Below are 40,407 nucleotides of genomic sequence, written 5' to 3'. Positions count from 1 at the left end.
ACAAGAGAACGACTGAAGTCGTTACTACGAACTAGGACAAGAGAACGACTGAAGTCGTTACTACGAACTAGGACAAGAGAACGACTGAAGTCGTTACTACGAACTAGGACAAGAGAACGACTGAAGTCGTTACTACGAACAATTGAAGAGAACGACTGAAGTCGTTACTACGAACATGGGGGAGGTTAGAGGACGCCTTTTGAACTGGGGATGGTGGTGGCGCGACGGGGGTCGATTTCCGTTGCCATGCGGAGGCTGCGGGCGAAGGCTTTGAAGGTGGCTTCGATGATGTGATGGGAATTAATGCCGTCGAGTTGGCGGATGTGTAGGGTCATTTGGGCGTGATTGACGATCGCCACGAAGAATTCCCTCACTAATTGGGTATCATAGGTGCCGACTCGTTGGGTGGGAATGTCTAAGCCATAGCTTAAGTGAGGGCGACCGGAAAAGTCTAAGGCGACTTGAATCAAGGCTTCATCCAGAGGGGCGACAAAGTGACCAAACCGGACGATGCCTTTGCGATCGCCGAGGGCTTTGCCCAAGGCTTGACCTAATGTAATCCCCACATCTTCATTGGTATGATGGTCGTCAATTTCTATATCCCCGGTGGCTTGTACTTCCAGGTCAATCAAGCCGTGAGAGGCAATTTGATGTAACATATGGTCGAGAAAGGGTACCCCTGTAGCAGCGGTACAGTTCCCTTGACCATCGAGATTAATGGTTACATGGACATCGGTTTCCCCAGTGGTGCGTCGGACGGTGGACATCCGGGGGAGTTGGCCTAAATTTTGTTCGGAATCAGCTTTTGTAGAACTCTCGGAGGAGGAAGTCGGGCTAGTTCGGGTCTGCATAATTGGCTTTGGTGGCGATCGCAAAAATAGTCTTAATCTTGATCTTATCTTGTCTAGGGGGAAACCTTGGACAATTAAGAGATAGAGGGGTTGAATGATGGAGAAGAGATCCCCCCAACCCCCCTTAAGAAGGGGGGCTTTTCGGAATTGAAGGTTGAATTTTAATCCGTAAAGTCTCAATTCTTCAGGGATTACATTCCCATGATGCAGTAGCCGGAATCGACATAGATGATTTGACCTGTAATGCCGCTGGATAAGTCGCTACAGAGGAATGCAGCAGTATTGCCCACTTCAGTTTGGGTGACAGTACGCCGCAGAGGGGCCATTTCTTCCACATGGTGGATCATGTCCAGGATGCCACCGACGGCAGAAGAGGCGAGGGTCCGGATGGGACCGGCAGAGATCCCATTAACGCGGACATTTTGGGGTCCCAGTTCAGCGGCGAGGTAGCGGACATTCATTTCTAAGGCAGCTTTGGCAATCCCCATGACATTGTAGTTGGGGATGACGCGGACGCCACCGAGGTAGGTGAGGGTGACGATGCTGCCGCCTTCGGTCATTAGGGGTTTGGCGGCAGCAGCGAGGGAAACCAGGGAGTAGGAACTAATATCCAAAGCGCGGGTAAAGCCTTCGCGGGAGGTGTTGCTGAAGTCTCCGGTGAGTTCATCTTTCCCGGCAAAGGCGAGGCAGTGGATGAGGATGTCGATTTTGTCCCAGGTTTCGCGGATGGTGTCGAAGGTGGCTTGAATTTGGGCGTCATCCTGGACATTACAGGGGACGAATACGCTGGGGTTGAGGGGTTCGACTAATTCCTTGACTTTTTTTTCGTGGCGGCCCTTTTCATCCGGGAGATAGGTGATGCCGAGATTGGCCCCAGCTTTGTGGAGTTGTTGGGCGATGCCCCAAGCGATGGAACGGTTGTTAGCAATTCCGGTGACTAAGGCGTTTTTTCCTGTTAAATCTAGCATGGAGGGTTTATTCTAGTAAAAATTACTCAGGAGCACGGGTTTTGCCCCAGGGTGAGGCTGGCGGGATCTCAGAGTCCTCCTCAAACGAGGAGTCGCCCCTGATGGCGGTTGACCGGCTACGGTTGCAGCCATGAAGCCAGAGGATTGACTCGCAAGAGTCGATCGCCCTGGGTCTGTTCCCCAATTTGATTGAATCACAACGGGGGACTCTGGAACGTTCCAGAGGTGGGTTTGGAGGAAGCCACTCGCCGGACATCGTAGATCAGAATATTTTTATCCAGGGATCAGCCAACTGGTCGCCATTATGTATCCCCAAGCACAAAAAAACCGCGAATGGTCCGTTTAAGTAATGTAAAGTACAAAAGTCAGAGAACTCTAACAAGAGCGGGTCGGTAATGACAATAAACCGTTAGCAAGTTATCAAAAAAGAAGATACGAGATGACAATTAGAAGGAACGGATATGGTAATGACCCAAGATAGACCACTAGCCGCAGTCTTCCGTCAGATGGGAAGTGGATCGTTTCCCCCAGTGGTGGAAAATTACGAACGAGGAAAGACCATCTTTTTCCCTGGGGATCCCGCTGAACGGGTTTATTTTTTACTCAAAGGTGCCGTTAAGCTATCCCGAGTCTATGAAGCGGGAGAAGAAATTACCGTGGCCCTGCTGCGGGAAAATAGTGTATTTGGGGTACTCTCCCTGATTACGGGGCATCGTTCGGACCGCTTTTATCATGCCGTTGCCTTTACCCCAGTCGAGTTGCTTTCAGTCCCGATCGACCAGGTGGAAAAGGCGCTTAAGGAAGATCCCGACCTATCAATGTTGATGTTGCGCGGCTTATCTTCCCGGATTTTACAAACGGAAATGATGATTGAAACCTTGGCCCACCGGGATATGGGTTCGCGGTTGGTCAGTTTTCTGCTGATTTTGTGTCGGGATTTTGGGATACCGACTTCCGAGGGGATTACGATTGATTTAAAGCTGTCCCATCAGGCGATCGCCGAAGCCATTGGCTCAACTCGGGTCACGGTCACCCGTTTGTTGGGGGATCTGCGTTGTGAACAGATGATCTCTATTCATAAAAAGAAGATCACCGTTCATAATCCAGTGGCCTTGAGTCAGCAATTTACATGATCTGAACCCAACCAGGGTCAACCTTAACAGAATAGGGCACAGACAATCAGGGGATCGGGGATCGGGGTGAGAAGTAGTCAGTTTTCTGTTGATTTTCTGCCCTGGTGGGACACTCAGAGGATACCGTTGGCTTGAAGTTGTTTTTTCTAAAACCGAGGCTAATCACGCGACTGGGACAGATAGAACGGGCGATCGCCCGTAAGCTCAACAACTGCTCACCCGCTGCCCGGGTGTGAGAGGTTGAGTTCATGCAGGCATTTAGCGAAACAAGGACAGGATACTGCCATTAGAATCGGCATTGGGATCTGTTATAGTGCAAAAGAGCGGAACTTTGCCAGAGGTCCTAGCAGAGTATTTTAGCTCCACAAGTTTTTGTCTCGGCTAGATCTGGACGGAGTTGAATAAGTAGTGATGACGAGCGCATACGTCCTGATACTCGCTGTGTTGGTCTTGGGGGGGTTGCTCGCTACCCTGGGCGATCGCCTCGGTACTAAAGTCGGTAAGGCCCGTTTAAGTCTGTTTGGTCTGCGCCCAAGACAAACCGCTACAGTGGTCACCATTGTCACTGGGTTAATGATTGCTGCCTCAACTTTGAGTATCCTATTTGCCACGAGTAAATCGTTGCGAGTGGGCGTGTTTCAACTGGATGAAAAACTCAAAGAATTGCGAGAAGCTCAAAAGGAACTCGTGGCAGTGATCACCGAAAAACAGCAGGTGGAAGCCCAACTCAACCAAGCCCGAGAACAGCAGGTGGTGGCGCAACAACAATTAAATGAGATCGATCGCTCGTTGCAAGGGGCGATCCAAAAACAAGCCGAGACTGAAGCTCAATTGAATCAGACTCAGGGGGAATTGAATCAAACTCAGACCCAACTCAGCGGCATTCAAACCGATTTTGAGAAAGCTAGAACCGAACTGAGTCAGATTGAAGGGAAATTTGAGCGCGCTCAAAGTCAGCTTGAGGAGGTGTCCCAACAGGCGCAGAAGCTGCGGGATGATATTGTCACCCTGCAATTAGAACGGCGGGAGTTGATTGAACAGGGGGAGCAAGTTAGAGCCACGATTGTCCAACGGGACCGGGAACTGGCGCTCAAACAGGCTGAAATTGAGCAGCAACGCCAGGAAGCGGCACAGCAGCGGGAGTTGCTCACCCAACAGAAACGCCAACTAGATGAGCAAATTCGCCAACTAGCGCAACAGCAGCAGCAAATTGCCGTTCAAGAAGGGGATATTGCCCAGCAACAGGAGCAAATGGCTCAACAGGCGGCAGAAATTGCCCAGCAAAAGCAGGCGATCGCCAATCAAGAACAGGAGTTAGGGAAACAGGAACAGGAAATCGCGAGGCAGGAATTGGAAATTGCCCAGCAAAAGCAGGCGATCGCCCTTCAGGAGGAGGAAATTGCCCAACGCGATCGCCAAATTTCTGAGCAGGAGATGGCGATCGCCCAACAGCGCACGTTATTGAAACAGTTAGGCACTCAACAAGCGTTTCTCCAAGGGGAAGTTGAAAGTCTGGAACGGGATTTTCAATTGTTGCGGGAAGGAACCGTTGCCATTCGCCGGAATCAAGTGTTGGCTTCCGGGGTCCTGCGGGTCCTCCGCCCAGAAACGGCACCGGAAGCAACCAAGCAATTGTTAACGGAAGCAAATTTGGCGGCGATTTCCTTGATTCGTCCCGGAACCACTCAACTGAATGAATGGGCGATCGCGATTACAGATACGGAACTAGACCAACTCATTGGCCAAATTGATGATGGTCAAGATTATGTGGTCAGAATTCTCTCCGCTGCCAATTATTTGTTGGGTGAACGGCAGGTAAATGTTTTTGCCGATGCAGTGCCTAATCAGGTGGTTTTCAATGAAGGAGAACTGGTAGCCACGACTGCGGTCCGGCCCTCGGAAATGAGTGAAGATGAGATTAAAGAACAATTGAATTTATTGTTAGCTGCCGCTAACTTTAGAGCAAGGCGATCGGGGATTTTAACGGATTCTATCCAAGTGGGAGATGGTCGTCTGGCCGCTTTGATGGAATTTATCAAGCAACTTCCAGACTCTCAAGACAATAATGAACCGGGCATTATTCAAGCGATCTCCGCTGGTCAAACCTATACCTCGGGTCCACTGACTTTAGAGTTTAAGGTGGTTCATCAGGGCAAAGTTGTGTTTCCCACGGAGTAGGGGACTGGGGTGAGCTTTTGCCGGTTGAGTTCAGGGTTAATCTGAATAAAGGTCACCGCAGAATTGTCGGAATAATTGTCAGAGTATTTTCCAGTTATAGGGATAATTGAAAAGGAAAAGAAGCAATGGGTAATGCTCAAACAGATACAGTAATTTTGGGCTTCGATCCGGGCCGGTTAAAGTGCGGGATTGCCGTGATGAATAGTCGGGGCAAACTGTTGGTGCATGAAGTGGTTCCGGCTGAAGAGGCGATCGCGGTGATTGAATCTTTCTTTGAAGAGTTTGGGGTTGAACTCCTGGTGATTGGCGATCGCACCACGTCAAAAAAGTGGCAAGAACATATTACCGAATCCCTCTCTATCCCGTTACCCATTGTGCAAGTGGATGAACGCTACAGCACCTTAGAAGCCCGCGATCGCTATTGGGAAATGTATCCGCCTCGGGGATTGACTCGCCTGATTCCCCAAGGAATGCGCCAACCCCCAAGGGCGATCGATGATATCGTCGCCATTCTCTTAATTGAGCGCTATTTAGCCCAAAATAGCTAGGGTTTCCAACTAAATTTCATTAAACCCATCCCATGCCTCCCGCGTCAGTTGCCTCACGGGAGGTAAATCCTCAACGGCTCTATCCCATTGAGGTGTGTCTCGAAGAAGAATATCTCGTAAACGGAGAAGATGAATCCGATAGTTCTCGATATTTGGAAACTCAAGGAGCCTATTTTGGAATCCCGCATTAGGCAAGGATGGGGTTGATGCCGTATAGCCAACTCCCGCTAGTAAAATTCCAATATCAGCTTGATGCCGGACCAAATTAGAGTAAAATATTCCGGCATCTTCTGCTCCCAGCCTACTACTTTTTAGTTTTGATTGAAAATAGATTTTGGAGCCATCAACTACACCATATCCATCAATGCCCCCATCGGCACCCGCTGGACCCGGAGTGAGTCCTAGGACATAGGCAAAACGCCGACCTTGCTCTTGTTTGGTTGCCGAGTCAGCAGATACAAACCCTTCAATCACCGCGTTGATTTGCCGATTATTGCTCATAGTGAAGGGCTACTTGAAGTGCTGCTAGTCTGCTGATTTGGCTTCGGCAAGCAATTGTTTTCATAGAGTAACCGAATTCCTGCGCTGGCACAGTCAGTGACTCTATCTCTGAGACCCATTTGTTTCAGCTTAAGGTTCGTCTCAACAAACAAGGTGAATTGTTTTTTGTGTACATCTTGCCCCTCTTCTTCCTTATTTCTTGGCGGGCTATCGGCCATGATTTCATTTAAAAACTTTTTGTCTTTCTGGCTCAAAAAATAAATATAATGAATCGCCGAATTAATCACATTTATAAAGTTTAAGTTCAAGGCATGAGCAACTTGTTTAAGTTGCTCATGCGTCTCTTTAGAAAAACAAAGTTCAATCGTGCTGTCCCTCGATTCTGAATCCTCCTTGTCAAAATTTTCTTGCCCGTCCTTTATGGCTTGTTCTACTCGCGAGTTTCCTACTGGTCCTTCACCTCCTTTTGAGTTGGTATTTGACAAGGGTTCAGCTTGACTATGTTTTTGAAGGGTAGAATCGTCTACGATTGAGTTGGGTGTATTATTAGTCATTGTTAGAATTCTCTCCTGGTATTAATTGCGTTATTGTCCGATTTCAATAAATTCCTCAAAGTAAGCTCGTAAATCTTCATAGCCTGGAACGTCCCAAATATAATTTCTTTTCTCATAAATGGATTTTTGCATTATATCTTGAACATTAGGCATCGATTTAGACACCGTACAGTTGGCGGGTTTATTTTTCAATTTCTCCAATGGAGCGGCAACTTCATCGGCCTTGATACCTAGAGGGACTACCCGCACTTGAGGGCTAAAAGTCGCTTTTCCTTCCATTATTAAAATGACTCCTAACGTATCCTTTAGATTGTTAAGGGCTTTATATTTTTGAGAATAATTGATGGGGATTAAAATTAAATCTGGGTTGCTCCCTACAATAACGTTGACGATATTGGGTAGGGGAGTATCCATATCTAACACAACATAATCATAACTGCTAGGTGATGCCAATTTTTTAATCGATTTCCGGTTCTTATTAGTAATCACTGATATCCCTTCTTTACTTAAATAAATAGCGTTATCAGTGTCGTCGTCGGGTTTAGAACCGGCATAAAATTCCCAAGCATCGGATTGATCGTCACAGTCTACCAGCAATACCTTCCCCAATTCCGAGCAAACTCCGGCTAGATGCACGGCTAAAGTTGTTTTACCCACACCGCCACCGTTGTGGGTGCAAAGAATAACTTTCATTATTGTTCAGGAGACTCTTCAAAATATTGACAACCATTATAACACAAATCGATGTAGGAGGCAACGGATAGAGTTCCCTAACAGCCTTGCTTGGCTTACTTTTCGGTCAGGCTACTCCTGGATATGGATTCGGTGTTATTGCCTCTAAACTATAGGGGCCAAAAATCATGGGAAGTCAGGATTTTGCGTTGAGAGCATCAAGGGGCTGTCTAAATCCTCAAGGGTTCATCCCCTCTCATCCATTAACCCTCCGATGAGTAGCCCCTTCGAGATTAAAGCTGCGCTCGAATGGTGAAAGAATAGTCTCCCCCGGGTTCGAGTTGATAATCGCATTTTTCTAAAAACCGTCCCAAGGGTTCTTGAATTAAAGCGCGTCCCTGGGACGGTTCGATCGCCAATTTACCCACACGAAAACACCACCGGAAACTCCAACTAAAATCTCCGGCAGTGACTTCCCCCTCTAGGGTGCCCCGTTGCCAAGACTGATTCAGCACTCGAACATGGGCAGTGGTTCTAGGGACTCGCTTCCTACTCACGGCTTTGTTCCGACCACACTGCGACTATTGTAAAGACTCATGGCTTTTTCGCAGCCTTCCTTGAGACTGAGTTCGATCGCATCGCGAACCAGGTACATCACCTCAGACAGCACAGGTTTCTCGTCCGGGGTAAACTTACCCAACACATGAGAAATTGTATCGGTTTCCGCTTTTCCGTCACCCGGTTTACCGATTCCCACCCGTAACCGAGGGAAGTCCTGGGTACTCAAATGGGCGATCGTGGATTTGATGCCATTGTGACCCCCAGCGGAACCAGAAAGGCGCATCCGCAAGCGTCCCACGGGCAAATCCATATCATCATAAATGGTTAATACCGATTGGGGGGGCAGTTTATACCAATCGGTGACAGCGCGAATCGCTTGTCCGGACCGATTCATATAGGTAAGGGGCTTAAGTAGGTAGATTTTATTCCCTTTTGGCCCTCGACCCTCGCCAAAAAGTCCCTGAAAACGGCGGTTTTCTGAGAGAGAAATTTGCCAGGACCGGGCAAGCATATCGACGGCAGCGAACCCAATATTATGGCGGGTTTCATGGTATTTAGCTTCTGGATTTCCCAATCCAACAATCAGTTGAGGAATCACCAGAGGAACAGATGTCTCGCTTGCTGTCATGGCAGTTTTGAAGTCAGATGTTAAGGTTTCGTGTTGATACGGAATCCGGTTGTCAAAGGTCTGTAAAAACCCGCACCCTAAAGGGTGGGGCTATACGGACGAAGCCCGCCTGCGCGGGCTGCGGAGCGAAAACCGACTTTTATCAACCGGATTTGGTATGAGATGGTCGGGACTGTTGCTGATGTGTTCATGCCGCCTTACCGAGTCTGGGATGGCACCCTGCCGGAGATAGCGGGAGGCATGAAACGAGGAATCCCGCCAAGGGAGGGGCTTGGGCTGGATTCGCCCCCATCCTTCGTGGGATAATTTTAGGATTGGCAATGGAGCATAACAAGGGACAAATATTTGCCTCTTAGCCCGCGCAGGCGGGCTTTGTCCGTATAGCCCCACCCTTTAGGGTGCGGGTATTTGCCGACTAGCCTTGTTCAGAGGATGGGATGGCTTCTTCGGGGGAGACGGAACTTGCAACTTTCTGAGATTCAGCGGGTTTAGCCGGTTGGGATGCCTCAATTTGTTGCGCCTCGCGCTTGATTTCGCTTTCAAATTCCCGACTGGCATCCTGGAATCCGCGAATCGCTTTTCCCAGACTGCGACCGATTTCCGGCAACTTTTTGGGTCCAAAAATGAGAAGGGCGATCGTCAGAATCACCATGATTTCGGGCAAACCCATGCCAAAGATATTCACGCAGACCTCCAACAGAGCACTGGTTATTAGTATAGAAAAAAAAATCCCGGTCAAACCGGGACAGCAGGGATACGGAGGATCCCTGCTCTAGGGGCGATCGCCGTAAGTTAGCGCCCGAGGGTGGTCCAATCCACATCGACTCCATTGAGGAGCAACGAAGAGTTATAGATTTGCAGGATAATCACTAAGAACAGGAAAAATAGCAGCATGAACACGCCCATCAGCGGGGTGGTACCCCAACCCGGGGAGACTTTACCATATTCTGCATTTAACGGTCTGAGTAGATTTCCTAATTTTGTTTGCTGTGCCATGGGTCACCTCTTATTCTGGACGGCGAAAATTAATGTTTTGTAATATTCTATAGGAATCGGACTCATAATTTTACTCAAAATATGGAAAATCTGGAACCGGCAACAGTTCTTAGCATCGGGATTGGCGCGATCCTCGTGGCGATCGCAGCCTTTTCTATCTACACCTCCTTTGGCCCCCCGTCTAAGGAATTGGCCGATCCCTTCGACGATCACGACGATTAACCCTTTGGATCCAGCGTCCCCTGGCGCTGGACCCTCATCAATTCTTTACCGCCAATTCCCCACCAAAATATAAGGCGACCAAAAATAGGGATTGCGATACCGTCCTTCCCGCAACAAACTCACCTGAGCCCGTCGGAGGGCTTCAGCTTTCGTGATTCCCTCTCCCTGGGCTAATTCCTGATAGAATCGCACCATTAATGCTGCGGTGGATTGATCGCTGACTTGCCATAAGGTGGCGATCGTACTCCGGGCCCCCGCTCGAATCGCCACCCCCGCTAATCCTAACGCAGCGCGACTATCTCCCGATGCGGTTTCGCAGGCACTAAAAACAAGTAACTCAATTGGACGAGATAACTCTTGTTCCTTCTGGCGCAGTAAGCCATCTAACTCTTTGACATTAATCCGACCATCCCAGGTTAAAATAAACGTTCGTTCTGCTTGGGAACTAAATTGACCGTGAGTGGCAATATGAACCACCGGAACCTGAGATGAATTGATAATTTCTTGTAAATTAATCTGGGTAAATTCCTGATTAAATAACAGTTCCGACGGAAAATTCTCCTGAATTGCCTGTAATTCTTGCTCCACATTTTCCAAGGCAGAAAAGCCTTGTCTCGCTTCCGATAACCCAGCAGTTAATAGTTCGAGTTCTTCCTTAGCTAAAGGTTGGGGGGGCAAAAGTTGCAGTCCGGGAGTGAGCGCCAGACTATAATTTTCAATTAGATATTGAGTTCCATCATGAAGGGCAGCCATTGGCACATTTCGCAACTGCCCATCCAGGACAAAAACTAGGGTTTGAATCTTACTTTGTTTTAAATCCGCTTCCGCAGGGCGAATTAACCAATCATAAATCTGTTGAGAATTTTGCAAGACGACCTGATTCCTTCCAGCCTGCCGTCCGATTTCCTGTTGAATTTCATTGAGCTTACTGTCAATTTCAGCTTGGGCGACAAATGTGGTATAGAGCCGTAAGGGAGAGTTGGGTAAGGCGACAATTACGGCTAATCTCTCCGGTAAAATAATCGGATAAATCACCGCTGCCGTGGTATCAAGTTCGTCAATTTGAATCGGTTTGGCATCTAAACAGGCTTCTTGGAAAAAGTTATCCAATTCAGCCAGTTGCAGGGATTCGATCGCCTGCCTTGCTTGCCGTAAATTCTCTTGAGTCGGGGCTTCATTCGGGTCAGTTAATAAATCCACCAATTCCCGATAAACAGGTTCGACACTTTCCCGAAACGAAAACTGCACATCGGGATTATCCGGATTGATTGACGCTAAATCTTGACGGAGAGACTGGAGGGTATCGATCGCCACGGTATAAGCTGCCACTGCCTCGGGTTTCTTCCCTTGTGCTTTCATCAATCGCCCGACTTGCCACTGCCACCGATACGCAATATCCGAGGCATCAATCCCTTGTGCGATCATCAGCGCTTCCTGAGTCAATTTTTGGGCTTCCTGAGATTGGGCAGCGAGTTCGTATAAATGGCCCAAACTGCCCAAGGCGTAAGATTCTGCCCGGGGGTCCTGGAGGGTTTTAGCTTGGTGGACAGCAGTGGCTAATCCAGTCGCAATTTCTCTCAAGTTGCGATCGCTCAGAGTAGAGTCCGGGGATGATTCTGTGAGGAACAACTTGATTAAACTGTGAGACAAGTGAATGCGATCGTACACCGCACCGCGACTGGGGGGTAATTCATCCAGTTGAACTTGAATGTCCGGCAGTAATGCTTGTGCCTCGGAGACTTGTGCTAAATCGATGAGTAAGGCAAGCTGGTTGAGTTGCGATCGCAATCGAATCCTCGGAGATGTAGAGAGTTCAGCCACTTGCTGATAAGCAGCGACGGCGGTTTGCCATTCGGCTTCAGCGGTTTGTGAGTCATTAAGGACCAGGGCTTTTTGAGCCATTGCCCTTGCTGTATTTCCTAGACTAAACTGGGCGGAGGCGATCGCCGAGGGTTGACGCATACTTTGGGCGATCGTCAAACTTTGTTGTAACAGTTCCCGGGATTGTTCCAACTCGCCAACCACCCGTAAAGCGTTGCCTAAACTGCGTAAACCCGTGGCTTTGAGGAGGGAGTTGGGTTCACCTTGTAACGCCCGCTCTACCTCCCCTAACGTTTGGCGCGATCGCCTGTAAAGCCCCAAAGCCTGCATCGCTTGCGCCACATTAATCTGACTCCCGATCGCCCCTTCCCGGTCCTCCAATTGCTCATAGAGAGCCGTCGCCTCCTGCCAAGTTGTGAGAGCCTGTTCCGATTGTCCCAAAGCGTAATACAGATGACCTTGAGTATTCAACGCCTGAGCCAAAATCGGCAAACGCTGAGAATCCAACCGCTTCCCTTGTGAGAGTTGCAGGAGGGACAGACAAGAAGAGACAGCCTCCGTTGCCGGTTGCCATTGTCCGAGTTGCTGATAGGCAAGGGATAAATAATTCAGGGCCAAGGCTTCATGAAATGGCTCTCCAGCGCCATTAAATGCCGTTGCCGCTGCTTGCCAAACCGTCGCCGCTTGGGAAAACTGTTCTGATTGGAAGAACGTGAGACCTTGTTCCAGCAGTGGCAGAGCATCCGGTGCCGATTGAGCCACAGCGACGGAATGGGGAGGGAAGGGGAACAGAGAGAGAGGAGTGAACGGCATCGGACTGGTGGCGATCGCTGCTGCAATTCCCATCCCCAAACCGAAGTGCAGCAGCCGTTTTCGGCAGAACTTACCCATAAACCTTAACTCTGTAGGGGCGATTCGCGAATCGCCTCTACATTTAGGGTTGGCTCGGAAAATATGCGTAAGTCCTGTTCGGACTACCCAATGCTTTAAAAATCTATAAAAACGAGCGATCGGCTTCAGTACCCTATCTTGTCCTTTCATTTCACCCCTTAAAATTAACCCATTCAGTCCTAAACCCTTGCGATTCTCAAGCTCAAACCAGCTTAATTGGCAAGACAAGCAGTAGGCGTAACCGTCCGATTTTGTAACGTCACCTCCGACCCTTGCGCCACCAGTTCCATTTTCCCTTGAGCATTCACCACCCATCCTTGAGCTTCCACCAGTGGAGGCGTAGGAGAGGAGACAACAGGATTTGAAGCATCAGCAACCGAGGAAGTCTGACCATTCGCGCCACTCAAAACCCCAGCAATTCCGGGTCGTAAATCCAACCAAGTCGCCTCATCGCTAATCGCTTCAATCGGATTAGGCGGTAACCCCCCCCTTCCCGTGACAATAAACTCACTTTGTTGCTGACCCGGACGACAGCTAGAATCAATCTGTTGAGCCACATCAGTTAACGTAGTGGGTAACTCCACCAATCCCGAAGTCGGGTCAATTTCGGGAGTATTGATACTCACCGTCCCACTCAGGGAAGAATCCGCCCCGGTTGCAGTAATATCACTGTTAGAAGTTGGACTCTCGCGAAATTCAGTCCCAAAGATAGCTTGAGCATCAATCGTCACCGTACCCCCCTGAGCTTGTTCAGAATTGGCATTAATATTGCTATTTTCCAAAGCAGCTAGAACTTCTGTGGTGATATTAATATTACCGCCAGTTGCAGGACCCGTGGCATTGGTGGTGATATTGCTATTGCGCCGCATGATTAATGAATTAGCTGAAATGTCGATGTTACCTTGACTGCCGGATTGGGTTTCCGCAGTGATCAAGGATTGGTTATCTAGGAAGAGGCGATCGGTATTCACCCGCAACACCCCCGGGGAGAAATCACCAATCGCACTCACGCTGATTCGCGCTCCATCTCGCAGAGTCACTTCATCAGAGTGAACCGCGACATCTCCAGCATTGCCATACCCCAATGTCTCAGAGGAGATTCTGGCTCCATCTAAGAGGCTTATCTGACTCGTTTCAACGGTTAGATTACCTGCTTTGAAGGGTATAGAACCCAGAAATTCTGTAACTTCTTCACCGACTAAAGTCCGTAACAGACTACTTCTTCCATCGCTATTAAATCCCCCTAATGTAACCGATTCCGTAGCCAGAACTGTTAGATTTCCGGCATTACCTTGACTAAACGTTGAAGAAGATATGGTGGCTCCATCATTGAGATATAAATTGCTTGTTTCGATGGTTATGTTGCCGGCATTACCAGTAGCATTTAAATCGACTTGAGTTCCTAAAAAGCTCCCAAATCCAAAATTATTTAATCCTCTCATATTCACTGAATCAGATGCGCGAATATTTAATTCCCCCGCATTGCCCTCTCCGAATGTTGTAGACGAAACTGCGGCTCCATCAGATAGTGTTAAAGTGGTTGTTTCTACCGTTAAGTTACCAGCAATACCTCTAGCTTCTGAGCCAACTTCAGTCACCAATGCACTCCCCCATCCATTGCCATCTAATCCGCTCAATGTCACGAATTCAGTAGCGCGAAGACTTAAAGACCCTGCATTACCTTGTCCCCAGGTGGAGCTAGAAATAGTCGCTCCATCAGACAGGGTTAATTTTACCGTTTCTACCGTGATATTTCCCGCATCCCCTGTTGCTCCTGATTCAACTTGCGTTCCTAAGAAACTACTAAATTTATTGCTGTCTAGCCCTTCTAAGATGACTGAATCAAAAGCCAAAATATTTAAATTACCTGCATTTCCTTGACCTGAAGTTGATGCAGAAATAAAAGCTCCATCCGAAAGAACTAATTGATTAGTCTCTATATTTAAGTTTCCAGCATCTCCGAGGGCTTCTAAACCAACATTGGTTAATACACTACTGCCAAAACCAGAATTGTCTACTCCCCTTAATACAATGGCATCAGGTACAATAAGAGTTAGGCTTCCTGCATTGCCTTGCCCTTCAGTAGAAGCTATAATTGAACCTCCATCTAAAATGGATAACTGGCGAGTATTTATATTGATGTTACCTGCATTACCTACTGCTTCCGAACCCACTAAAGTTCTTAGTGTACTGTACCCTCCTTGGTCATTGGAACCCCTTAATATTATAAATTCAGAAGCCTGAATCTTTAGATCACCTGCATTTCCTTGACCAAAAGTTGAGGAAGATATTCTAGCTCCATCCATAAGATACAACTGGGATGTATTTAGAGTTAAGTGACCAGCGTCACCAGTAGCTCCTGGATTTATTTGAGTTTCTAAACTACTACCAAGTCCAGAACTACTCGTTCCACTTAATAATATAAATTCAGAGGATTGAATGCTTAAATTTCCGGAGTTACCTTGACCCAAGGTAGCAGTTGATATATCCGAACCATTTAATATGCTTAAACGAGAAGAATCTATAATCAAATCACCGCCGTTACCTTGCCCAAAAATTGAATTTGAGATTATAGCTTCATCAGACAGTGTTAATTCGGGCGTTGTTATAGTTAATTGTCCCGCATTTCCATTAGCATCCATGCCAACAATTGTCTCCAATATACTACCATTTCCAAAGTTATTGAATCCACTTAAAACAATTGATTCATCAGCCTGAATGGTCAAGTCTCCACTATTGCCTTGACCAAAACTTGAGGAAATGATATTTGTTCCATCAAAGAGACGTAACTGAATTGTGTCAATAGTCAAGTTACCTGCATTACCTTGACCCAATGTTGAGGACTGGATACTGGCTCCATCAGAAAGAATTAACTGGGCTGTTTCTACGGTGAGAGGACCTCCATCACCGATAGCCTGTGAACCGACTCCTGTCAGCAAACTGCTACCTCTCCCCCCACTATTATATCCGCTTAATATGACTGATTCGGTAGCACGAACAGTTAGGTTACCTCCATTGCCTTGACCGAAGGCTGAGGAGGAGATAATGGCTCCATCAAAGAGAGATACTTGAGATGTTTCTACCGTTAAGTTACCCGCATCGCCTTGACCAGAAGTTGAAGATGAGATGGTCGCTCCATCAGAGAGAGATAACTGGGGCGTTTCTACCCTTAGGTTACCCCCATCACCAATTGCTCCTGGAAAAACTTGACTCTGCACATTACTCCCGGTTCCAAAAGCATTCAAGCCACGCAATATCATGAATTCACTAGCCCGAATCGTTAGCATTCCGGCATTACCAAAGCCTGCTGTAGAAGTTGATATCGAAGCACCATCAAATAAGTTTAGTTGAGGGGTTTCCACAATAATATTTCCCGAATTTCCTATAGCTTCAGGTGCCACCGCATTCAGAAAACTACTCCCGTTTCCAAAAGAATCTAATCCCATCAACGTCACTGATTCAGAAGCTCGAACCGTTAAATCACCCCCATTACCTTCACCCAGGTTGAAAGCCGAAATAAAAGCTCCGTCAGAAAGATTTAATTCTGCAGTTTCTACGGTAATTGACCCAGAATTTCCTTTTCCTCCAGCCATAACCGGAGTTGTCAAAGAGCTTCCAGAACCTAAACTATTAATACCACTTAAGTTAACAAACTCAGAAGCTCGAACGCTAATATCACCTGCATTTCCTTGTCCGGAAGTTGAAGCGTCGATTAAGGATCCATTAGTAAGGCTTAATTGAGCCGTTTCTACAGTGAGGTTGCCTGCATCTCCAGTCGCTCCAGAAAAGACTGTACTCTTTATAAAACTGATCAATCCAGAAGCATTGGAACGACTCAAGGTTACTGATTCAGAGGCGCGAATAGTAATATCGCCTGCACTGCCTTCACCTTCAGTTGAAGAGAGGATGAAAGATCCATCTGAGATAATTAACTGAGCGGTTTCTACTGTGAGGTTACCCGCATTATTACTGCCGGTTACATTGACCCCAGTTTCTACATTACTGGAAACTCCCCAAGGGTTAGAACCGCTTAACTCGATGGTCTCAGTGGTGCGAAGTGTCAAATCTTGACCCGGTTGGTTTCCTTCTACAAAGGAGCGGATGGCTGACCCTTCGGTTAGGGAGAGGTTTCGGGATTGGATGTGGATTCGACCGGACCCTTCTCCAGAGGCATCTAAGGAGGCGGAGGCGTTGAGGTGAATGTTTCGGAAATCTGTAACCTCTGAATATCCGAGGTCCCAGCCGTTGTTTGTGGGGTTGAGGCTGACTGTGCTGTTATCTCCAACGCTGCCGAGTTCAATTCGTCCACCTTTTGAGGTGAGGTTACCTCCGTTTACCTCGATGTCGGCACTGACTAGGGCCAAGGTTTGCTCTTGCACCCCTAAGCCGATCGCTCGATTTTCTCTAAAAAGTAATCCAGATTCTGAGTCTTGAGACAGGTTATTCCCAGGGCCTTGGACAACAATTTTACCCGGGTTGACTCCCATTTGCAGGCCGATGGGGATGCTGACAGTGAGTAGGGGTGGGGTTTCACTGGGTAAGGTACTGAAGGCGGTCCCGTCGGCAAAGTTAATCCGATTGGCGGTGGAGGCTAGAAATGAGCCACCAATGCTTAATTGAGCGTTGGGTCCGAAAACGATTCCATTGGGATTGAGTAAAAATAAGTTGGCAAACCCGTTGGCACGGATTAAGCCATCAATATTAGAAATAGAGTTGCCGGTAACCCGACTGAAGATATTTTGGATATCCAGACTATTGTTAAAAAATGCTTCGCTGCCGGTGGGGATAGAAAATTCTTGGAAGCTGTGAAATAGGTTCCCTCCCGCTTGGGTTCCTCCGGTAATCTGGTTGATATTTCCCTGGGGGGTAACGGTGGAATTTACAGGTAGGGTGGCATCGGGGATGATTTGGGCTTGAGTTGCAGGAATTCCGTTCAAGCAACTGAACAGCAAACTGCTAGAAAACAGGACAAAGGTTTGGCTGAATCGCTGTAATTTTAGACCTGGTTTTAAGGTCAGTTTTTCTGAGATATGGGGATGCTCGTTCATGAACCCTGATTGATAAATGGGATGGGGGTTGAGTGCAGTTTGACCGGAAGAGAGAGACCAGAAACCGGGTTTCTGTCGTCAATTTGGGCGAATTTCCCAAGACTGTTTCCAGAAACCCGGTTTCTTCTAACTTCTAGGGGTTGCTTCCAATTTCTGTTGATGTATTTTCTAGCCCGATCGCAATAATCGGTACTTCGTTAGGTAAATTAGCAATCTCTACCAAATTGGCTGATTCTAAGAGGTTTTGCCAGGTTTGGGCTAATATGAAGTCCGTCGGTTGTTCCTGGCGGAGTTGAGCTAAGATGGCGATCGCCTCATGCCAAACCCCATTTTCTGCATACAATTGAGACCGCGTGATGGGGTCGGCTGCCTCTAAAGTTGTCATCAGGTTGGGATTGAGTTCGACTCGCTGAGTCCATCCTTGGGTTTCTACATTTTTCCTAAAATCCTGGGGATTACAAATTAGGGAAAAATACCAGGAGTAATTGATTCCTGTTTCGAGTTGGATTTCATCGGATGGCAGGGTTAAACTGGCGATCGCTTCTTCCCCAGAGATGTCAAATGTCGTGCGATAAATATCATTGTCTTCTTCATCTTTCAAGACAAATTCTGCTTGGCGAGCTACCGTTTTCGGAATATACACCAAAAATTCTGGAGACTCCGATACAGTCGTTCCAAAGTTTTGAGGTTCTGATTCTAGATTTGGCATCAGTACCATCAGCCCTGGATCGGTCCTATTTTCATCTTGGTCCGCTTCACATCGTCCCCCACGAGTTCCACCCCCTACGCTACGAGGTGTTCCTAAATTTTTTGGCGGTACATATTGGGCAACCTCTATCTCTGAAACGCCCCCGGTTGCTGCAAAATAGGAAAAATCGGTTGTTTGGAGTGAGCTAGGTGTTATGCTAAATGTTGCTACATTAGCAATTAAAGCTGGAAAAATTGCTGGGATAAGTGATAATTTTGTCTGATGCATAATACAGCCCCTTCCTTAGATAAATGACAACCCCTTCAACCAAGCCTGAATAATAGGCACTTTATAACTGACAAATCTATGAGCCGCCAACTTTTGTAATAAAACTTTACAATTCAGGAATCAGATTTGCTGATTTCCTCTCCCCAAACTTGATAAACATTCACAGGTTGTTTGCGACCCTTTAGCAAAACTCGGTCAACCCGTTTAGTGGAAAACCGTTTAGGAAGTAAGCGATAGGTTTCTTCGGAAATTAAAATTCTGCAAATTCCTCCCTCCAGGGATTTATCATAACTTTCCAATCGGGAGGCAATATTGACTGTATCGCCAATGATGGTATAATCCTGACGTTGATGGCTGCCTAAACTGCCTACAACCAGCGGACCTGTGGCAATTCCTACCCGCATGGATACGGTCGGTTTTCCAGTTCGTTCCCACTGCTGATTTAAGGATTCCAGTGCGGCAGCCATTCCTAATGCACAAGTGACGGCTTTTTGAGCATCTAAGGCGATTTCTTCTGGGGTAGTCGCCGGAAGAGGAACGCCAAAAACCGCCATGACGGCATCGCCAATAAATTTATCGATCGCCCCGTCGGAGTCGAGTACCACTTTTGCCATTGCACTCATATATTCATTCAACCAAGACATCAGGAGTTTAGGAGTCATTCCTTCAGCAATGCCGCTAAATTCTTTTAAATCCGTGAACAAAACGGTAGCAGTAACTTCCTGTGCTTCTAGTTGTCCTTCGCTGAGAATTTTTTGGCGATTATTCCAAATTGCTTGGGCAATTTTCGGAGTGACGTGACGCTCAAACAAGCGCATCACTGATTGCCGTTCTTGGCGTTCGATATTGGCAATATAAGCGGTAATAGTAATAGTTGAACCGGCCAAGGATAACAGGGGAGGAACGACGGGAATCCACCACCCTCGCCAGAAGGCTAAAAATGTAGTTCCGGTGATAATTATGGTAGCAATTACAACACTAAATCCAACCCATATCAGAGCATCATAAGCATTTTTTCCTGGAACATATCGGCCCAAACCGGCTAAAATCCCCCCAATCCAAGCCCCTAAGAAAATCAAGCCGATTTCTAAGGGTGCGGACCAAACTTGAATGAGTGTTCGGTTATCCAAAGCTGCACTAATCAGTTGACTGGTCAAATTGGCATGAATTTCTACCCCAGAAGTGCGTTCGGGTGTGTCAGTTAAACGGTTATCATAAGGGGTCAGAAAGTAATCTTGCAAACTGGCAGCAGTTGATCCAATTAAAACAATCTGATTGCGGGCAAAATCCTCGGGAATTTTATTATCTAATACATCAGTTAAGGAAACGGTCTCAAAGGTGGCTCTCGGTCCCCGAAAATTCATGAAAATTTGATAACCTTCTTCTTCGGTGCGAACATACCCCCCATCGTTTTTTCTAAAGCGCCTGAAGACGGCTTCGCCGAGTTGGAGAGAGTCCGGATTGACTTCTGAATTTTTAGGAATAATGCCTTCAGATTCCAAATACAAAAATGCTAAACTGACCGCCAAACTCGGAAAAACCTCTTGCTTCTGATTTTCTAAATAAAGGAGGCCCCGTCGAACTGTGCCATCAGGATCCAAGAGGATATTGTTAGCTGCAATTTGGCCGCGATCGCTCAAAATAGGAGGTGGATTAATCCCCCATAGTATATCCCCATCAGTAATGGTTTTCACGCCTATGAGGTTAGGCGTTACATCAAACACTTCTATCAGTCTTTGATGCCCCGGTTCCACAGGCAAATCACGATAAATATCCAACCCGATCGCCCTCGGTTGTTGGGCTTTTAATCGGGTAATCAACTCAGCAATCACGCCATCAGGAATCGGCCATTGTCCGATAGTTTGGATATCGGTTTCCGAGATTCCCACAATCACGATTCTGGAGTCCCTCGGTTCTTGGGGGCGACTGCGAATAAACCAATCGAATGCCCTCCATTCCATCCCTTGTAATGCGCCGGTTAAGCGCAGAAGCACAACTAATCCGGCAATTGTGGTGGACCCTAAAAAGACAGCCCACCATTCTTTACCCACTCGCGGTATCCATTGTTTCCACATAGTTTAACCCTAATTTATTAAAAGAGCAGCGACAGATTAACTTTAGCAGTTTTTAACCACAGATTACACAGATTTTCACGGAGAAGAGAGGGGTTTTCTGTGAAAATCTGTGTAATCTGTGGTTTGATACAGGGTTTGATGTTTGGTTCTCAGATAACGAATTAATTTTTCTTGGTTTTCTGGAATCAGGCAGCGAGTGACCATTGAGTTAGTACGCACTCGGTAGTTAAATAAGACTTCGGGGATATGATAAAATTCCCATCCTTTCTCTAGGGCAGTTAGCCATAAATCCCAGTCTTCAAAGCCTAATTTATCAGGAATATGGGGGTCATATCCGCCGCAGTCTTGCCAGAGGGTTTTTCTGAAGATGGCACAGGCATCGATATAGTTGCCTTGTAATAATCGGGTGGGGTCAAAGTCGGGGACTTGCCAAATTCCGGTGCGATCGCCCATGAATTCCACATCCCCATACACGACTCCGACGCGAGGGAATTGGTCTAAAATGTCAATGCCTTTAATAATATAGTCCGGTCTGATTTTATTGTCCGCATCTAAGGGTAAAATGTATTTGCCTTGGGCTGATTCTATGCCGACATTTCGGGCAGTCGCTAATCCTTGGTTTGATTGATGGATGAGTTGGTATTCTTGTTTTTGTAAATAATCCAGCATCTCTAAGGTTAAGGGTTCCGTTGAACCATCGTTGACGATGATGAGTTCCAAAGGTGCATAAAAACAGTCCTCGACACTGGCGATCGCATCCAGGAGATATTCCCCTTGATTGTAACAAGGAATAATCACCGATAGCACAATTTCATCTAAACCCATTGCTATCCTCAACTCCGTATTTGTTGACATCGTTTCCTGCCATTCCGGTTGCTGCAAACCTGGATAGTTCCAGTTGTTGCCACAAGTTACCCCGTTTCGCTATAATCAATCGGTCAATTCTTATGATAAGCTGAGTCTAAAGTGGACGCCAAGTTGTCGGATAATCCTACACCCTTAAGGGGTAAAGTCGCAGTGGTAACCGGGGCGAGTCGTGGTGCAGGGCGAGGGATTGCCCTGGTATTAGGGGAAGCGGGGGCGACTGTCTATGTGACGGGACGGAGTGTGCGAGGGGAAGCAACGACCGATAATATGCCGGGGACGATTGAGGAGACGGCAGAAGCGGTGACGGCGCGGGGTGGGGTGGGTATCCCAGTGCGTTGTGATGCAACGCAGGATGAGCAGGTGGAGGCGTTGTTTAACCGGATACAAGGTGATGGGCGGTTAGATATTGTGGTGAATAATGCCTGGGGGGGTTATGAAGGGTATGATGGGAAGACTTGGGCGGATGGGACGGAGTTTTTTGCGCCGTTTTGGGAGCAATCTTTGCAGCGTTGGGAGGGGATGTTTACTGCTGGGGTGCGATCGCATTTGGTGGCGAGTCGTTGTGCGGTGCCGTTGATGTTGTCCCAGCAGCAAGGGTTGATTGTGAATACGATCGCCTGGGACCGGGATAAGTATCTGGGGAATCTGTTTTACGATATGGCAAAACACGCGATCGCCCGGATGACGTTGGCGATGGCACGAGATTTGGAACCGTATAAAATTGCAGCAGTGGCAGTGGCACCGGGGTTTATGCGAACGGAACGAGTGTTAGATGCGCCGGATGTGGATTTAGCACAAACCGAGTCTACGGAGTATATCGGACGGGCGATCGCTGCGATCGCCACAGACCCCAATGTGCTAGAACTCTCAGGAACTGTCCTGACGGTGGGGGATTTGGCGGTGGAATATGGGTTTACAGATATTGATGGCAGGCAAATTGCAGCATTTCGCTTGGAGGAGATGTGAGTTCTGAACTGGATATCCTGTTAGCGGATGGGTTTACCTTATATGAATCGGGTTCTTTGACTCTTGCCGAACAAAAGTTTTGCCAAGTGCTAGGGATGGATTCCAGTCACCCCCAGGCATTGTGCGGGTTGGGAATGCTGTATTATCAGCAAGGACGATATGAAGATGCCCTGGATTACCTAGAACAGTCTCTTGAATTCGATGCCAATCAGGCAATTTGCCATTATACTCAGGGGTTAGTCCTGGCAAAATTGGGTTATCTGGCAGAAGCGACGACTGCCTATCACCAGGCGATTACAGTTGACCCGGGTTATCTGAATGCCTATTCTGAGTTAGGAAATGTCTGTATAGAACGGGGAGAATTGACCCAAGCGGAAACCGCCTATCGGCACAGAATTGCTTTGAGTCCAGATTGGCAGAGTTATGTGAGTTTAGGGCATTTATTCATCGCCCAGCAGCGAGTTGATGAGGCAATATCCGCTTATCAAACTGCCCTAGAACTCCAACCCCGTCATCCCGATATTCTCTACTCCCTAGGAATTGCTTTTTCTGCTAAAAATCATCCAGATTCTAGTCTTTATTTTGGGTTTGCTGCTTATCGCCGACAGGAGTATGAAAGCGCAATTGCCCATTATCAACAGTTTCAAAATACTCACAAGGGGGAGATGGAGTTTTATCTTGCTCTTGCTGACTGTTATCAATACTTGAATCGATGGGAAGAAGCAATTTCTACTTATCGTCAAGGGATTGCCCTTCATCGGGAAGCATTTGAACTTTATTTATCGTTTATTTTAGCTTTACAGAATTGTGGTAAAATTGAACAAGCGCGGCAAATTGCCGATGAGGGATTGGCTGTTTTGCCCTCTTGCTTATCCCTAAAATTAGAAAAAATTCGCCTGTTTCCAGTTTTGTATCAAAACTCAGAGCAACTGGAGTTTTATCGAAACCGATTTATATTAGAGTTAGATGATTTGATTCAAAATTGCTCTTTGAAAACAGAAGTTTCTCAAAAACAGGCGCTCAATGCCATAGCAGTCAATACGAATTTTTATCTCCAGTATCAAGGTAAAAATGATTTAGCTTTGCAGCAAAAATATGGACAATTCGTGCATCAGGTGATGGCAGCAAATTATCCTCAGTGGGTCAAACCGTTACCAATGCCAACCCTCAAGACTGGGGAACGCATTAGAATTGGCTATATTTCTGCTTGTTTGCAGTGGCATACGGTGGGGATGGTGTTTTCCGGTTGGTTGGAACATCGGAATCGTGAGGACTTTGAAGTGTATTGTTATGATGTTGGACGACAACGCGATCGCCTCACGGACTGGTTCCATCTCAACAGTGACTATTTTTATTCCATTCCCGATGATATTCCAGCAGTTTGTCAGCAAATCAAACAAGACAATTTGCATATTCTAGTCTTTTTAGATATTGGAATGTATGCACCCATGACTCAACTGGCGGGTTTACGATTGGCCCCGGTTCAAGCTGTCGCTTGGGGACATCCAATTACTTCGGGTTTACCGACTCAGGATTATTTTATTTCCAGCGATTTGATGGAACCGGAGAATGCTCAGACTCATTATTCAGAACAACTGATTCGGTTACCTAATTTAGGAATTTATTTCCCCAAACCCCAGATTCCTGCAATAAATAAAACTCGGGCGGATTATGGCATCCCCAATGATGCTGTCATGTATTTGTCCTGCCAATCTTTGTTTAAATATTTGCCGCAATATGATATAATATTTCCCACGATTTGCCAAGGAGTGGCAAAAGCAAAATTGGTGTTTATCGGTCATAAAAGCAACCCGATTACCGCGCAATTTTGCCAGCGACTGGATGCTGCCTTTGCTGAGGTGGGGTTAGATTATCAAGAGTATTGTATAATTTTGCCTAGACAGAGCAAGCGGGACTATTGGAACCTGCTCTCAATGGCGGATATTGGGTTAGATACATTTGAGTTTACGGGATTTTTAACGACCTTAGAAGCAGTTGCGGTAAATTTGCCCCTCGTCACTCATTTAGGACCCTTTATGCGGAGTCGTCAGTCAGCAGGAATTTTGAAAAGAGTGGGGGCCACGGAGACAGTCGCCCAAACATTGCAAGATTATATTAAAATAGCCGTTAGATTGGGATTAAACCGGGAGAGGAGAGAGGCGATCGCCTCTAAAATCAACGAGGGCCATCAGTGGTTATACGAGGACAACACCGGAGTCAAAGCATTGGAAAACTTTTATCGGGCAATGGTAAAGGAAAAAGGATAAACAAGAAAACATGGACAACCCTATCTACCTCCACCCCATCAACAAATGACAAAGGACCAATGACAAATGACCAATGACCAATGACAAATCCCTGAAACCCAACCCCCCTCCCTCCCGTCCCATAGTCAAATAATTCGGTGCATCCCAAATTATTTCACCCTTTGAGAGAAACTAAATGTTCGCACCCAAACTCGCATTATTAACCCTTTCAGCGATCGTCCTGTCGATCGCCCAAGTTCAAGCGCATCAAACCGCAGATCTGGAAATCGGATCCTACCTCGAACAATTCAAAACCGAAAAAGGAGCCAACCGTCGGGAAGCAATGAAAGGATTGCGGCAGATTGGGACTCCCGCAGTTCCCCTCCTGATCACCGCATTGCAGGATGCCGATGTGGGAGTCCGAGGAGGTGCCGCATTTGCCTTGGGTTCGATGGGTTCTGATGCCGAATCCGCCATTCCGTCCCTGATTGCTGCCTTAAATGACTCAGAAGAGTCTGTGCGTCTGGATGCTGCCGTGGCACTCAGACGAATTGGCACCCCGGCAGTGGAGGAACTTGCCATTGCCTTGCAACACCCGGAGATAGAAGTGCGTCGGGGTGCTGCCTTTGCCTTGGCGGGAATTGGTGCAACTGCCAAACCGGCGATCGCTCCCTTAGTCACCGCCTTACAGGATCCAGATGAGCGCCTCGCCTGGAATGCTGCCGTTGCCTTGCGCGCAGTCGGGTCCCCAGCAGTCCCCGCCCTCAACCAGGCCCTGATGGATGAAAATCCCCGAGTCCGGAATGCTGCTGCCTTCGCCTTGGGAAACCCCGCTTCTCCCACTACGGGAACCCTCTCCCCAGTGGCACAATCGGAGGATGAAGAAGTCCCAGAAATTTGCCGAATGTTGCCAAATCCCTTGTCCCCAGATATGAGTATCTGTGAAGCAATTCCGCTTCGGGAACGTCCCCAGGAGTTGCGTGATAATCTGGATCAAGTCAATCCCAATCCCTGTAACTTTTCGCCGAATCCCTGCGAAAGTGCTCCCAGTCAGATTGACTCCTCTACCACCCCAACTCGCCGCTTAATGTAATTCCCTTGAGGAATTCTACCCCCGTTCGTAGTAACGACTGAAGTCGTTATCCATGTTCGTAGTAACGACTTCAGTCGTTATCCATGTTTGTAGTAACGACTTCAGTCGTTATCCATGTTCGTAGTAACGACTGAAGTCGTTATCCATGTTCGTAGTAACGACTTCAGTCGTTATCCATGTTCGTAGTAACGACTTCAGTCGTTATCCATGTTCGTAGTAACGACTTCAGTCGTTATCCATGTTTGTAGATAGGACAAGAAACCGGGTTTCTTACCCTAATTTGGTGCTAATTACCAGAGATTCGGTCAAGAAACCCGGTTTCTAACCTTTTGTGTACTCATGGCCCTAGGTTCTGTTCATTGTTGTTGCAGAAATCCTGGGGTTCTCCAGGCGATCGCCTCCTGGAGGATTGAGTTGAGGGTTATTTTGGGGGTAGATTAGTGGGATTTGGTCTTAAATCCGGGGATAACGACTGAAGTCGTTACTACGAACAGAAGAGAACGACTGAAGTCGTTACTACGAACATTAAGAACGACTGAAGTCGTTACTACGAACTGAAGAGAACGACTGAAGTCGTTACTACGAACAGAAGAGAACGACTGAAGGCGTTACTACGAACTGAAGAGAACGACTGAAGGCGTTACTACGAACTGAAGAGAACGACTGAAGTCTTTACTACGAACTGGGGAATTCTTGCTTTTTGCTGGATGTGTTATCCTTGCCCTGGAAATTCGCTATACTCGAAGAGTGTTGAGAGCGAAGGGCCTGATGGGAAATAATCGAAATCAACCTCAACCTGATGATGCCGTTTTGGGGGGACAACACCCGGCCCCCATAGGTGCTATGGTTTTGGGGGGGTTAGATGGAGTGAAAATGCGTTTGGCTTCTCCGGTGGTAGAATATCGTATTACTGCCCTGTCCGAAGCGCTGCGGTATGGAATTGATGGGTTAGATTTAGTGATTGAGGCATTGCGCGATCGCTCTTGTAAGGTGCGTCATGCGGCCTATTTACTCTTGGAAAACCGCACGGAAACTCGGGTGCAACACGCTTTACGGTTTTACAATTCTCATCATACTTTGGTCAATCGCGTTGTCGAAACTGAACCTCCGGCCAATGTTGATCAGGTTGATACGATGATGCAAACTTTGGAACAGGTGGAGGGAAGTAAAATGGGTAAGTTGGTTGACAAATCTCTCAGTTTAGTCCAAACTTCTGAAGGACAAGAGCGCATTAAGCATTACTTATTTAACGGGACGGCCAAACAGAAGGATTATGCGGCTCGTTATTTTAAGGAAAAGGGCCGAAAAGATGTTTTAGTGGCAGCGTATCAACAGCATTATTGGAAGTCGGAAAAATCTTTATCCGGTTAATTATTTTTTATTTCATCTACAGCAACACCCGGCGGGGGTTAAAACCCCCGCCGGTAGTGGCGCTTCGCGAAGCGCCACTACGTCGGTTGAAACCGACTGAAAACACCACGGTATAAGACTTGCTTGCAGTCGTCTTTAGACGACTTTAGCTATTAGGCGGGGGTTAAAACCCCCGCCGGTGTTGAGAATGGTGCAAGATCTCAGTTTCAACTTTAGCTATTAGGCGGGGGATAAATCCCCCGCCGGGTTTTGCCACGGGTGCAAGATCTCAGTTACACTTGTTTAAACCGAATCTTAGCCTCCGTTAGAGCTTGTCTCACTTGTTCAAATCCGGTACCCCCGTAGCTATTGCGGGCGGAGACGACTTGTTTGGGGGCGATCGCTGCATAAATATCCGTCTCAAAGGCGGGATGCAATGCTTTCCATTCCTCTAGGGTTAAATCTTTTAACAATTTCCCCGCTGATAGAGAGGTTTTAACGACTTTTCCGACCAAATTATAAGCTTCTCGAAAGGGGACACCTTTGGCGGCTAAATAATCAGCCACATCGGTGGCATTGGAGAAGTCTTCAGCAACAGCTTCAGCAAGGCGTTGTTCCCGAAATTGGATGCCTTCACTCATTAAAATGGTCATCGCTTCTAGGCAAGATTTGACGGTTTTTACAGCATCAAATAGACCTTCTTTATCTTCTTGCAGGTCTTTATTGTAGGCTAAAGGTAAGCCTTTCATTAGCACTAACATTCCTTGTAAATGCCCGAAAACTCGGCCTGTTTTGCCGCGAACCAATTCAGGAACATCGGGGTTTTTCTTTTGCGGCATAATGCTGGAACCCGTGGCACAGCTATCGGTTAGGGTGATGAAGCTAAATTCTTGCGATGCCCAGAGGATGACTTCTTCAGATAAGCGACTCAAATGCACTAAAATCAGACTAGAGGCACAGAGAAACTCGATCGCAAAGTCGCGATCGCTCACCGCATCTAAACTGTTATTATAGGGTCGGCTAAACCCCAGTTCTTGGGCGGTGAAGTGGCGATCGATGGGAAACGTTGTTCCCGCTAAAGCACCGGCCCCTAACGGGCACATATCCACACGCTGATAAATCTCTCCTAACCGTTCCCAGTCGCGCTGGGCCATTTCAAAATAGGCCAAGAGGTGATGGGCTAAACTAATCGGTTGGGCGCGTTGTAGGTGGGTATAACCGGGGATTAAGGTTTCCACATGGCGATCGGCTAGTTCCAGCAAAACACTTTGAAAGTCGCGAATCTGTTGCCGAATTTGCTGGATTTGGTCCCGGAGATAGAGTCGGGTATCGGTGCCCACTTGATCGTTGCGCGATCGCGCGGTATGGAGTTTTTTCCCCACATCTCCCACCAACTCCGTCAAGCGACGTTCCACGGCAAAATGGACATCTTCGGCATCGACTCCGGGTTTAAATAACCCTTGGCGATATTCTTGGCGAATTTGTTCGAGTCCCTTCATCAGCTTGTCTGCTTCATCCAGGGAAATAATGCCGGTTTTGCCTAGCATTTTTGCATGGGCCATCGATCCGGTCAAGTCGTACTCAATCAGTTGAATATCAAACCCGATACTGGCATTGAAGCGGGCGATCGCCGGATGTAATGCACCTTCAAATCGTTGACTCCAAGTTTTTTGTTCTGTCATGCTCAATTCACTGCTTTCTTACTGGCTCAAACAAAATATCATTTGTCATTTGTCATTTGTCATTTGTCATTTGTCATATGTCATGGGTGATTGACGGACTCAGGATAAATGACCCGTGGGTGACTTTAACCGCCTCGAAATCCCCGAAATAGATAACCCAGAACCATACCAATGATTAAGGCCCAAATTTGTCCAGTTTCAACAAAGTTATTCCAGGCATCTGTAATTCGACCCATAATATCCGGGTCACTAACTTGTTGCGCCAGGACGATCGCCTGCCGGAAAGACTCCCCCATCAACGGGGAGAGGACTTCCCCGCTGTTGGAAGAAATAGCCAATTGAGCGATTAATTCGTGAAGGCTAGAAAAACATATTGTCATGAGTTTTTAACACCCGTAACCGGGGAGGAAGAGGGCTGTTTGCAGTATGCCGGATCAAGTTCATCCTGTAAACGACCCGATCGCAATTCTTCCATGAACTGGCCACACCGGGCTAGGCTTTTAACCCTCGCCCTGTCAAGGTGTAGTTGTAGGGGCGCTTCTCGAAGCGCCTCTACATTCCATAACTCTTTGGGGTCATTAACATTGATCTGCTGGACTGGCGCTTCTCGAAGCGCCTCTACATGAACTAACGATTTGGGGTCATTAACATTGATCTGCTGGACTGGCGCTTCTCGAAGCGCCTCTACATTCCATAACTCTTTGGGGTCATTAAATTGAACACATGGACTGGCGCTTCTCGAAGCGCGGCTACATGAACTAACGATTTGGGGTCATTAAATTGAACACATGGACAGGCGCTTCTCGAAGCGCGGCTACATGAACTAACGATTTGGGGTCATTAAATTGAACACCTGGACTGGCGCTTCTCGAAGCGCGGCTACATGAACTAAGGGTGTTCCAACAAATAAATCATCCAAATCCCGATGGTTAAGCACCTAACAAGGCTCTTTTAGCCCGCGCAGGCGGGCTTTGTCCTGTGAGCCTCCAGGCTTCAGCCTGCGGGGTTTTTGCATATTTTATTTTTTGGGGTTCATTAACATTGATCTGCTGGACAGGGCTAGGCTTTTAACCCCCGCACCCCTCCTCAGACCCGGGTTTTGAACTCTCCTCATCCCCCTTGACTTGCAACACAATCAAGGTCATATCATCCGTATTTTGACTATTGGGGCCGATAAAATGACCGACCCGCTCAAATAGGTGTTCTAAAATCGCTTGAGGCTTGTGATAATGTTGACAAGCCCATTCCAAAGCCGCTGTCAAGTTTTCCTCATCAAAGCGATCGCCCACTTGGTTGCTGGCATCAGTAAACCCGTCGGTGTAATAAATCAGCGTATCTCCAGGCTCTAGCTGAATCTGTGCTTCTTGATACTGGGTATCCGGATCTAATCCAATCAACATCCCCAAAGTATCTAACCGCTGAATCGTCCTTGTAGATGCCTGCCACAATAACGGAGGATTATGTGCCGCATTACTATAGGACAAAATCCGAGTTTCCGGGTCATACTCCGAATAAAACAGGGTGACAAACCGATGAGAATTCTCCAAATCCGCATACATTACCCGGTTCAAATGCTGAAGGATGCGTGAGGGGGAATGACCGTTGAGGACCTCGGCGCGTAACATTCCTCGGGTCATGGTCATAATCAACCCGGCAGGTACTCCTTTCCCCATCACATCGCCAATAACGATGCTCCAGCGTGCATTCGGTTTTCCGCCCTGATTTTTAGATTGGGCAAAGTCGTGGGTTGTGGGAATAAAATCATAGTAGTCTCCCCCCACCCGACTAGCAGTTTCACAACTGGCAGCCAACTCAATCCCGTTAATTGTCGGACATTGGCGTGGCAGGAGTCGCAGTTGGATTTCTGCGCCAATTTCTAATTCTCGGTCCAGTCGTTCCTTCTTGCGTAATTCTACGGTCAGTTCGTCATTTTCGATCGCCACGGCAGTTTGATCCGCCACTAACCGAACTAACTTCTGGCGCGTGGGAGTCCAAGTATAGTCCGGGTCTCGACTGAACACATACAGACGACCGCGTTCCGTATTTTTAACCAAAATCGCGGTGCCAAATAACTGCACATCTGACCCCAAGTAGGGGGTAACTTGATAATCTAACGCCGAGGGAGGCAGACTTGAGGCAGCCAGGTTAGAATCATCCATGATTTGACGAGTCAGGTTTTCTAACGCTTGGCGAATATCATGGCATTCGTGACCATCTTGGCAGTGAAGTTGCTGTAACCTCACTTGACCATTGGGTTTAAACAGGATCAATGCTCCCCCATCTGCATCGGTGACCCGACTCGCCACCAGGGGAATCAACTCCAAGAACTGATTCAAATTATTGAAGCTGCGGAGGGCAAATCCCAAAGACGACAGCAAATCTTGGACTTTCTTTTGTTCCCGATGCAAACGCGCCACCAGTTCTTTGAGGGCAAAGACGGGGGTGACGTCTGCGGATGCGCTGCCGTTGTCGGGTACATCTGGCTGAAAGGGCTGTCGAGGGAGAGGCAAAGAAGTCATGAGAGTCAAGCTCGCTCCAGCGGGAGTGATTATATCTTTTGTTTGGGGGTAGGAATTACCCCACACTACAGAGTCTGGTGTTAAAGAATGGCTGCCAATTGGGTTTGGCGATCGCCCTTGATAGATAGTTTAAGGGCTCATACCAAATCCGGTTGGTAAAAGTCGGTTTTGTGTATTAGCCCGCGCAGGCGGGCTTCGTCCGTGTAGCCCCAGGCTTCAGCCTGCGGGTTTTTATAGACATTTGACAACCGGATTCGGTATCAGTATTTTAAAGCAGTTCTAAATTAACCCTTATGCACCCGAGTTGAACTCGGTTGCCAGATAATATTCGCGCCAAAAGGTAGGAATTCGAGTGTTTAGCATCCGGGGCAGTCTCCCCAGTGTCTTGAGTGGGTTGTAAAAAAAAACTCACACGATCTCCGATGCGGATCGCGGGGCTGGACTGATTTTCTATCAAGCAGGTGGCTTCAGTGTGATGATTCCTCAACCCTGAGCCGACTGCTCGACCCATCAATCCAGATTTCTACAGACATCGCATTAAAGTGGATTTATGATAGCGCTATTTATAAGCTCTGCCAATCCACTGATGGGGGGGTTTTCCCACCTCGATTCCTCAAAGAAGCGATCGCTGATTGGTTTGATTTGTTCTAATCCATTCCTCAAAAGCCAGACTCGACCCGGCGGGCATCATCACCTGCCGGGATTTCCCTGGGTTCACAGCCTCAGTCTGATGACTTGGGGCCCCTTGAGTCTGAAGGTCTAACGTCTCTATTCTCGCTCTGGATACTAGCCACCAATCAACGCTTCGACAAATTCGTAGCTGGAAAAGGGGCGCAGGTCTTCGATTCCTTCACCGGCACCGATAAAGCGGATGGGTAATCCCATCTGCTGCACGATCGCCAAGGCTATGCCACCTTTAGCAGTTCCATCCAATTTTGTCAAGATGACTCCGCTCAAATTAATCGCTTCGGAAAACACTTGAGCTTGACGGAGGCCGTTTTGTCCCAAGGTTGCATCCAAAACCAGCAGTGATTCTACCACTGCATCCGGCGCTTTTCTATCCACGATTCTACGGATCTTTGCCAATTCGTCCATCAGATTCTTTTTATTCTGCAACCGTCCGGCAGTATCCACCAGCAGCAGTTCTGTGCCTCGGGCCATTGCGGCTGAAATCCCATCAAATACGACCGCTGCCGGGTCGGAATTTTTCACCGGGTTGGCAATCACTTCCACATCGGCGCGATTCCCCCACACCTTGACTTGCTCCACAGCAGCGGCGCGGAAGGTATCTGCGGCGGCAATTAGGGTTTTATAACCGGATTGTTTGGACAAATGGGCAATTTTACCGATGGTGGTGGTTTTACCGGCCCCATTGACTCCGGCAATCACCCAAATATTCAGGGTATCTTTCTCGGGGACAAAGTTGGTATTGTATTTTTCCTGAAAGGGGCGATCGAGCATTTCCCGGAGGATTTTTTTCAGGTAGGCGATCGCCTCGGCTGGGGGCAGGGCCTCTTCTTTTAACTTCTGCTGGAGGGCCTCAATAATCAAATCTGTCGCCTCTACCCCCACATCCGCCTGCAACAGGGCGGTTTCAATTTCCATCACCGCTGCTTTATTCAGCGGCCCCTGTCCCACGATCGCCCGCAGTTGGTTAATTAAACTCCGACGGGTTCTATCCAACCCCTGGCGTAACTTCTGCAACCAGGTAATTTCTTCAATGGAAACCTGATCGGGACGGCGTCCTTGGGCCGCCAGCACTTCCGCTGACCACAAAAAGCCCTCATCAAACGCCAATCCCGGAATTTCTGTCCCTTCAATCTCCGGTTGTCCCGGGGTCGGGGTCCGTCTGAAGTCTTCCTCTACCGGGGCCTCCACAGCAGTTTCCTCTAACCGCTGCATTCTCGCCTGTCGTTCCGCCTCCGCCCGTGCCAGGAATGACACCGGAGCCGGTGCTGGAGCCGCCGGTTCCGAGGTTTCCGTTGGTTCTGAGGTTTCCATAGCTAAGGCCGCTGCCGGTTCTATAACCTCCTCTGGAACGGCCTCGGGTTCTGGTGCTTCCTCCGGAGCAACTAAGGGTTCTTCGGCGATCGGTTCAGGAACCGGGTCCTCCAGTTCTTCCCCTGCTTCCGGTTCTCCCCCAGCTTCCGGTTCTCCCTCAGCTTCCAGTTCTTCCGGTTCTCCCTCAGCTTCCAGTTCTTCCGGTTCTCCCTCAGCTTCCGGTTCTTCCCCTGCTTCCAGTTCTTCCGGTTCTCCCCCAGCTTCCGGTTCTCCCTCAGCTTCCAATTCTTCCGGTTCTCCCTCAGCTTCCGGTTCTTCCAAAGCAGGAACCTGTTGCTTTTGAATATTTTGATAAGCAGCTTTAGCCCAGTTCAGGTAATCTTCGGCAACTTCTGGGGTCGTTTCCTCAGCATCAGATTCCGGCTGCTTTGCAGTCGGTTCTATAGCCTGTTCTTGTTCTTGTTTTTGTTCTTTTTCGTTGAACTGACGACGGAACCAATTAAACACCATAGCACTTACCAGCAAGAGAGCTTTGCCGACTATTTTAGAGGGTCGGGTAGAGATTTTTGAAGCCATAAGGCCCGGGTTTTACTTCCGAGTCCAGGATGGGGACCGTCCGGTTTTGAACCAACGGGGGAGAGATTATTCTTGTGGCACCTTCTGATGAAACTGTTCGGTGACCCGACGCAAGACGCCATTGACAAAGCGATAGCCATCTTCACCGCTATAGCGTTTGGCTAATTCTACCGCTTCATTGATGGCGATGCGTTCCTGGAGGCCGAGATAGCGCATTTCAGCCACAGCAATTCGGAGGATATCGCGATCGATGCGAGCAATCCGATTTATTTGCCAATTGACGAGCGCCTGTTGGAGGATGGCATCAATTTCTTCGCGATGGGCGTTGACTAGGGTTAGAGTTTCTAGGGTGTACGCCTTGACTTCTTTTTGGTTGGTCAGTTGCAGAAACTCAGGCAATTCCATTGCCATTGCCACGCGGTTAATGGCGGTTTGGGTGAGTTCTACGGCTTCGTAGACCATTGTGCGAGAACTTTGCACCGTGGTGGCTTGAATTTCGCTGCCTAAGAGGCGATCGTTGCTGCGTTTGAGTTCTGCCGCAGCAGTTTCGAGGATATCGTGGACTTCATTGGTGAGGGTGCGAACCGCAGCGAGGACTAGATCGGAGAGTTGTTGAGCGCTGAGTTTTTCTAGGTTGGAACTCAGCTGACTCATACTCAGCAAGGCGAGTTCACGAGCGACTCTTTGAGCTTTCATAAGGCGAGGAGTTAACTTGGGTGGGTTTAGATATATTCTTTTTCTTCTTCAGAAACGAGAGTCTGGCGTTTGACCTCAGGTCTGAGTTCCTGTAGCTTGCGATCGCTCGATGGAGGCAGGGGCAAGGGTCCAGTCATGGGCGGGCTAACAATGCCACCGGAGACGATGACTTTAAAGGCATCTTCCACGGACATGGAGAGGTTGATCACTTCTTCTTCAGAAACGACAGCATACCACCCACTGGTGGGGTTAGGGGTGGTGGGAATAAAAATACTGACCAGTCCCCCGGATAAGTGGGATTGGATTTCTGCGGCGACCCCCCCAGTCACGAAGGCGATCGCCCAGATTCCTTTGCGCGGATACTCGACTAAAATCACCCGTCGAAATTTCCCATTGGAATCTTTGAGGACGGTTTCTAAAATTTGCTTGAGGGTTTTATAAACTGAACCCGCTAGAGGAATGGCTTGCAGCACTCGTTCCCCCAAGTCGAGCAACCATCGTCCGGCGATGTTGCGTGCCATCAACCCAATTAGGAGAATACTCAGGAGGGGAACGGCTAATCCGACTCCGAGGTTAATCAGGTTGACTAAAATGGGGTGGAGGTTGTCAAAGGGATTAAGCTGCTTGGGAATACTGGTCAGGAAATCGATCACCCATCGAGCTATGGTAATCGTCAGCCAGATGGTGGTTGCTAGAGGAATGATGACCAGCAGTCCAGCAATCAGGTCATTTTTTAAGTCTTGTTTAAGGCGTTGGATCACAGCTTACCCACTCTCCTTTTGTTTGGAAACATCACGCGATCGCCACTTTTAACTGCTTGATTATCAACAAACCGTATCATTTTCGGTCTCCAAAAAACCGTCTGCGTCCAGCCACGGATCCCTTGCTTTCCGCAAAATCCTCTGAGGGAGTCAGCAACGGTGAGGGATGACACACACAGAGAATGAATCGCCACAAAACCATGATTTTTTCGGTTAGCACTCCGGCGCGCTGTTTAGCCCCTGAGTCGGCTTGAGGCAGCCAAGGCTGAATCGGTCCCGGTTTCTTTGCAGAAACGGAAAAAGCATGGAGTATCTTCTGATACTATACCCTGCGCCCTGAGCAAAGAAAGTGTCAAGTTCAACTCAGGCGCTTCTCTAGTCAATTGTAAAGAATTATTGCCAAATGACCGGCATCTTGATTAAAAAAACTGGATGGTTGACCTGAGAGCAATTGTAGGGTGGGCACTGCCCACCAACACCCAAAGGTGGGCAGTGCCCACCCTACAATGCTACAATGCCTCCCCAAGGAGACCCCAGGGACAAGAAACCGGGTTTTTGGCCCAAATCTGGTGTTCTTCTGCAAAAATGTTGTGAAAAAACCCGGTTTCTAACCGTGGCTGTACTCCTAAAGTCCGACGTCAGTACAGCATAGGGAAGAGAACCGGGTTTCTATCTTGCCTAATTTAAGGCTGTACCGCCACCCTAAGAATTAGGAGGGGTTGGATGTGGTGGCATTGCTGGTGGGTTGGGGGTCTAACTGAGGGTTGGGCATATTTTGGAGTTCCCACACTTTGAGCAAAATGAGATATTCATAAAATGCCTGTAAGGTACACCAAGCAAACCCGGCACGTCCATCGAGGATGCCCCCGAGCATAAAGTACATATAAATAAAGCGCAACAGGGGACGAAAGGGGAGGCGTAGGGAGAGATCTTTGAGTGCTCGGCGTTTTTCGACTTCCGATCGCCCAAAGAAGAGATTATTCCAAGAGACTTCTCCTTTTTCCAGTTGGCGCAGGGTTTCTTGAGCTTCATCACTGGAGTAGCGGTTGTGCTTGTCTAACCAGCGACTTAATCCTTTGCTACTGGTGTAGTGGGGATAGGTTTCTTTGAGAAATCCGGTGGGACCGTCACAGACTTCCCGTTCCGTATGTCCATAATCCGTGAACCATACCTTGTCCTTGCGGAATAAACGCAGTTGATAGCGGGGGTACTGGGTGCTGTACCGAATCCATTGGTTCATAAATATGACGCGCTCGGCGACATAGTAGCCGATGATGTCGTCAGGGTTGGCGATCGCATCGAGACATTCCTGAAAGAGTTCAGGAGTCATCCGTTCATCAGCTTCTAGGATGTAAACCCATTCATGCTGGGTGGGTAGTTCTTGCAGCATCCAAGTCCGTTGTTTGCCGTGACTTTCAAAAGGATGCTGAACCACCTGTACCGGATACTGACGAGCAATCTCCACTGTGCGATCGCTTGACATCGAGTCCACCACGATAATCTCATCACTCAGCATGGCGGACTCAATGCAAGCAGCAATATCAATTTGTTCGTTATGGGTCAGGATATAAATCGAGAACATGGGGGGCAATTGCCAATAATCGGCTGAATTGTGAATAGTTGTTGCGATCGGCGATCAAAACTTGTCTGCGACCCCGGTATCGGCCAGTTCTTTGAACCACACCACCCTTTCAGGGCAAAAGGGTTGCACTCGGTGAAGGGCCCTGACGCACCCATTTCGCCCTAATCGTAACTTAACCGAGACGATTGTAACGAGGGCAACCTCTCCAAATTACAAGACTTAGACTTGACTAGAATTGAGAGCAAGCTGACTTCCCAACTTGACTGGGTATCCCTGAGTGATGCCTGAGTGGCGATCGCCAATTTCTTCTTCTAACGACCCATCGATTTCCGTCGTCCTCCCCCGACACTCCCCATACTTTTTAACCCAGTCCAGCCAATAATGCTATAAGCCACAGATAACAACAAACTGCTAATCCCAGTTTGCACGGCTAACTTGGTAAATCGAGTTTTGGTCTGGTTTTCCACTTCTTGCTGACGAGAGCGAATCTGGGTGAGTTGTTGAGTCCGAAGATTATCCGTACTGAATTGTTGGTTGAGAAACTGATCCAAGGCTTGGGGATTCTGCTGAAATTGTTCCAGTAATTCCTTCTCTTGTTGCGGCACGTCCGGACTTGTTAGGGCTTCGTTCAGTTGGTCGGGATTCGAGATCAATTGCCGAATTTGTTCCCCGATCGCGCTCCGGCGTTGTTGAATTTCGCTCTCCACATTCTCGTTCTCAAGTTGGCTTAAAACTTGAGTTTCGGTCTGGCTGGCTTGTTCTCGGATTTGCTGCAAAGCATCAGAGCGTTGCAGCCGCACGTTATTCAAATGCAGGGGAAATACAACTAAAAATACCACCCCAAGAATTGTAGACAACACAAAAGCCCAAAATCTCAACTCTTGGAACGGGTTGCGTTTAGGGGCACCACTCCCTTCAGCCCGATCCATCCAAGACCCAGTTACTAAAAACGCTATCCCGACTAAGGGAATAATTCCTCGTTCTACAACTTGAGCTGCATAAGCAATTTGCCATTCTCTCGATCCGGGCTGAAAGGGAATGGCTAACAGCACATAATCCACCAGTGATGATACAATTAAAATCACCCCGATTACTTTGAGGGACATTGAAGCTACAGACTCTTGATTCATGATTCTCCTATAATTTTCCCGATATATTACCCCACATAGGGGAATTTTCTCTCTTCTCTTTCCCCGGGTTTACTGATGTTTTTTACCCCGCTGAAGTTGATTGGATTTCTGGGTTGGGGACAAGGAAACAAACCTCGGTTTCGAGATGTCCCTGAAACCAGGGTAAGGCATAAGGATATTCAGTCTTAACCCTTAAACTCCTCCTGGTAATCGACTCATCCTGATTGCCTTATGATCCTATTAAGAGGCCAGGTTTGGCGACTCATCAAATGAGTTTCACTGGAGGTCACACAGTTAAAGGGTGATTGATTGAATCCTCCGATTTAAGTTTAAACTTAAATCCCAGTAATTTTAACCTCAACTGTGTAAAGTTTACCCAAAATTTATTGTCGTTTTTGGCGGGAGGTAAAAACAACCCCAAGAGATTGAGGTTCGGTTGAACGATGCCGGGACAGGAGGATGGATTGGGGGCGTTGACCCAAGATAGACCACAGGCTTTACCCGATCTTTCCCTATTTTACTGCTGCGTGCGATACCAATGCGCTAAACGGGTCGGTGAAATCCCCAAATAATATCCCAGAATCATCAGTTGATTGATCCCAGTTGTTCGCAGAATGCCCAATTTCTGCCACCGTCTGGCACTGGTGAAGGCGGGGATCGGGGCGATCGCCAGTCTTCCACGCCGTTTCAAGCGCCCCACAAATTCAAAATCCTCCATGATCCCCATTTCGGCAAATCCTCCCAGTTCCCAAAAGGTGGCAGCGCGCACAAAAATTCCCTGGTCCCCATAAGGCATCTGCCCCCAGCGCGATCGCCACTTCACCCCCCATTCAATCATCCGGAACCCGGGTCCTGGCCCCTCAATCCTCAATTCAAACGCTCCCCCCACGACATCCGGTGACTCCAAAATGCGCCGAATCTCTGTCTCAAATCCTGACCCCAACCGAGTATCCCCATGTAAAAATAGCAGAATTTCGCCGCTTGCCTGAGCAGCACCCAGATTCATTTGTCGCCATCTCCCCGATTCACTACGGACAACAGTCACCCCATAAGATGCCGCAATCTCCCGGGTGCGATCGCGCGAACCGCCATCCACAACAATAATTTCCACATCCGAAAGACCACCCACTGCCTCTAAAGTAGACCCAATCCGCGCCTCTTCATTCAAAACCGGCACAATAATTGAGATTTGGCCCCGGTTGGGTTTCAGGGAGAATCGGGACCCTAATTCAGCCAAATCCTCCGGGCGATCGATATCCCTGAGTTCCGGTAACTTCGCTACACTCAGACACTCAGAACTCGCCACAGCCAGGGTTTGGGCCAAAACTTCCCCAGTCCCCCAAGCTATCCCCTGGAAGACTTCTGGAATGAACCGAGACAGTCCAATCAGATAATATCCTCCATCCATTGCGGGTCCTAACACCAAGTCATGGGATTGCAGGGATTCAAACCCTTGCATGAGGATTCCGGCATCCAAATCTGGGCAATCGGTGCCAATGATCACCACTCGCGAGCATCCCGCCTCAAATGCATCCTGAGCAGCAGCTTTGAGGCGATCGCCCAAATCTCCCTCAGACTGGGGTCGATACAGCCAATCTTCCCCCAACCACCCCTGCATCTGTTCCCGAGTTCCCCCAGTAAATCGCACTTCCACGGCGATCGGTTGCGCCATCTTTTGCTGCAACCCCTCTCGAACAGTAGCGAGGGTATGCTTCCCCAGTTGCCGATGCAATTGCGCCGCCCCCCTTGCCCCCAATGCCGGAATCAGCCTGGTTTTAGTCGTTCCAGGATAGGGAAGGCGGGTAAAAATAATCAGGCGATCGGGATTGGAGTGAGAAAGCATGGGGATGGGGGATTTGTCATTTGTCATTTGTCATTTGTCATTTGTCATTTGTCATTTGTCATTTGTCATTTGTCATTTGTCATTTGTCATTTGTCATTTGTCATTTGTCATTGGAGGAGATGTTCAACGTCCCGACTTCAGTCGTTGCTCTCGTGTTATGGCATCCGCCATAACACGAGCAATCTGAGGGTCCACCGCCTGCTGGGTTGGGAACTGGAGTTTAAGCCTGATATTGGGGCGTTACTTGGCATCCGCCATAACACGAGCAATCTGAGGGTCTACCGCCTGCTGGGTTGGGAACTGGAGTTTAAGCCTGATATTGGGGCGTTACTTGGCTGATGCCAAGTCACGCGGCAACGACTGAAGTCGTTACTACAAACAAAAGAGGATAAGGGGATTGCAAAATATAAATCCTCCAAACGTTCATGTAGGGGCGCAATGCTTGCGCCCTCCGTCGGGCGCAAGCATTGCG

General features: G+C 48.1%; 31 protein-coding genes. 8 read left to right on the top strand and 23 right to left on the bottom strand.

What is annotated here, in order from left to right:
* Nucleotides 1-185: 185 nt before the first annotated feature.
* Nucleotides 186-851 (bottom strand): imidazoleglycerol-phosphate dehydratase HisB, encoded by a 666-nt coding sequence (gene hisB, locus NG833_RS10900; RefSeq protein ID WP_254565313.1) that lies wholly within the window; start codon nucleotides 849-851, stop codon nucleotides 186-188.
* Between the two features lie 191 nt (nucleotides 852-1,042).
* The gene (gene fabI / locus NG833_RS10895; RefSeq protein WP_254565312.1) at nucleotides 1,043-1,819 is read right to left on the bottom strand and encodes an enoyl-ACP reductase FabI; all 777 of its coding nucleotides are present in this window, start codon (nucleotides 1,817-1,819) and stop codon (nucleotides 1,043-1,045) included.
* 461 nt (nucleotides 1,820-2,280) lie between these two features.
* Between fabI and ntcA the strand changes: the two genes are divergently transcribed.
* The 3 genes from ntcA to NG833_RS10880 all read left to right on the top strand — a co-directional run bounded on the left by ntcA (nucleotide 2,281) and on the right by NG833_RS10880 (nucleotide 5,678).
* Nucleotides 2,281-2,952, top strand: a complete 672-nt coding sequence (gene ntcA / locus NG833_RS10890; RefSeq protein ID WP_254565311.1) for a global nitrogen regulator NtcA — start codon at nucleotides 2,281-2,283, stop codon at nucleotides 2,950-2,952.
* A gap of 411 nt (nucleotides 2,953-3,363) precedes the next feature.
* Entirely contained in the window at nucleotides 3,364-5,130 is a 1,767-nt protein-coding gene (locus NG833_RS10885; RefSeq protein ID WP_254565316.1) for a DUF3084 domain-containing protein, read from the top strand.
* 125 nt (nucleotides 5,131-5,255) lie between these two features.
* Nucleotides 5,256-5,678 (top strand): pre-16S rRNA-processing nuclease YqgF, encoded by a 423-nt coding sequence (locus tag NG833_RS10880; protein ID WP_254565310.1) that lies wholly within the window; start codon nucleotides 5,256-5,258, stop codon nucleotides 5,676-5,678.
* A gap of 9 nt (nucleotides 5,679-5,687) precedes the next feature.
* Here NG833_RS10880 and NG833_RS10875 read toward each other — a convergent pair whose 3' ends face one another.
* From NG833_RS10875 to psbH, 7 genes are all read right to left on the bottom strand, one after another.
* The gene (locus tag NG833_RS10875) at nucleotides 5,688-6,179 is read right to left on the bottom strand and encodes a restriction endonuclease (RefSeq protein WP_254565309.1); all 492 of its coding nucleotides are present in this window, start codon (nucleotides 6,177-6,179) and stop codon (nucleotides 5,688-5,690) included.
* Nucleotides 6,176-6,733: a hypothetical protein gene (locus NG833_RS10870; RefSeq protein WP_254565308.1), complete on the bottom strand. Its 558-nt coding sequence runs from the start codon at nucleotides 6,731-6,733 to the stop codon at nucleotides 6,176-6,178. The genes NG833_RS10875 and NG833_RS10870 overlap by 4 nt, the downstream gene beginning before the upstream one ends.
* A gap of 30 nt (nucleotides 6,734-6,763) precedes the next feature.
* Nucleotides 6,764-7,426 (bottom strand): ParA family protein, encoded by a 663-nt coding sequence (locus NG833_RS10865; protein ID WP_254565307.1) that lies wholly within the window; start codon nucleotides 7,424-7,426, stop codon nucleotides 6,764-6,766.
* Between the two features lie 272 nt (nucleotides 7,427-7,698).
* Nucleotides 7,699-7,962 (bottom strand): DUF3146 family protein, encoded by a 264-nt coding sequence (locus NG833_RS10860; RefSeq protein ID WP_254565306.1) that lies wholly within the window; start codon nucleotides 7,960-7,962, stop codon nucleotides 7,699-7,701.
* The gene (gene pth, locus NG833_RS10855) at nucleotides 7,959-8,594 is read right to left on the bottom strand and encodes an aminoacyl-tRNA hydrolase (protein WP_254565305.1); all 636 of its coding nucleotides are present in this window, start codon (nucleotides 8,592-8,594) and stop codon (nucleotides 7,959-7,961) included. Before pth ends, NG833_RS10860 begins: the two co-directional genes overlap by 4 nt.
* A 415-nt stretch (nucleotides 8,595-9,009) precedes the next feature.
* On the bottom strand, nucleotides 9,010-9,279 hold the full coding sequence (locus NG833_RS10850) for a TatA/E family twin arginine-targeting protein translocase (RefSeq protein ID WP_254565304.1): 270 nt from the start codon (nucleotides 9,277-9,279) through the stop codon (nucleotides 9,010-9,012).
* A gap of 107 nt (nucleotides 9,280-9,386) precedes the next feature.
* Nucleotides 9,387-9,590 (bottom strand): photosystem II reaction center phosphoprotein PsbH, encoded by a 204-nt coding sequence (psbH, locus tag NG833_RS10845; RefSeq protein ID WP_015150870.1) that lies wholly within the window; start codon nucleotides 9,588-9,590, stop codon nucleotides 9,387-9,389.
* A gap of 90 nt (nucleotides 9,591-9,680) precedes the next feature.
* Here psbH and psbN point away from each other — a divergent pair, with 90 nt between their 5' ends.
* A complete protein-coding gene (gene psbN, locus NG833_RS10840; protein WP_254565315.1) occupies nucleotides 9,681-9,812 on the top strand; it encodes a photosystem II reaction center protein PsbN in 132 nt (43 codons plus the stop codon).
* A 45-nt stretch (nucleotides 9,813-9,857) separates the two neighbouring features.
* Here the strand turns inward: psbN and NG833_RS10835 are convergent, their stop codons facing one another.
* From NG833_RS10835 to NG833_RS10815, 5 genes are all read right to left on the bottom strand, one after another.
* Complete coding sequence (locus NG833_RS10835) at nucleotides 9,858-12,524, bottom strand: CHAT domain-containing protein (protein ID WP_254565303.1); 2,667 nt, start codon at nucleotides 12,522-12,524, stop codon at nucleotides 9,858-9,860.
* 212 nt (nucleotides 12,525-12,736) lie between these two features.
* Nucleotides 12,737-17,572 (bottom strand): filamentous hemagglutinin N-terminal domain-containing protein, encoded by a 4,836-nt coding sequence (locus NG833_RS10830; protein ID WP_254565302.1) that lies wholly within the window; start codon nucleotides 17,570-17,572, stop codon nucleotides 12,737-12,739.
* A 133-nt stretch (nucleotides 17,573-17,705) separates the two neighbouring features.
* On the bottom strand, nucleotides 17,706-18,548 hold the full coding sequence (locus NG833_RS10825; protein ID WP_254565301.1) for a DUF928 domain-containing protein: 843 nt from the start codon (nucleotides 18,546-18,548) through the stop codon (nucleotides 17,706-17,708).
* A 113-nt stretch (nucleotides 18,549-18,661) separates the two neighbouring features.
* Nucleotides 18,662-20,623, bottom strand: a complete 1,962-nt coding sequence (locus tag NG833_RS10820) for a CHASE2 domain-containing protein (RefSeq protein ID WP_254565300.1) — start codon at nucleotides 20,621-20,623, stop codon at nucleotides 18,662-18,664.
* A gap of 75 nt (nucleotides 20,624-20,698) precedes the next feature.
* Nucleotides 20,699-21,478: a glycosyltransferase gene (locus NG833_RS10815; protein WP_254565299.1), complete on the bottom strand. Its 780-nt coding sequence runs from the start codon at nucleotides 21,476-21,478 to the stop codon at nucleotides 20,699-20,701.
* Nucleotides 21,479-21,589: 111 nt separating this feature from the next.
* Here NG833_RS10815 and NG833_RS10810 point away from each other — a divergent pair, with 111 nt between their 5' ends.
* The 4 genes from NG833_RS10810 (at nucleotide 21,590) to NG833_RS10795 (ending at nucleotide 27,166) form a co-directional block, all read left to right on the top strand.
* The gene (locus tag NG833_RS10810; RefSeq protein ID WP_254565298.1) at nucleotides 21,590-22,456 is read left to right on the top strand and encodes an SDR family NAD(P)-dependent oxidoreductase; all 867 of its coding nucleotides are present in this window, start codon (nucleotides 21,590-21,592) and stop codon (nucleotides 22,454-22,456) included.
* Nucleotides 22,453-24,723, top strand: a complete 2,271-nt coding sequence (locus NG833_RS10805) for a tetratricopeptide repeat protein (protein WP_254565297.1) — start codon at nucleotides 22,453-22,455, stop codon at nucleotides 24,721-24,723. Before NG833_RS10810 ends, NG833_RS10805 begins: the two co-directional genes overlap by 4 nt.
* Before the next feature lie 175 nt (nucleotides 24,724-24,898).
* Entirely contained in the window at nucleotides 24,899-25,795 is an 897-nt protein-coding gene (locus NG833_RS10800) for a HEAT repeat domain-containing protein (RefSeq protein ID WP_254565296.1), read from the top strand.
* Between the two features lie 768 nt (nucleotides 25,796-26,563).
* Nucleotides 26,564-27,166: a hypothetical protein gene (locus tag NG833_RS10795; RefSeq protein WP_254565295.1), complete on the top strand. Its 603-nt coding sequence runs from the start codon at nucleotides 26,564-26,566 to the stop codon at nucleotides 27,164-27,166.
* Nucleotides 27,167-27,438: 272 nt separating this feature from the next.
* Here the strand turns inward: NG833_RS10795 and argH are convergent, their stop codons facing one another.
* The 9 genes from argH to NG833_RS30820 form a co-directional block, all read right to left on the bottom strand.
* Entirely contained in the window at nucleotides 27,439-28,827 is a 1,389-nt protein-coding gene (argH, locus tag NG833_RS10790; RefSeq protein ID WP_254565294.1) for an argininosuccinate lyase, read from the bottom strand.
* Between the two features lie 125 nt (nucleotides 28,828-28,952).
* The gene (locus NG833_RS10785) at nucleotides 28,953-29,207 is read right to left on the bottom strand and encodes a hypothetical protein (RefSeq protein WP_254565293.1); all 255 of its coding nucleotides are present in this window, start codon (nucleotides 29,205-29,207) and stop codon (nucleotides 28,953-28,955) included.
* A 687-nt stretch (nucleotides 29,208-29,894) separates the two neighbouring features.
* Nucleotides 29,895-31,346: a PP2C family protein-serine/threonine phosphatase gene (locus tag NG833_RS10780; protein ID WP_254565292.1), complete on the bottom strand. Its 1,452-nt coding sequence runs from the start codon at nucleotides 31,344-31,346 to the stop codon at nucleotides 29,895-29,897.
* Nucleotides 31,347-32,132: 786 nt separating this feature from the next.
* The gene (gene ftsY, locus NG833_RS10775; RefSeq protein WP_254565291.1) at nucleotides 32,133-33,857 is read right to left on the bottom strand and encodes a signal recognition particle-docking protein FtsY; all 1,725 of its coding nucleotides are present in this window, start codon (nucleotides 33,855-33,857) and stop codon (nucleotides 32,133-32,135) included.
* Nucleotides 33,858-33,989: 132 nt separating this feature from the next.
* The gene (gene nusB, locus NG833_RS10770) at nucleotides 33,990-34,619 is read right to left on the bottom strand and encodes a transcription antitermination factor NusB (RefSeq protein ID WP_254565290.1); all 630 of its coding nucleotides are present in this window, start codon (nucleotides 34,617-34,619) and stop codon (nucleotides 33,990-33,992) included.
* A gap of 26 nt (nucleotides 34,620-34,645) precedes the next feature.
* On the bottom strand, nucleotides 34,646-35,380 hold the full coding sequence (locus NG833_RS10765) for a DUF502 domain-containing protein (protein WP_254565289.1): 735 nt from the start codon (nucleotides 35,378-35,380) through the stop codon (nucleotides 34,646-34,648).
* Nucleotides 35,381-36,089: 709 nt separating this feature from the next.
* Nucleotides 36,090-36,962 carry a glycosyltransferase family 2 protein gene (locus tag NG833_RS10760; RefSeq protein WP_254565288.1) on the bottom strand — a complete coding sequence of 291 codons (873 nt, stop codon included), beginning with the start codon at nucleotides 36,960-36,962 and terminating at the stop codon, nucleotides 36,090-36,092.
* A gap of 311 nt (nucleotides 36,963-37,273) precedes the next feature.
* Entirely contained in the window at nucleotides 37,274-38,068 is a 795-nt protein-coding gene (locus NG833_RS10755; protein WP_254565287.1) for an HpsJ family protein, read from the bottom strand.
* Nucleotides 38,069-38,609: 541 nt separating this feature from the next.
* Nucleotides 38,610-39,962, bottom strand: coding sequence for a TIGR04283 family arsenosugar biosynthesis glycosyltransferase (locus NG833_RS30820; protein ID WP_309143846.1), 1,353 nt, complete (start codon nucleotides 39,960-39,962; stop codon nucleotides 38,610-38,612).
* Nucleotides 39,963-40,407 lie beyond the last annotated feature (445 nt).

This window comes from Oscillatoria sp. HE19RPO, from assembly GCF_024220515.1.
In the GTDB taxonomy this organism is placed as follows: Bacteria; Cyanobacteriota; Cyanobacteriia; order Cyanobacteriales; family Laspinemataceae; genus Laspinema.
Note: the sequence above shows the minus strand (reverse complement) of the source record. Positions and strands in the feature narration are given on the sequence as shown.

Bases quoted from the DNA above. Each gene is read 5' to 3' on its own strand.
- NG833_RS30820 (WP_309143846.1), bottom strand. From the start codon at position 39,962: ATGACAAATGACAAATCCCCCATCCCCATGCTTTCTCACTCCAATCCC.
- hisB (WP_254565313.1), bottom strand. From the start codon at position 851: ATGCAGACCCGAACTAGCCCGACTTCCTCCTCCGAGAGTTCTACAAAA.
- NG833_RS10815 (WP_254565299.1), bottom strand. From the start codon at position 21,478: ATGTCAACAAATACGGAGTTGAGGATAGCAATGGGTTTAGATGAAATT.
- psbH (WP_015150870.1), bottom strand. From the start codon at position 9,590: ATGGCACAGCAAACAAAATTAGGAAATCTACTCAGACCGTTAAATGCA.
- pth (WP_254565305.1), bottom strand. From the start codon at position 8,594: ATGACAGCAAGCGAGACATCTGTTCCTCTGGTGATTCCTCAACTGATT.
- nusB (WP_254565290.1), bottom strand. From the start codon at position 34,619: ATGAAAGCTCAAAGAGTCGCTCGTGAACTCGCCTTGCTGAGTATGAGT.
- NG833_RS10785 (WP_254565293.1), bottom strand. From the start codon at position 29,207: ATGACAATATGTTTTTCTAGCCTTCACGAATTAATCGCTCAATTGGCT.
- NG833_RS10820 (WP_254565300.1), bottom strand. From the start codon at position 20,623: ATGTGGAAACAATGGATACCGCGAGTGGGTAAAGAATGGTGGGCTGTC.
- NG833_RS10865 (WP_254565307.1), bottom strand. From the start codon at position 7,426: ATGAAAGTTATTCTTTGCACCCACAACGGTGGCGGTGTGGGTAAAACA.
- NG833_RS10875 (WP_254565309.1), bottom strand. From the start codon at position 6,179: ATGAGCAATAATCGGCAAATCAACGCGGTGATTGAAGGGTTTGTATCT.
- NG833_RS10780 (WP_254565292.1), bottom strand. From the start codon at position 31,346: ATGACTTCTTTGCCTCTCCCTCGACAGCCCTTTCAGCCAGATGTACCC.
- NG833_RS10835 (WP_254565303.1), bottom strand. From the start codon at position 12,524: ATGGGTAAGTTCTGCCGAAAACGGCTGCTGCACTTCGGTTTGGGGATG.
- ntcA (WP_254565311.1), top strand. From the start codon at position 2,281: ATGGTAATGACCCAAGATAGACCACTAGCCGCAGTCTTCCGTCAGATG.
- NG833_RS10830 (WP_254565302.1), bottom strand. From the start codon at position 17,572: ATGAACGAGCATCCCCATATCTCAGAAAAACTGACCTTAAAACCAGGT.
- NG833_RS10760 (WP_254565288.1), bottom strand. From the start codon at position 36,962: ATGTTCTCGATTTATATCCTGACCCATAACGAACAAATTGATATTGCT.
- NG833_RS10870 (WP_254565308.1), bottom strand. From the start codon at position 6,733: ATGACTAATAATACACCCAACTCAATCGTAGACGATTCTACCCTTCAA.
- ftsY (WP_254565291.1), bottom strand. From the start codon at position 33,857: ATGGTGTTTAATTGGTTCCGTCGTCAGTTCAACGAAAAAGAACAAAAA.
- NG833_RS10795 (WP_254565295.1), top strand. From the start codon at position 26,564: ATGGGAAATAATCGAAATCAACCTCAACCTGATGATGCCGTTTTGGGG.
- NG833_RS10880 (WP_254565310.1), top strand. From the start codon at position 5,256: ATGGGTAATGCTCAAACAGATACAGTAATTTTGGGCTTCGATCCGGGC.
- argH (WP_254565294.1), bottom strand. From the start codon at position 28,827: ATGACAGAACAAAAAACTTGGAGTCAACGATTTGAAGGTGCATTACAT.
- NG833_RS10755 (WP_254565287.1), bottom strand. From the start codon at position 38,068: ATGTCCCTCAAAGTAATCGGGGTGATTTTAATTGTATCATCACTGGTG.
- NG833_RS10885 (WP_254565316.1), top strand. From the start codon at position 3,364: ATGACGAGCGCATACGTCCTGATACTCGCTGTGTTGGTCTTGGGGGGG.
- NG833_RS10825 (WP_254565301.1), bottom strand. From the start codon at position 18,548: ATGCATCAGACAAAATTATCACTTATCCCAGCAATTTTTCCAGCTTTA.
- NG833_RS10800 (WP_254565296.1), top strand. From the start codon at position 24,899: ATGTTCGCACCCAAACTCGCATTATTAACCCTTTCAGCGATCGTCCTG.
- fabI (WP_254565312.1), bottom strand. From the start codon at position 1,819: ATGCTAGATTTAACAGGAAAAAACGCCTTAGTCACCGGAATTGCTAAC.